Here is a 57,671-nt window from a genome sequence, read left to right as displayed (position 1 = left end):
GAAAGAGAGTTTTAAGTTTATCGAACGAGATGGAAATTTTTCTATTCTCGTTCGATCAGTATTTTCTTTTTTATCTTAATCACGAATATTATGTGTAAGTTTTTTTTCTCGTTTTTGTTTACTCTTTCTGTTTTTTTCACTGCGGAGGCACAAGGCTTTTCTGATTTTTCGTCTGTCACGATGGATGGACGTACCATTTCTTTTGCCGATTATCAAGGCAAAGTCATTTTAGTGGTTCAATCCTCTCCCATAAGCGTAAATGCATGGCAATGTGATGATTTCGAAGATATGCAAAGATGTTATGGTGATTTAGGTTTTCAAGTTTTGGAGTTTCTTTGCGACGACTTGAATGAAGAGATTCTTCCGGGGGGGGGCAAAAGCCACTTTTTGACCAAAGAACGTAAGGTCTCATACCCTCGTTTTGCTGTTCCCAACTCAAAGGATAATGCCATTTTAAGTTATTTGTATAATACGCAGACTCAAGTTGTAGTAGAAGATGCTGATCTTCATTCTACGGGAGGAATACAAGGTTTCAATAAAGTTCTTTTGGATCGTTCGGGAAAAATAGTACGTATCTATCCTCTTAATTACGAGCTTTACAAAATTCGAGAGGATATCAAGAAGTTTTTGCATCCATAGAAAGATGATTTATCAATTGAGAGATTTGTTCTGAAAATACTATTGATAGATAAGGCACTGAAAAACTTTGAGAAAGCTATTGTGATCAAGTTGTTGCTATTACTCTTTCGTTGGAATATCATCAAATAAATGAAAGGTTTTTCTTGGATAGTTTTTTGATGCATTCTCATAGCTGCTCCGTTGAACTGCATCAGAGATAAATTTTCTTCCTCTCAGATTGTCGTTCTACTATGGGAGGTAAAATAGAATTGTCCGAAAATTAAATTTTCGGACAATTTCCTTTCATGTTGATTGCTTTTGTCCTTCAAAATCAATAAGAACAACCACATTCAAAGAGCCGAATGCTCTTTGAATGTGGTTGTTCTTTAAGAATTATTGGTGTCCGGTAAAGTTTAGAGGAGGTTAGAGATTTTGAGTTGAAATCCTTCATTTTTTGTAAAAACAACGGTAATGTCCGACAGTGGCAGAAGAAAGAAGCGGTGTCCGTCCAAATTGTTTGGGCGGACACCGCTGTTGAAGGATGATGGAGAGAGGTTTTAAGGTTTCGCCCCCATGACGAAGAGGAGTTTTCCGCCGCGCAAGATATCGGTGTGTTCAATGTAGTTTTTCTTGTGGCGGCGTCCATTGAGGTAAACCTCCTTGACGTAGAGGTTTTCTTTCGAGAGGTTTTTGGCTTCGATTTCAAATCGTTTTCCTCCGCCCATGTTCAAGATGAAGCGAGACATTTGGGGCGCACCGAGGATGTAGCGCGCGCTGACGGGGTCTACGGGATAGAAGCCCATGGCGGAAAACATGTACCATGCAGACATCTGTCCGCAGTCGTCGTTGCCGCAAAGGCCGTCGGGGGCGGGACGATATTGTGTTTCGCAGATCTGACGCACCAGTTCGTGAGTGCGTTCGGGCCGGCCGGCCATGGCGTAGAGGTAGGCCACGTGGTGGGAAGGTTCGTTGCCGTGGGCATATTGTCCGATCAATCCAGTCACGTCGGGGAGGAAGGTTTTGGTGAGTTCGATGATGAAGAGGCTGTCGAGTTTTCTGAGAAATGGCGTTTTTCCTCCCATCAGTGCGATCAGTCCGGGAATGTCGTGTTGCACGTGCCACGTGTATTGCCACGCGTTGCCCTCGGTGTAGTCGCCCGCTCCGCTCTCGGCATGTCCGACTGCATCGGGGTGGAAGGGCGTGCGCCAGCGGCCTTTGGAGTCTTTGGGACGCATGAATCCCGTGGAGCGGTCGAAGAGGTTTTTGTAGTTGTCGGCGCGCCGTGCAAAGAAACGTGCGTCTTGCTGCTTGCCCAAACGGCGTGCGAAATCGGCGGCGGCATAGTCGTCGTAGGTCATTTCGAGGGTTTGCGAAACGCTCTCCAACTTGATCGAGTCATAGGGGTAGTAGCCGTAGCGATTGTAGATTTCCCAGTTTGTTTTCTCCGGATGGCTCTCGGTGAGTGTTTTTCGGACGATGGCGTAGGCTCTCTCCGCATCGAAACCTCTGAATCCTTTTCGGTAGGCCTCGGCAATGACGCTGACGGCGTGGTTGCCGATCATGGTGTGTGTTTCCTTGCCCCAAAGTGCCCAAATCGGCAGATAGCCTTGACTTTCGCCCTGTGCAATCATGGAGCGCACGAAGGGATCGACTTTTTCGGGCACGAAGAGAGTGTAGAAGGGGTGTGCGGCGCGATAGGTGTCCCAAATGGAGAGCGTGGAGAACATTTCGCCGTTGCCCTCGGCCTTGGCGATGTTGCCGCGTGTGTCGCGATAGGTGCCATCGACGTCGGCAATGTTGTTGGGCTGTATGAGGGCGTGATAGAAACCGGTGTAGAAGTTTTTGAGTTGTCGGGGCGTGCCGCTCACTTCAATGCGCGATAGCATGCGATCCCACTCGGAATCGGCAGCTTGGGCTGTGCTTTCGAAATTCCATTGCGGAAGTTCGGCGGCAAGATTGCGGCGTGCTCCCTCGACCGAAACGGACGACACGGACACCTTCATCTCCAAACGCCCGTCGGCGGGGAGGGAGAAGTGCAACACGGCGCGCTCGCCTCGGTGCCCTTTCTGCTTCTCGAAGCGGCGAATGGATTGGAGGGGTTGGGAGAATTTGATGACGAAATAAATGTCTTTTTCCACCCACATTTTGCGACGAATGTGTCCGCTGAGGGTGTGGGCGTCGTCTTGCTGCAAGGAGCTTTCGAGCACAAAGGAGTTGAACTGCTCCCAGTTCCACGCCGGCCCGTGTTGCAGGTCTATGTACAGCCCGGTGGTGTCGGCCGGCAGAAATGTGTGCCGGTAGTAGGCCACACGGGGCGTTGCGGTGATTTCGGTGCGCACGCCGTGGTCGGCAAGGGTGACGGCATAGTAGCCGGGGCGTGCCGTTTCATGGTTTTTGCGACTTCCATAGGGGTTGAGCTTCTCGTTGCTCCAACCCCATTGGGACATATCGACGCCCTGTCCCACGGATCCGGTGAAGGGCATGATGAGCACGTCGCCCAAATCGGTGCATCCCGTGCCGTTGAGGTGGGTTTGGGTGAAGCCCCAAATGGTGGTGTCGCTGTTGATGTATTCGGAGCAGTATTGCCAACCTACGACACCCGTTGCCGGGCCGGGTTGCACAAGTCCGAAAGGCGTGGTGGCACCGGGGAAAGTGTGTCCGGTGGCAGCCGTCCCGATGAAGGGATCGACAAAACGGGTGTAGTTGCCGGCAAGGGCGACGAGCGAAATCGCCCATGCCAAGAGGAGGGAAGATCGTTTCAGATTCATGGTTGAAAGGTATTGAAGGTGTTTTTCAAAAAATGAAATCGGTCGCAGGAGTACGGCAGACAGATGTTTGTCTGCGGCCGCACGGCGAAGCAATGGCGGGGTGGGGCATCAGTGGCAGATGAGCGTGCCGGACAGACACCAGTAGCTGATGCTGGCTCCTTCGCGTTGTCCTTGTGGAATTTTGATGACGATTTCGTGTTCTCCGGCTTCGAGTGCGCCGAGAGGGATATATTCGGGGTTGGTGACGCTGGCCGGGCACCAATTGGAACGACTGTAATCGCTGGAAGAAAGCCCGTTGTCGAAATTGCCGGTGCAGGGGTTCATGTTGCGATAGGTGCCGCAGTCGTCGCGCCAAGGCACAAATTCGATCACCTTTCGACCGTCGAGCATAATGGTGTTGGGTTTGGGGTTGAACTCATCACCGCCGCCCCAACCGCCATGGCCGGTGGTGAGATAGAACAAGGTGGCTCGTTCCACGCTTTGGTCAAGACGAAACTTCACTCGCAACGAGTCTTTGCCCAAAAACTCGGGGTAGGGCTGTCCGGCCTGTTCCAAATAGTTGACCGTGTTGAACAGCGGCAACACTCGCGGCTGTGCGTCTGAGCCTGAGGGGTGAAACTTTAAGGTAAGACTGACTTTATGGCCATTCTTGTCCCAGTTTCCGATATAGGCTCCCACCCAAACTTCGCCTTGCAGACGATCGGAGAGGGCGGTGACGTCGGTTTTGTAGACGACGGAGTCCACCCACGTTTGTCCCGGCACTTTAACGTGGTTGAATTTTCTCACGCCGAAACCGGTGATGAAACGCATCAGCTCCATTGGGGCGTCGTAGAGCGGAGTGGAAACAAGGCCGTGGTAGGCCTCTCCGTTGCTTTCAAAGGCCGGAACGTCTTGCAGGCGATGAATGGCATCGAGAAATGTTTTTTCTTTTCCGGTGGGAATGATGAATACCGATCCGGTGCGGTCGTAGGCATCGCCGTCGCTATATTGCGCCAACTCGACAAACACATGGCGTCCGGCGGAGGAGGCGGGGAGTTTCACTTTTTTGAGAATGATGCTGCCGCCGCCGCAACGATAGACCCGATCGGAGAGCAAGGAGTCGGGACGCGGCAACTTGCTGCCGTCGAAGCAAACGCGCTCCTCTTCAAACACGCGGACATTGATGACGCGGCTCTGACGGAGGGCATGCTGAAATTCGGCCGTGGGCATTTGACGACCGCGTTGGGAGGGCAGCAGGGGTGTATTCAAACTTTTTGGGGTGAGGCTCACGGCTTGTTGCACGCGGTCGCCGTTGCGCACGATTTTGAGCACCAAACCGCGCGGCACGCCGAGCATGTATTGCGGCGTTCCGCGGAAGGGCAAGCCCTCGGCCACCCAAAGGTCGTAGGTGTTGGAGTTGAGCACGGTGCGCACAACCCGACAGGAAATGCCCAATATTTTTTCGCGTCCGATCTCTTTGAAATCGGCTTCGTTTTGCGAGAATGCGGTCACGGCCGAAGCTGTTTTTCCGTCGGGCATGTCGGCCACGAGCGTGGCCTGCGAGGAGTTCAGGTCGAGATAGGTTTTGATTACGGCACGGTGTCTGGCTTCGGCCTCTGAGGTGGGAGAGGCGTTGTTGCCCGTTTCGGAAAACACGGCCACCTCATGGGCTTTTGACTGCAAAATGGTGCGTGGCGAGAGCGGCTTGCCTTTGTCTGAGGATTGGTAGACCACCTCAACGCCCTCGGCTTTGAGCAGTTTGGACATTTTCACTTGGGCTGCCGCCGACAAGGAAAAAAGTGCCGCCATGGGCAGCAGGAAGCGAATGATGTTGTGTTTCATAGTATAAGGATTTGGTGTTGTAAAAGATGCGTCAAATGTACGATATTCCTTTCACTTCGGCAAATCTTCCGGCAAATAATCTCTTCGGCAAGCATGCAGAGCGGATTTACAGATCGCGATAGTGCGGTATGTGTGGCAGAAACGTGGCGCAATGGCGCGAATAGTCCATGCGGCAACAAAAATGGCGCAGTCCGTTGCTCACGATCAAATAGTCGGCGCGCAGCACGCTGTTGTAGCTTTGGATTTGTGTGAAAACCTCTTGCGAAATGGCGATGTGCGGGGCTTTGTATTCGACGATGACGCGGGGTTCTCCCCCTTGTCGGGAAAACAAAACGCTGTCGCAACGGCGTGCAACACCGCCCACCGTCAAACCCACCTCGTTGCCCAAGAGAGCACTTGGATAACCACGATCGGTCATGAGAAAATGCACGAAATGCTGCCGCACCCACTCTTCGGCCGTGAGGGTGACAAAACGCCGGCGCAGCGGATCGAAAACCAGTGTGCGACCCGCGGAATTTTGTCGAAGCCGCAGTTCGACCGACGGAAGGTTGAGCTTGGGAAATGTCATGCCGCAAAAATACGAATAAAAGCCGAAATGACACAAAACCCTCACGATCAATGCCGGGCATGAGGCGGTGAAACTGTCGTAAAACCGCCATAAGCCCCTCATAAGTTCCCTTCTCTTCTTGAAGGCAAAGAGCAACCAAGCAGTAGAAGTGGAAAAAACTTTCCTGACAAAGGCCGAAGGGCTGCATCACCGGGAAGAACACCCGATAGGAAGTTGTGGAATTTAGGTCAGAGGTAGAAATTTCTACTCGTTACTCCGTTTTCACTACTCCTTGGCTAAAATTCGCTACAACCATTCAAAGCATATTCGGACAAACCGAAGAGGAGCTGCAACCTTTCTGCGTGAAAAAACGGCTTTCCCTCCCTTTACCAAGAGTTTTTCTTCTTTTTATCTACATTGTCTACACTTCCTTTGTTAAGTGTCAGATATATAGATTGTTGCGAATGTAGACAACACGAGGGAATAACTACATTCGCCTTTACAGCCTACACACTGCATCGGGAAGGCGTGCAGCTGTCCGAACTCCCAACCATGTAGGCTGTGTAGGTTTTCGATAAATCTGTCTACATTCCTTATCGCTTGTGTATTAGATGCTTAGTTTCTTGCCGTGTATGTTGGTATACCGCCTGTCTACATTCGCATTCCTCTGAAATTCAGCAATATGAAAGGCGCAGTGTATGTTTTTCGACATTTTTGCGAAAAACACATGGGAGAAGCCCGCATGATGCGCCATTACTCCTCCTAAAAAACTTTTGATGCCCCAAAGGTGCGTTCGGGCACGTCACGGAGAAAGTCGGCGCGGTTTTGCCGAGGTTTCGTTTTGGGGAAGGCGCGATTTTGCCGCGAACTCGTAAAATCGCGATGAAACCGCCTTTTCATTGTCGTGCGGAAAGGATTTTTGCAAAGTAGAAATGAAAAACAGTCCAAAAATTTGTTTGTTTCAAAACAATGTCGCAAATTTGGGGCGGACACACAAGTATGTGCTCTTTTTTGAAAAACACGACGACGCGGCCGCGCTCCCGATGATTTGCCGATCGTTTGGGGTGAGGCCGAACCGTTCAACGCTGTTGTTTGAGCGGTGCATTGTCTTTATTCCGACAGCATGATGTATTATATTTCCCTTCCTTTTATCGAAACACAGCGTCTTTCGTTTTATTTGGCGATGGAGGAATATCTCGCACGCCACACTCCTTTGGAGGAATGTTTTTTTCTCTGGCAGGTGAAGCCTACGGTGATTTTCGGCCGCAATCAGCTGATTGAGAATGAGGTGAACATGGCCTATTGCCGCGAACACGGCATCGAAACCTATCGCCGCAAGAGCGGAGGGGGATGTGTTTATGCCGATATGCACAACATCATGTTCAGCTATATCAATTCGGGCGAAAACGTGACGTGTACGTTCGACAAGTATATTTCGATGGTGGTCGGTGTGTTGCGACAGCTCGGCGTCGAAGCCTACACTTCGGGGCGCAATGATATTTTGGTAGACGGAAAGAAAGTGAGTGGCAACGCTTTCTATCATCTTCCGGGGCGCAACATCGTGCATGGCACAATGCTCTATGACACGCATTGGCAAAACATGGTGGGCAGCATCACACCGAGCGAGGAGAAACTCGTTTCAAAAGGTGTGGAGAGCGTTCGGCAGCATGTCACCGTCTTGAAAAACTATTTGTCGATAGACATCGAAGCTTTCAAAGACTTTGTGCGCACGCATCTCTGCGACCGACAGGTGACGCTTACGACGGAAGAGGTGCGGCAAATTAGAGAGATAGAACGGGAGTATCTCGATCCGGCGTTCATCTACGGAAACAACCCACGCTACACGTTGCGACGCAAACAACGCATCGAGGGTTGTGGAGAATTTGACGCCTGCCTCGAACTCAAAAACGGTATTATCAAAGATATTGAGCTGAAAGGCGATTTCTTTCTTGTGGGAGATCTGAACGCTTTGTTGGAACGCTTCAAAAACACGCCCCACAACAGAGAGGCCGTGGAGGCCAAACTCGAAAAGGTGGAGCTGGATCAATACATCATGAATCTCACGCCGAAAGCACTCACCGAGCTCATTGTCGGAGAAGAATAAAAAAAGAACAACAACCTCATCTCAATCTGAAATCATGGAAACCACACTTAAACGTACCTGCCTCTACGACAAACACGTGGAACTGGGGGCTTTGATCAGTCCGTTTGGCGGCTTTGAAATGCCGATTCAATACACCGATATTATCAGCGAACACAACGCGGTGCGAACGGCCTGCGGCCTGTTTGACGTTTCGCACATGGGAGAGGTGCAGATCACCGGTCGTGATGCCGAACGCTTCGTGCAACACGTGTTCACCAACGATGTGAGCGGTGCGCCCTACGGAAAAATCCTCTATGGCATGTTGCTCAATCCCAATGGCGGGGTGGTGGACGATTTGTTGGTTTACGTGAAGAGCAACACCGACTATTGGCTCATCGTCAATGCCTCCAACATCGACAAAGATCTGGATTGGCTCACAAAGCTGGCCGACGGTTTCGAGGTGGAGGTGAAGAACCGTTCGGAAGAAACGGCCGAATTGGCCGTTCAGGGAACGAAAGCGGAGAGCCTCATTGAGCGTTGTTTGGGAATTTCGTGTGCCGATTTGGCGTTTTACACCTTCAAGGAAACGGAGCATGAAGGACAGGCTTTGCTCATCAGCCGTACCGGATACACGGGCGAGGACGGATTTGAAATTTATGGTTCGCCCGCTTTCATTCGCAAGGCGTGGGACGCGTTGTTGGCCTCAAAAGAGGTGACGCCTTGCGGACTGGGCTGTCGCGACACGTTGCGCTTTGAGGTCGGACTGCCGCTTTACGGCAATGAGCTTTCGGAGGAAATCACTCCCTTGGAAGCCGGACTGGGAATGTTTGTCAAACTCGACAAAGGCGACTTCGTAGGACGTGATGCCATTGTGGCTCAAAAAACAGAAGGGCTCAAACGAAAAGTGGTGGGCATTGAGCTGAACGGCCGCGCCATTCCCCGACACGGATATGAGGTGGAGGCAGACGGCAAGGTCGTGGGGAGCGTCACAACGGGCTATCAATCCGTATCGACGGGAAAGAGCGTCTGCATGGCACTCATCGACAAGGCCTGTGCCGAAATCGGAACAAACGTGGGTGTGCGCATCCGCAAACGACTCCAAGAGGGAGTGGTGACCAAAAAGCGTTTTTACGACAAACACTATAAAAAATAAACTTACCTTTAACCTTTTAAGCAGGTGTTGAAGAGTAAACAATATTTCTGCGTTGTCAGTTGATTTTTTTCTTTGGCATCGTCTTTGCCTTTCTTTTCCGTCTGCTGTCGGTGATTGGTCGTGCAGCCCGTCATGCTCCTCCTGTCCGCCGACATACTGACGAAAAACAAAAGCAAATCTAATATCCGTTCATACTCAATACCTACTTATCAAAACAAGATGACCATGGCAAAAATTATCGAAGGATTGCTCTATTCCGAATCACACGAATATGTAAAAACAGAAGGCAATGTGGCCTATGTCGGTATCACGGACTTTGCACAAAGCCAGTTGGGCAACGTGGTCTATGTCGAACTCCCCGAAGAGGGAGATGAAATCACGGCAGAAGAAACCTTTGGTGCCGTCGAGAGCGTGAAGGCTGCAAGCGATCTTATTTCGCCCGTTTCGGGAAAGGTGGTGGAAATAAACGAAGCCCTCGGCGACGAACCCGAATTGCTCAATAAAGATGCCTTTGAACACTGGATCGTCAAGGTGGAACTCTCCAATCCGGAAGAGCTCAAAGGACTGATGAGTGCCGAAGCCTACGCACGCTTCATCGCTCAATAAGGCCTTTCCTCTTCTTCAAGTTGCAGCCTGCTCCCGCTTGCGCAATGAAGACGAGGCGCCCAACGTTCCTCCGATCGTTTAACCTTAAATCTTTCCCATCATGGCTTTCAAATATCTTCCTCACACCGAGGCGGAGATTTCGGACATGCTCCGCACCGTCGGAGTCGCAACGCTCGATGATCTCTATGCGGAGGTGCCCGATGAGCTGAAACTGAAAAGAGATTACGATATGCCCGAATCCAAATCGGAATTGGAGGTGCGTCGTGTCTTTCAACAACTCGGCGATAAAAACAAAAGTCTGATTTGTTTTGCCGGCAGCGGAGTCTACGACCACTATACGCCGAGCATCATTCCCACGCTCGTTTCCCGCAGTGAGTTTCTCACCTCTTACACCCCCTATCAAGCCGAAGTTTCGCAGGGCACGCTTCAATATATCTTCGAGTACCAGACAATGCTTGCGGATCTCACGGGGCTGGACTACTCCAACTCTTCGATGTACGACGGCACCACCGCCACCACCGAAGCGATGTTTATGGCTCTGGCGGTGGGGAAAAAGAAAAAACGGCTTCTTGTTGCTTCCACCCTGCATCCGCAAACGCTGCGTGTGCTTCAAACCTATGCCGGATTTCATGGGGTGAACATCGAGCTGATTGCCCACAAAAACGGACAAACCGATTTTGAAGATCTTCAATCTCGCATTTCCGAAGATGTGGCTGCCGTGTTTGTGCAGGCCGTGAATTACTATGGCGTTATCGAAGACTATGCCGGCTTTTCCGACCTTTGCCATGCCCACAAGGCTCTTTTCATCGTCAATTGCCGTCCTTCCACGTTGAGCGTCGTCAGGTCGCCGGGTGAGTGGGGGGCGGATATAGCCGTGGGCGATGCACAATCGCTCGGAATACCGCTCGGCTACGGCGGTCCCTACATCGGGTTCTTATGTGCAACAAAAGCTCTGGTGAGAAAGATGCCCGGGCGCATCGTCGGTGCCACCACCGACAGCGAAGGGAAAAGGGCTTTTGTCTTGACCATGCAGGCACGAGAGCAACACATACGCCGAGAAAAAGCCACTTCCAACATCTGTACCAATCAGGGAGTGATGTCGCTGTTTGTCACGATTTATATGTCGCTGATGGGCAAACAGGGGTTGAAGGAGGTGAATGAATTGTCCTATGCCGGAGCACACTATCTTTGCGACGCCCTCGTGAAGACGGGAAAATTTGAGAGGGTTTTCTCTTCACCCTTTCTCAACGAATTTTGTTTGCGTTCGACATCGGACGTAACCGCTTTGCAAAACCATTGCCTGCGAGAGGGCTTCCATTTCGGTGTACGACCGGAAACTCCCGGCATGGAAGATTGTGTCACGATAGCCGTGACCGAGAAGCGGACAAAAGAAGAAATCGACAAGCTCGTTGAACTCATCAAAAACTTTCAGCCATGAACAATACTTATTATGGAAAATTGATCTTTGAGATCTCCCAACCGGGACGCGTCGGTTGCTCTCTTCCACGAAATGTTTTTGGAAACTATTCGCTTGATGAGTTGCCCGCGGCATTGCGCCGCCGGTCGGACACGCTGTTGCCCGAAGTGGACGAACTCAGCGTCGTGCGCCACTATACCAATATGAGCAACAACAACTTCGGAGTAGACACGGGATTTTATCCTTTGGGCAGCTGCACCATGAAATACAATCCCAAAATCAACGACGAAATGGCGGCCGATCCGAAATTTACCGCTCTTCATCCTTCGCAACCTGTCGAAACGACACAAGGGGCACTCCAACTCTACGATGAGGTGCAACGGACACTTTCCGAAATATCCGGACTGCATCGTTTCACACTCAATCCTTATGCCGGCGCACATGGAGAAATGGTGGGGCTGATGATTATACGCACCTATCATCTTCGTCGAGGAGATGCGCATCGCACGAAGATCATCGTCCCCAATTCCTCTCATGGCACCAACCCGGCCTCGGCCGCTGTGTGCGGATTGCAAATCGTTGAGGTGAAGAGCACGGAGGACGGCACTGTCGATGTGCAAGATCTCATTCCTCTGCTCGACGAGAATTTGGCCGGAATGATGATGACCAACCCCAATACGCTGGGCATCTTTGAAACGCAAATCCCCGAAATAGCCCGCCTTATTCACGAGGCCGGCGGATTGATGTATTACGATGGGGCAAATCTCAACCCGATGCTGGGCGTGTGTCGTCCCGGAGATATGGGGTTCGACGTGATGCACATCAACATACACAAAACCTTTTCCACCCCACACGGAGGAGGAGGGCCCGGCGCGGGGCCGGTGGGCGTGCGCGAAGATTTGGCGGAATTGCTCCCCAATCCGCAGGTGTGTCGTCTTGACGATGGGACGTATTCGCTCTGTCATCATGAAAAATCGATCGGATACATCTCCCGTTTTCTCGGAAACTACGGTGTGTTGATGCGCGCTTATGCTTATTTGCTGACCATGGGACGGGAACAGATAAAACGCGTCGGAGCACTCTCTACGCTCAATGCCAACTACATCAAAGAAAGCCTGAAAGATTGCTACGAACTCCCCATAAAAGGATTGTGTAAACACGAATTTGTGTTCGACGGTCTGAAAGACAAAAGCACGGAGGTCACAACGCTGGATGTGGCCAAACGATTGCTCGATTATGGCTATCATGCGCCAACCATTTATTTCCCGTTGCTTTTTCATCAATCGCTCATGATCGAACCGACCGAAACCGAAAGTAAGTCTACGCTTGATGCGTTTATCGAAGTGATGAGGAAGATAGCAGAAGAAGCCAAGACTTCTCCCGAAATCGTGAAAAACGCGCCTCACCACACGCCGGTACGCCGACTTGACGATGTGAAAGCTGTTCGTGAACCGAAACTTACCTTCAAAGATCTCATAGAATCATGATTGTCAAAGATCTCATTATTATCGGAGCCGGCCCCGGAGGATACGAAACAGCCGTAAAAGCTGCCCGACGAGGATTGGACACACTCATCGTTGAGGCCGAAGAGTTGGGAGGAACTTGTTTGAACGTAGGATGTATCCCTACTAAATGTTTGTGCCGAAACGCAGAAATACTGATCGATCTGCGGGATTCGGAAAAATGGGGGTTGAACGACCTTTCCTATCGTTTTGACATTCGGCGCGCCATGGCGCGCAAAGATGAAGTGGTCGCAACGCTTCGGAGCGGTATCGAAACCTTGCTCTCCGCTCCCGGCATAACAAGGGTCAAAGGACGTGCGCGTTTCGTAGAAGCGCACACCGTTGAGGTGGATGACGCCCGCAATGCCGAGGGCATTCCTTTGACGGACAACCGTTTCTCGGCTTCGCGAATCATCATCGCCACCGGCTCGGAAACCAAAATCCCTTCCTTCCCCGGCGTGCGCCTACCCGGAGTGCTCACTTCTACCGAAATGCTCCGACTCTCATTCGTTCCCGAAAGGCTTTGTGTCATCGGCGGTGGCGTGATCGGAATGGAGTTTGCCTCCATATTCGGTGCATTCGGCAGTAAAGTAACTGTGCTTGAATATTGTAAGGAAATGTTGCCCAATTTCGATGTCGATTTGGTCAAGCGGATGAAGCCGTCTTTCAAACGAGCCGGCATCGAACTCGTCAATCAAGCCGCCGTAGAAAGCATCACACAAGAGGAAAACCTCATAGTGACCTATGAGTGTAAGGGCGAAAAGAAAAGACAGGAAGCCGATGTCGTACTCCTCGCCGTGGGAAGAAAAGCACGCGTTGAGGGGCTTGGCTTGGAGCACGCCGGCATCCGGTTCACTCCGTTGGGTATCGCCGTGAACGAACACATGATGACCAATGTGGAAGGAGTTTATGCGGTGGGTGACGTCAATGGACTTTGCCAGTTGGCGCATGCCGCAACTTTCCAGGGAGAAAAAGCTCTTTGCCACATGCTGAACGAACCTTCCGACATTCGTCTTGACATTATGCCGGCCGCCATTTTTACACATCCGGAGGCTGCCGGCGTAGGGATGACCGAAGCCGAATGCAAAACAAAAGGCATTGAAACAAAAAGTTATAAAGGTTTCTTCCGCACCAACGGAAAAGCATTGGCCATGGGAGAGCCGGAAGGGATGGTGAAAATCGTAACGGACGCCGAGGGGCATATCTTGGGCGGACACCTGTTTGGGGCACATGCTGCCGACATCATTCAGGAACTTGTGCCGATGATTGCCCGGAGAGCCACTATAAAGGAATTGTCTTCGACCATTCATGCGCATCCCACTTTGGGAGAGGTCTTGCTCGACGCAACATCTTGATTGAGCTCGAACATTTCCGAAAGGAATGCGTGTAAATTCCACTTCCCCTCCCTCGCTTTGGATTATGCTTTTGCTTTTGCAAATTATGACCGTTCGGTAAACTTTTTATCTCAATCCGGACCTGTGCAACATGAAAAAGGCCGTGTCAAAACTTACATTTCGACACGGCCTTCATTCAATGAAAACGAGATAAAAAAAGAGAGTTTGGAGGGCGTTGGAAAAAGATCCGTTGTAAGAATCAGAATTTGAGTTCGACACCGAGGCCAAAGACTTTGTTGCTACGCGTGAAAACGTCTGTTCCGGAGAGTTTGCCCGATTCGATCAACGTCTTGGCAGCCTCTTCGCCTTGTGCGAGTTTGACGATGTTGGCCGTATTGTTGTAGTTGTCGGTCGTTTTGGTGTAATCGTCGTAGAAGGTTTGGAAATAGGCAACGTTGAATTTTACGCGATCATTCAGACGATAGCCGATACCGAGGCCGACGCTGGTGGAGCTGACAGTGAACGAAAGGTCGTTCATATAAGCATCGGTGTTGGGATAGATCGTGCGCTGCATACCGGCACTGATTTCAAACTTCTCGTTTACGTCGTATTCGGCTCCGAAAAGCACTTCTTTTGTGCCACCGTCGAGAAGCTGATTTTTCCAACCATGGCTGCCAAGTCCGGTTTTCGCTTGTTTGTCGAAATAGTAGTGGTAGCCGGCATTAAGGCGAAGGCGTTCGATAGGGCGATATTGCACTCCGAGTGTGAGGAGTGCCGGAACATCTCCGCGCACTTTCACACCGTCCTTGTAGGGAGCAAGAGCTGCAAGGTTATCGGCACTTTCGCTGTTGGCGGCTTTGTTGGTAAACTCCATGCGCGTTCCGAACTCATATTTCACTGCGGCATCAAATTTCTTACCGTGATAGTGCACTCCTACGATGGGAGCCATGCCGAAAGCATCTTGGTCGGCATTGAGCGTAACGTCCTTGGTGGCGGCTGCAAGCACACCATACGTGCGTGCTCCTTTTGCTGCTTTTTGTGCTCCTTCGGCATATTGTTCGGCCGCTGCCGCTGCCTGCTGTGCCGCTGTGGTATTTCCTGCCGCAATATATTGCTCTGCGGCAGCTTTGTATTCTTGTGCTTTCTGCTTGGCGGCGGTAGCTTTTGCCGCATAGCCTGCACTTTGAACCGAGAAATGTTGTGGCGCATTCACCATGGCACCATTCTCCCCGGCATTGATGCGGATGTCTTTCAAGTAGCCGTAGTAGTTGGCCGAAGCATAAATGCCACGCAAACCGAGGTAGGCCGACCAGTTTTCGTTGAGTTTATAGCCCGATCCGAGTGTGAAACCATAGTAGTATTGCTTACCGCGCATGTAGGCTTTGACGTCGTAGCGGTCGAAGCCTAAGTTCTGATTTTTTCCGAGCATGCCGAGAAGAGCCACCTGACTCTCGAAAGACCCCATGCCTTGATCGAATTCGGCTTTTCCTCCACCACCGACGATGGCGAAGTTGAATTGAAGATTCCAACGATCCTTCACCCAAGCCATTTGCAGAGAAGGAATGACGGGAGCTTTGGCCGAGGCTTCAAAGAATTTGGTTTGACGACCGTCATTATACTGCCCGAAAGCAAAAGGGGCAAATGTCGAAGTCACTTCGCGAGTTTGAAAAGCGGCTTGCCAGTTGAAGCCCACATGGATTCCGTTTTCCAAAAAACTTACTCCTGCCGGATTGGAATAAACGCCGTTCAGATTGATGGCTGCACCCTGTGCCGGATTGCGCAAGAAGACTACGTTTTGATTGGTGTTGGTCAGATAACCGCCTGCCTGTGCCGTGAATACGGCGGTAGTGAATGCTACTGAAAGAGCTATCTTTTTCATATTTTTCTGATTAATTGGTGTTTTCAGCCACGAAAGTACGAAATGGCTGCACATCGTAGAAGGTTTTGTGCAGTATATTTCTCCAAAATGTATCCGTTTTGTTATTTTTGATGCCTCAAAGTGTCAAAACAACCTTCTTTCTTCTTTTTCTTTTCAACTTTCAGATACGGAAGACACCTGCCGATTTTTTGTTTGAAAGGAAGAACCGCAACATGGATTGGCAAGGATGGAACGGTTAAAAAAGCACGCGAATTAACAGATGAGGAATATAACCATTTTCAATAGAGAATGAAATTGCAAGTTTGAATTTACAGAGAATGTGGGCTTTCGTAAGTTAATTCTGCACTTTCTGCACGATTATTGAGCAGAATGTGCAGACTTCTTTTTAGAAAATAGGCGGTAAATCTCTGTAAAAAGGAGATTTACCGCCTAACTCGTAAGTTACGAGGGCTTTTTATTATTCCTCAATAGCAGCCTGTGCCGCGGCAAGGCGGGCGATGGGTACTCTGAAAGGAGAACAGCTGACGTAGTTGAGACCTACTTTGTGACAGAATTTTACGGATGAAGGTTCACCTCCGTGTTCACCGCAAATACCGCATTTCAGTTCGGGACGAACGGAACGACCCTTGTCAACAGCCATTTGCACAAGCTGTCCTACGCCGTTTTGGTCGAGTACTTGGAAAGGATCGACTTTGAGGATCTTCTTCTCCAAGTATATGGGCAGGAAGCTGGCAATGTCGTCGCGAGAGTAGCCGAAAGTCATTTGAGTGAGGTCGTTCGTACCGAAAGAAAAATATTCGGCGCGAGTGGCGATGCGATCGGCTGTGAGGGCAGCGCGAGGAATTTCGATCATCGTTCCGACTTTGAAGTCTACTTCAATGCCTTCTTCTTCAAAGAGTTTGGCGGCAGTGTTGCGAATGACTTTTTCTTGTGCTTCAAATTCGTGGAGGATACCGGTGAGGGGCACCATGATTTCGGGCATGGGGTTCAAACCTTCGCGTTTGAGTTCGACGGCCGCACCGAGAATGGCACGAGTCTGCATCGCGGTGATTTCGGGATAAGTGTTTCCGAGACGGCAACCGCGGTGACCGAGCATGGGATTGGCTTCAACAAGACTGTTTACGCGTTGGCGAATGTATTCCACCGTAACTCCCATAGCCTTGGCCATTTCTTCTTGTCCGGCATTGTCGTGGGGCACAAATTCATGGAGAGGGGGATCGAGCAAGCGAACGTTCACAGGGCAACCATCCATGGCGCGGAAGATGCCGAGGAAGTCCGATTTTTGGTAGGGAAGGATCTTTTCGAGAGCCTTTTCGCGGCCTTCGGCAGTTTCGCTGAGGATCATTTCGCGCATTGCGACAATTTTTTCCGCTTCAAAGAACATGTGTTCCGTGCGGCAAAGACCGATGCCGACAGCACCGAAGTCTTTGGCTACTTTTGCATCGTGCGGAGTGTCGGCGTTGGTGCGGACATTGAGTTTGGAATATTTCGAGCAAAGCTCCATGAGTTTGCTGAAATCTCCGCTGAGTTCTGCCGCTTCGGTGGGAATTTCTCCTGCGTAAACGCAACCGGTTGTACCATTGAGCGAGATGTAGTCGCCTTCTTTGAATTTGAGGCCATCTACTTCGATCGTGCGAGTTTTATAGTCGATTTGGATTGCTCCGGCTCCCGATACGCAGCATTTACCCATACCGCGTGCCACGACGGCAGCGTGAGAGGTCATACCTCCGCGTGCCGTGAGGATACCCTCTGCCGCTGCCATTCCCGCGAGGTCTTCGGGAGATGTCTCGATACGCACCATAATGACTTTTCTGCCTTCTTCCGCCCATTTTTCGGCATCGTCGGCGTGGAACACGATCTGTCCGCAAGCTGCACCGGGAGATGCCGGCAGGCCACGCGTGATTTCCTTGGCCGTTGTCAAAGCTTGTTTGTTGAAAACGGGGTGGAGAAGTTCGTCGAGCTTGTTGGGTTCGCAGCGTTTGATAGCCGTCTTTTCGTCGATCATGCCTTCTGCGAGCAGATCCATGGCGATTTTCACCATTGCCGTACCGGTTCTTTTACCATTACGAGTTTGGAGGAACCACAGTTTGCCCTCTTGCACGGTGAACTCCATGTCTTGCATGTCGCGGTAGTGCTGTTCGAGCTTGTTTTGCAGGGCGTTGAGCTCGGTGTAGATTTCGGGCATGGCTTCTTCCATTGAAGGATATTTTGCCACACGTTCTTCTTCGCTGATACCGGCGCGTTCTGCCCAACGTTGTGCGCCGAGTTTGGTGATTTGTTGAGGAGTGCGGATACCGGCCACAACGTCTTCGCCTTGGGCATTGACGAGGTATTCGCCATTGAATACGTTTTCACCATTTCCGGCGTCGCGGCTGAAGCATACGCCGGTGGCAGAAGTTTCTCCCATGTTTCCGAACACCATGGCTTGCACATTGACTGCCGTTCCCCATTCGGCAGGGATGCCTTCCATTTTACGGTAGAGAATGGCGCGCTCGTTCATCCAGCTGCGGAATACGGCGCAGACAGCACCCCAAAGTTGTTCTTTGGGATCTGTGGGGAAGTCTTTTCCGGTTTGATCCTTAATGGCTTTCTTGAAGCGTTCCACGAGATTTTGGAGATCTTCCACCGTGAGGTCTTTGTCCAAATGCACACCACGTGCGGTTTTCACCTCTTCGATGATGGCTTCGAACGGATCAATGTCTTCCTTGTTTTCGGGTTTCATGCCGAGCACCACGTCACCGTACATTTGCACGAAGCGACGATAAGAGTCGTACACGAAGTGGGGATTTCCGGTCTTGGCAACAAGGCCTGCTGCGACTTCGTCGTTCAAGCCGAGGTTGAGAATGGTGTCCATCATGCCCGGCATCGAAGCACGTGCTCCGGAGCGTACGGAAAGGAGCAAGGGGTTGGAGGCATCGCCGAATTTGCAATTCATGCTCTCTTCGGTTTGTGCGATGGCGGCATCCACTTCTTCGGTGAGTTGTGCTATGATTTCGTCTTGCCCAACGGTGTAGTAGTCGTTGCAGGTGTCGGTGGTGATGGTAAATCCCGGAGGCACGGGCACACCGATTTTGTTCATTTCGGCGAGGTTGGCTCCTTTTCCTCCGAGCAAGTCACGGAGTGTTGCATCACCTTCGGCGCGGCCGTTGCCGAAGGTGTAAACTCTTTTTACTTTTTTCATTGAATTATTATATGATTAATATTGTCTTCTGCAAATATAGATATAATACTTAAAAGAACCAAATTGTTTGTCCTTTTTGTAAAGTGAACTTGCTGAAAGGCGGTTTTTAGGCATTTCTGTTAGTTTCGAACGCGAATTTACGAAAAAACGCCGACATAACGTGTCGCGAGAGATATAAGAAAGAATAAAACAGACAAAACAAACAATATGGAACAAGGTGCTTTGCGCGAGTGGGGGATATGGCAAAGCATCTTGTTCCGAAAAGTTGTGGAGCGAACGTGTATTCTCGATCAACGTCCGACGGCTTTGACGCCTTTCACCGTACGCAGTTTTTTGATGAGGCGATTCAGTTGTGTGGTGTCGTCAATGAGCACGGTCAGTGTGCCATAGAACAAACCGTCATTGCTTTCGATGAGGATGTTTCGCAGGGTGATGTGCTCTTCTTTTGAAATGATGGACGTGATGTTGTTCACGATGCCGAGGTCATCTTGCCCGACAACGTGGAGCGTGATCGGATAATTTCCACCTCCTTTTCCTGCCCAGCGAGCACGGACGATTCGATAGGGAAACCGATCTCTCATTTGCTGTGCGTTCGGACAGCTTTGGCGGTGGATTTTGATCCCGCCCGACACGCTGACAAAGCCGAATACGTCGTCGCCGTACACCGGAGAGCAGCAGCGTGCCATGTGGAAGTCTACGCCTTTCAGATTGCTGTCAATGACCAACACGTCGTCTGTACCGCCGTCTGTGCGTTCGATGCTGTCTTTGAAGGTGTATTCTTCCGCACTTCTTGTTTCGGCTCTTTCGGCCGTTCCGGCTTCGCGTTTTTGCAGCTCGATGTAGAGTTCGAGCGTGGCGTTGAGGTCGTTGCGTTCTTCCACGATGTCGGAATAGAAGTCGGCCGCCTCTTTGTATCCCTGCTTTTTGATCAACTGATTGAGGGTGCTTTCATCCCATTCGAGCTTTCTGTTTTTGAGCTTTCGCTCCAAAATTTCCCGCCCCATTAAGCTGTCCCGGCTTTGTATCTCTCTCAGTGCCTGTCGGATTTTGGCTTTGGCGTGGTTTGACACCACGATGTTGAGCCATTCCAAGCGCGGTTGCTGATTGTTGGAAGTCAGCACCTCAACCTTCTGACCGCTTTGCAACTGTTGCCGTATGGGCACGTTTCTGCCGTCTGCAATTCCCCCCACGCATCGGTTTCCCACTTTTGAGTGAATGAGGTAGGCAAAGTCAAGCACCGTTGCTCCGAGCGGAAGTTTGAAGAGGTCGCCTTTGGGTGTAAACACATAGACAGAGTTGTCTTTTAAGCTTGTGGCGGCCTGCTCGTCCACTTGCGGATCACGTCCGGCTTCGAGTGCGGCGCGTATGCCGGCCAACCAGTTGTCTACGCCTCCTTCGCTCGACTTCACTCCTTTGTATCGCCAGTGGGCGGCAAGCCCGTGTTCAGCCACCTCGTCCATGCGCTCGGTGCGGATTTGTACTTCCACCCATTTGTTTTCGGGACCGAGCACCGTGACGTGCAGGCTCTCGTAGCCGTTCGACTTGGGCACAGTGACCCAGTCGCGCAGGCGTTTAAGGTTCGACTCATATCTGTCGGTGATGAGCGAAAATACCTTCCAACATTCGGCCACCTCTTTGGAAGGGGCGGAGTCGAGAATGATGCGAATGGCAAAAAGGTCGTACACGCCCTCGAAACCGCACCGTTGTTTCTTCATTTTTTGCCAAATGGAGTGAATGCTCTTGGTGCGTCCTTTCATGTGGTATTTCAGTCCGGCTTCGGTGAGCATTTTGCGGATCGGCGCGAGGAAGTTTTCGATATAGGCATCTCTGCTCTTTTTGGTGGCGTTGAGCGACTCTTTGATGTGATAGTAAGCCTCTCGTTCCAAGTATTTGAGCGACAGGTCTTCGAGTTCCGATTTCAGTTTGTAGAGTCCGAGTTTGTGTGCCAATGGGGCGTAGATATGTGCCGCTTCGAGCGAGAGTCGCCGTCGGGCTTTTTCGGCGAGGCTGTTTTTCACGCGTCGCATCAGCACCACGCATTCGGCAATGAGCATGAGCACGACGCGCATGTCGGCAGCCTGCGAAACGAGGAGGTTTCGGAAGTTGTCGGTTTTGAGCATCTCTTCGTTGAGAGCTTCGAGTTCGTGCACGCGCCGGAAGGCTTCGATGTCTTCTTCGGTGGGTGTCCAGTCTTTCAGTCCGATTTCTTCGGCTGCCAGTTCGAGAGCGGCCTGTGCCATTTCAGACGGATCGAAACCAAAGGCTTCTATTAAGGCAAGGTCGGTGATTTGTTGCAGGTCGGAGTGTGACATGGCCATTCGTGTTGTGAAGTGTCGTTGTTATGTCGAAAGGTGATTCCCGAAACCGGGAAATCACCTTTCGGAAACATGTGTCGTTATGGTTGCGGTTGCAAGAAGCGGTTGCCCGTTTCGCGAATGAGAATGTCGCGATATTGTTCAGGGTAGCCCGGACGTTCGGGGGGCACGCAAATGCCGTCGGGAGTGAGTTCAAACTTGCCGTCTTTCTCTTTTTTCACGGCCATGTCGTTGAACTTCATGATGAGGTGTTGTCCGAGTTGCTTCCACTTTGTCATCATTCTTTCCGCCACGCCGTTCGAGAAGCCGTCGAGCAGACCGAGTGCCAACTCTCTCTTTCCCTCTTGAAGGGCGAGTTGCGCCTGTGCTTCGATGTCTACCTGCTTCAAGAAAATTTCCATTTGCAAGCGGTCGCGTGTGGCTTTGAGTGTGGGATACATTTGCGTGTAGCGCGGATAGACCATGTTTGACACCCAGTTGCACACCCAAAAAGCCGATTTCCACGAGAAGGTGTGGTCGTTGGCCGTGGAGTCGGCGTAGCACGTCGGCACCATGGCCGACGAGCCGTAGACGGGGGTGAACGCCACCATGTTGGGATCGTCGTTGCCGAACCACAGCACACCGCCGATTTCACGGGGCAGCCACGAGCGCAACTGTGCCACCACCACGTAGCTTGCCTGCTGCGTCGAGATGGGGCGTTCGTTGAAATACTTCTTGCCTTTGTGTTCCCAAGTGAGCGGTGTGGGTTGATAGGGCATTTCGTAGATGCCCGATGCCGCGTTTTTGGTGAAATCGAAAGGCGTGTCTTCGTAGTGGTCGCGCATGCCTTCCATCATGTCTTCGAGCGATAGGAGGTGTTTGGGCTTGAAATAGAGCGGCATCACTTCACTCGTTTCCAAATGGTAGCCGTCCACAAAGGGCACGTAGCGTTCCATGCCCTCCACATGTTTGTTGAAGAAACTCCACGCCCGTGCATCGCAAAAACGCTGGCTGCCGAACGTGGCGGGAGAGTAGGCTGCCGAGAAAGAAAACTCTTCGTCTTTCCCCGTGAAGTAGCCCTTTTGGCGTGCAAATTTGATCACGTCTTTCGAATACATCACATTCTTCTTGTCTTTCAAGTCGAACTTGTGGATGCGGCTTTGGTTGGCATGTGCCGAGATGCAATCGTCGGGAATGCGCACGGCCACCCACACCGCGCCTTTTTTTGCGTCGCCTTTACCGATCATCTCCATGATCCACACCTCTTCGGGGTCGGCAATGGAAAACGATTCGCCCGACGACGAATAGCCGTGTTTGGCCACCAGGTCGGTCATGACGCGAATGGCCTCGCGCGCCGTTTTGGCACGCTGCAAGCCCAGTGCCATGAGCGAAACATAGTCTATGCCGCCCATCGGGTCTTTCGGTTCGAGTTCTTCGCGACCGCCAAAGGTGGTTTCCACAATGGCCAATCCGTGTTCGTTGAGATTGCCCATCACGTTGTAAGTTTCAGCCGCTTCGGGAATTTGTCCCAAATATTTATGGGTGTCGCCATCGAAAATTTGGCGCATCGTGCCGGAGGTGTGGCGTGCGGCCGGATAGTGCAACAAACGACCGTACATGCCATAGCAGTCGGCGCTGTATGTAACGAACGTTTCACCGTTTTTCGAGGCTTTCTTGCCTACCAGAAGATTGGTGCAGGCCGGAGCCGAAAGAGCCGCAAAGGCGGCCAAAAGCAGGAGTATCTTTTTCATATTCGCAAATGCAGAGTTGATAAATTCAGATTGAGGGACGTGCCCTTTTCATGGCGAAAACCTCTCTTGTTTGTTATTCCACGGCCTTGAAACTCATGTCGAGCCCTTTGATCGAGTGGGTCAGCGCGCCCACAGAGATGAAGTCCACGCCACATTCGGCATAGTCGCGGAGGGTGTCGAAGGTGATGCCGCCCGACGATTCCGTTTCGAAGCGGTTGCCGATCATTTCCACCGCCTTGCGTGTATCGGCCACCGAAAAGTTGTCGAGCATGATGCGGTCGGCTCCGCCGTGTGCCATCACTTGCCGGATGTCGTCAAACGTTCGGCATTCGATTTCCACTTTCAGATCGAGTCCTTTTTCTTTTTTGTAGACTGCGCAGCGATCGAGCGTTTTGGCGATGCCTCCGCAGAAGTCTATATGGTTGTCTTTGAGGAGAATCATGTCAAACAAGCCGATGCGGTGGTTGGTTCCGCCGCCGATTTTTACGGCTTCTTTTTCAAGCATGCGCATGCCGGGAGTGGTTTTTCGTGTGTCGAGCACCCGTGTTTTCGTCCCCTTCAAGCGTTCGGCATATCGTGCCGTCATGGTGGCAATGCCACTCATACGCTGCATGATGTTGAGCATCAGCCGCTCCGTTTGCAGCAGGCTTTGCGTACTTCCGCTCACCACAAAGGCCACATCGCCCGGCTTGACGTGCGCACCGTCTTCGAGGAACACCTCCATTTTGAGTTCCGGGTCAAACTTTCGAAACACTTCGCGCGCCATTCGCACGCCGGCCAAAATGCCTTCTTCCTTGATGAGTAGCCGACTGCTGCCTTGGGCTTCTGTCGGGATGCAGCAAAGGGTGGTGTGGTCGCCATCGCCGATGTCTTCGGAAAAGGCCAGTTCGATGAGTTGTTCGTTGAGTTCTTCTACGGAATACATGTTGGGGATACTATATATATTATTGATGTGAAAACGAGGTTTGAGCCACAAAGTTAATTTTTTTTTGTGAACCGAGAAAAACTATGTCTTCTTTTTTCCGAAAACCCATTTGTTTCTCTCTCGCGCAGGCTTTCGGTAAGGGGTGATGTTGGAAGGGCTGAACATCAAGATAAACAGCGGTTTCTAAGAGAGAACGACACTTCTTACGTTGCCGGTCTGTAATAAAAATAGAAATAAAGAGAAAGTGTAATCGCCTTGTCGGCAGTTCCGGTTGTGTGGTCGAATGCACCTTTGGCTACACTTCAAACGTATCTTTTCGGGGAAGCGTTATATGGGCTTCTCCAAGGGGTATTTCGTGAAATCGTCGAAAAACATACACTCAGTTTTGAAATCCCTTGAATTTCAGTGATGTATAAGTGTAGATGGATGGCGCGCTATCATACACTGAAAGGAGTCAAGTCGATGACAATCAGATAGAAACGAATGTAGACAGTTTTTCCCGAAACCTACATTTTATACATTGTTGTGATTTCAGACATCTGCACGCCTACCCGATGCTGGGTGTAGGTTGTAACGACAAATGTAGTTGTTTTTTCGTGTTGTCTACATTCGCAAAGGATTAAATATCTGCGATTTAATCAAGGGAATGTAGACAATGTAGACAAAAAAAAGAAAAAGTCCATGTAGGGACTGAAAGTTGCTTTTTGCGAAGAATAGCCACTTCTTCTTCGATTCGTCCCGATTTCCTTTGATTGGTTGTAGAGCATCTTACCTAAGGAGTAGTGCAAACGGAGTAACGAGTAGGAAAATCTATCACTGACCTAAATTTCGCAAGTTCTTAAATTCGTCTTTTGAAGGGAATGTATAGACCGGCGAAACTCTATTCTTGATGACAAAAGAGGCTTGCCCATCGAAATTATCCGCTGATCCCTCATATGGGATAGGCGACTAAAAAGAAAAAAGTCCGTGTCAAAATATAGCTTCTGACACGGCCTTGCCTCTTTGAGTGAAGAGCGGAAAACGAGACTCGAACTCGCGACCCCAACCTTGGCAAGGTTGTGCTCTACCAACTGAGCTATTTCCGCAGATAAAAGTGAAGAGGAGGAGACTCGAACTCCCACGTCGCAATTGACACTACCCCCTCAAAGTAGCGCGTCTACCAATTCCGCCACCTCTCCATTTTTTTCTCTTGGCAAGATTGAAAAACGTGGTTTGGAGGAAGAAGCCACATCTTGCTTTGAGGCTTCGGGTTGGCTGTTGCTTCCCGATTGCGAGTGCAAAAGTATGATATTTTTTCTATATGACCAAACTTCCGAATAAAAAATAATCCAAGACTGCTGCGAAACTCTCTAAAATAATCAGAATGACATATAGAGATGACTTTCTGAGTATGAAAACTGAAAGAACGTAAGGGGCTTTTGCAGAGGTCTTTCAAAGTATGCTCATTGTGAGGGTGTCGAATTATAAGAATCGGTTTCTTGTTTGTTTATTCGTCTTTATAATTATGAATGAGTACTTTTGCAGAGTAATAATTGATTTTTTATGAAACAGAAGGTTGTTTTTGTATTATTGAATGACTACACAGACTGGGAAGGAGCGTTTCTTTCCACAGCTCTTCATGTAGGCGTAGTGCCGGGAAGTGATGTCAAGTACGAAGTATATACTGCGGCTCCGACCTTGGACGCAGTCCGTTCCATCGGGGGGATAAGAACCTTGCCCGACTACTCTTTTGAGAATATGCCGAGAGATTATACTGCTTTGGTGCTCATTGGTGGAAACAGTTGGGATTCACCCGAGGCTGAACTTGTCTCCCCGTTGGTTCAGGAGGCACTGGGTAAGGGTAAAATCATTGGGGCAATATGCAACGGCTCTTCGTTTTTATGCTCACACGGCTTCCTAAACGATGTCAAGCATACGGGCAACGGTCTTGACCAGCTCAAGCAATGGGGTGGGGAAAGCTATACCAATGAGGCTGGATATATGAAAGAGCTAGCCGTCAGTGACAAGAATATAGTTACTGCAAATGGTCTAGGGTATTTGGAGTTTACTCGCGAGATGCTTCGCTTGCTGCAAGCGAATACCCCTGAGGTGATAGCCGGCTGGTATGATTTCTTCAAGAATGGATTTTTTAGGTAAATGCAATTCTTTTGGTCGCCCGCTCGCCTCAAAGACAAAGAAAAGAAGCCCCGAAGTGATTTTCTTAATTCACTTCGGGGCTTTTGTTTTTAGGTCTTAGGCTACACGGCTCTGTATCTGCTTGATGTTGCGGTGTACGAGGGCTATGATGCGTTCGTGGTATTCCGTGTTCCTGTTCTGCAAGTCACGACACTGAATGACCTTCATCGTTTCAAGCGATACCTCAAGAGACCTCTGCAAAAGTCTCATTTTAGTGATTGCGCAGTTTTGCCGGGGGCTTCGATGGTCAGACATTGATTGAGGCTCGAAACTTCTTATCACCAAACAAAACAAGCATTGCTCAAAGCAATGCTTGTTTTGTTTGGGTATGGTTTCTCGGAACAATGTGCGTAAATTCAGTGTTTTGAAATCGTGGAGCGATGGAATGGGGCGACAATGCGATATATGAATGTTGTATCGGTTTAGGTCTGCGCTCCGATATTATATCCTTTCATTATCCCGATATTCCATTACATTATTCCCAACCGAGGGCGGAAGCACCGAGCACGGCGGCCTCTGCGCCTTTAAGGGTCGATACGAGGAGTTTGGCTTTGCCCTTGAAGATGTTGAGGATATTTTCGTCGTAGGCTTTGCGGATGGGGGCCATGATGTATTCGCCCGCTTTGGCCAGGCCTCCGAAGAAGATGAAGGCTTCGGGCGTGTTGAACGTGGCGAAGTCGGCGCAGGAACGGCCGAGGAGTGTGCCGGTCACTTCAAAGATTTCGCGGGCGAGAGGATCGCCTTTTTCCGCAGCTTGAAACACATCAAACGAGGTGATTGTTTCGGGGTTCAGCTCTCGAAGGGGCGACGGGTCATTGCTCTTGGAGAGAATTTCGCGAGCGGTGCGTGCCACGCCCGTGGCCGAACAGTAGGTTTCGAGGCATCCCTTGCGACCGCAACCGCAGGCGCGGCCTTCCGAGGTGTGATCGACCACGAAGTGTCCCAGTTCGCCGGCAAATCCGTCGGAGTCATACACGATTTTTCCATCGACCACGATGCCCGAACCCACGCCCGTGCCGAGGGTGATCATGATGAAGTTTTTCATGCCGCGTGCCACGCCGTAGGTCATTTCGCCCATGGCGGCGGCGTTGGCGTCATTGGTGACGCGGCAGGGGATGCCGAGTGCTTTTTCGAAGAGTTCGCCGATCGGAACGATGCCTTTCCAAATGAGGTTGGCGGCGTATTCGATAGTGCCGTTGTAGAAATTGCCGTTGGGGGCACCGATGCCCATGCCGCGGATTTGATCGATGCCGCCCACTACGTCGAGTGCCGGTTGGAGGGCTTCGACTGCCGCGGCGACATAGTCGTTAACGTCGGGGTAGGCTTGCGTTTTGATTGCGGTTTGTGCGATGATGTTGCCGCGTTGATCCACGATGCCGAAAACGGAATTGGTGCCGCCCATGTCAAGACCGATCACATAGGGCTTTTCGTTAAATTCTTCCATAGTATGTGTTTGAGGGGTTGGTGAATGAATAGATTGCAAAAATAAACAGAAAATTCGATTTTTCCACCTTTCTTCTCTCCTTTTTGTAGGTGGAGTTTTCGTTTTTCGGTGCAAAAAGGAGAAGATTAGCCGTTTTTTTATATTTTTGCGCCGTCAAAAAAACGAATTCCTTTTTGCACGTTGATTTTATGAAGAAATTTTCCCTTTTGCTTTTGTGTGTGTCGTCGGGCATGTTGTCGGTGTCGGCCACCGGCGTTATTCCGGAAAACGATGTTTCCGAGGTCGTGTTGCCTGTTGTTGTGTCTTCCGATGTTTCGGTCGATGTTTCGACGGCCACGCCGGATGTGGCGGCCGTGCCCATGGAGGGTGAGGAGCGTCAAACGACTTTAATGAAAATGAAGGAAGAGTTTAAGACGACGTTCAAATTCGGAGGCTATTTGACCGGCCGCTACAATATTTCCGACCGTCGGGGCACAGCCTCCAACGGTGGTTTCGACATTCGGCGGTTTCGTCTTTATGGCAGCGGCCATGCGTGGCGCGATTTTTATTATCGCTTTCAGTTGGAAGTCAGCGATGCCCCCGGCACGGATCGCGGCCCTCGTGTGCTCGATGCTTTCGTCGAGTGGCAACGTCATGAGTTTTTTCGAGTGAAATTGGGACAGTTTAAGCGGTGTTTCGGTTTTGAAAATCCCATTTCGCCGCTCTCGATCGGTTTTGGCAGTTATTCGCAGGCCGCCAACCGTTTGCAAAGCGTGAGCGACCGTATCGGGGCACACCGTTCGTCGGGTCGCGACGGCGGAGTGCAGGTGCAAGGCGATTTTTGGAAAACGGAAGCGGGGCATCCGCTCTTTCACTATCAAGTGGGCTTGTATAACGGACAAGGCATTAACCACCGCGATTTGAATCACCACAAAGATCTCATCGCCGGCTTTTGGGTGAGTCCGTTGAAAGAATTGAAAATCGGTGCTTTCGGTTGGGAAGGACGACACACCAACGAAAACAATCGTTTGCAGACCATAGCCCGTCATCGCTATGGCCTGGGCGTGATGTATGAGTCGGATTGGACGGTGCGCAGCGAGTATGTACACAGTGTGGGCAGTACGCTGAAAGGCGGTGCCGACCGAAGCGATGCGTGGTATGCGGCGGTGGGTGTGCCCGTGCGCGGCGTGGAAGGTTTGAAGATTTACGGCCGTTGGGATTGCTATCGCGACAATGCCCGCACTTGGGGCGGCATGAAAACCGATTGGAACCTTTCGGCCAACTATTGGCTCGGCAAAAATCTGCTGCTCCAACTCAACTACACCCACACCTGCGACCGCTCGACACCCGTCGGGGCGGACAGACGATACAATGTGCTCGACGCACAAGTGACGGCACGATTTTGACATCGGCTTTACAAAGCATACATACCCCGAGAGGCAGACGGCGATGCGGCAGTCTGCCTCTCGGTTTTGAAAAAGGAGAGGCGAGAGCTATGGTATGTCGATTTCCAAGCCGTCGTAGGCAAATTCGATGCCGTCGGGGAGGGCGGCATTGCTTTTGGCGTGTGTGCCTGCTCCGTGGCTGAGGTGAATGAAATAGGTGTGGTCGGCATTGACGCTGCGGGCAAACTCCACGGCTTCGGAAATGGTCTGGTGGGTGGGGTGAGGCTCGTGGCGCAAAGCATTGACCACGAGGGTGGAAATGCCATCAAACTTTGAATGTTCCGCAGCGGGCAGGGTGCTCATATCGGTGATGTAGGCCAGATGGCCGATGCGGAAACCGACGATAGGCAGGCGGCCGTGCATCACGCGAATGGGGGTGACGACCGTTGTGCCGATGAGAAAGGGAGTGTCGGGCGAAATTTCGCGCATGAGTAAGTGAGGCGAACCGGGATAGCGTTTCTCGCCGAAGCTGTAACTCATGTTGCGGAGAATGGGAGCGGCCACATTCGGCTCGGCACAGATTTCGATGGGGCGAAACACGGAGAAAGGGCGGAGATCGTCGAGACCGCCGACATGGTCGAAGTGTTCGTGGGTGATGAGTGCCGCGTCGATCGTGGGGAGGGCATGGTCGAAGCGCGGAGCCTCGTGCAATCCGCGAGCGCGAGCCTCCTCGTCGGTCATTTCGGCGACGTGGCGGTGGTGATAAGGCAGGGTGGTGTCGGAGTGATAGGGGTGGGCTTCGAGAAAACGGAGCATCTGTTGGCGGAAATCGGGGCCGCAGTCGATGAGGATGAGGCGATGGTCGTCGGTTTCGATGAGTACCGAAGCACGTGTGCGTTTGTCGCGCGGATCTGTCGAGAGACATACTTTGCAACCGCATCCCATCTGTGGAACACCGGACGAGGTTCCCGTGCCGAGAAAGTGAAGTTTCATGCTGTCTGGGTTTGTTGCAAAGATACGTTTTTCGAGAGAAAATAGGTTGTAAGTCCGCCATTTTCTATTAAATCTTATTTTCTACGCTTGAAAAGTAGTAACTTTGCACGGACTTATGGAAACCATCGAACCTCATACCGCCGCTTCTCCTCCCGAATCGGTGGCCATTGAAAAAAACGCCTCGCGTCGCTACTCTTATCGGAGGATTTGGCTCATTGCTTATCCTATTTTGCTCAGTTCGCTCGTTGAGCAATTGGTCGGTATGACCGACACCGCTTTCTTGGGGCGTGTGGGCGAGATTGAACTCGGTGCGTCGGCACTGGGCGGCATCTTTTTTATAGCCGTGTTCATGCTCATATTGGGCTTTTGTGCAGGTGCGCAGATACTGATGGGGCGTAGAAACGGAGAGAAGAACTATGCCGACATCGGCACGGTGTTCTATCACAGTCTGGGATTTTTATTTCTGCTTTCCGTCGTGCTGTTGTTGCTGACGCGCTGGTTTGCTCCGCCGTTGTTGCGCGCAATCATCTCGTCCAATGAAGTCTGTGAGGCCGCTTGGAAATATCTCGATTGGCGCATGTGGGGTATTTTTTTCAGCATGGTGGCTTGTTTGTTTCGCTCTTTTTATGTAGCCACGACGCGCACGGGCGTTTTGAAATTCAACTCTTTGGTCATGGTTGGCAGTAATATCGTGCTCGACTACCTGCTGATTTTCGGCCACTTCGGATTTCCCGAAATGGGCATTGCCGGTGCGGCCGTGGCGTCGGCCATGGCGAGTTTTTTCTCGATGAGCTTTTTCATTGTCTATACTTGGTGGAAAGGCGACTATCGGAAGTATGCGCTCAATCGTCTTCCCAAATTCAAGCTGCGTTTGTTGGGCAAGATGCTCAATGTGAGCATGTGGATGATGGTGCAGCATTTCTTGTCGCTTTTCACGTGGTTTTTGTTTTTTATTGCCATAGAGCATCTCGGCACTCGCGAATTGGCCGTGACCAATGTGTTGCGCTCCATTTCGGGCTTTACCTATATGAGCTTGCACGCCTTTGCTTCGACGGCTTCCACGCTGACCTCCAACCTCATCGGCGCAGGTGAACGAAACCTTGTGTTGCCGATGCTCAAACGCGACATTCTGCTCGCTTCCATACTTCTTGTGCCGACGTGGCTGCTCATTTCTCTTTTTCCCGAAACGGTGTTGAGTATTTTTACCAACGATGCCGCGCTCATCGCGGCAGGTGTCGCTCCGCTTTGGATGCTCGGATTGAGCTATGTGTTCCAAATTCCCTCATTGGTACTCTTTTACAGCGTTTCGGGAACCGGCAATACGCGCACAGCTCTCGCCATCGAGGTTTTTGCCCTTGTGGTGTATAGTATTTATGTTTACTACGCCATCTTTCGTTTTCGATGCAGCTTGGCCGTGGCTTGGAGTTCCGAATTTTTGTATAGTTTTCCGATTTTGGTGCTGGCCTTTGTCTATATGCGGTGGGGCAAGTGGCATCGCAAAACCATTTGAACGAACGGTCAAAGGCAGGGCAAGGTTGTTCATTCCGCCGAAAAATCGTATTTTTGCACGTATAAAAACCAATTTTTATGGCCTCCAATAAAATCATTCTCACCGGCGACCGTCCCACCGGTCGTCTTCATATCGGTCACTTCGTAGGCTCGCTTCGCCGCCGTGTGGAGCTGCAAAACGAGGGCGACTACCAAAAGATGTTTGTCTTTATCGCCGATGCGCAAGCACTGACCGACAACACCGACAACCCCGAAAAGGTGCGTCAGAACGTGGTCGAAGTGGCACTCGATTACTTGGCCTGCGGTCTTGATCCCGACAAGGTGACGCTCTTCATTCAGAGCCAAATTCCCGAACTCTGCGAGTTGTCGTTCTACTTCCAAAATCTGGTCACCGTGAGCCGTTTGCAGCGCAACCCTACGGTGAAAACCGAGATCGGCATGCGTGGGTTTGAGGGCAGTATTCCCGTGGGATTTTTTACCTATCCCGTTTCGCAGGCGGCCGACATCACCGCTTTCCGCGCAACGACCGTTCCCGCCGGCGAAGACCAAAAACCGATGATCGAACAGGCCACGGAAATCGTGCGCCGCTTCAACCATATTTATGGCGACACGCTCGTCGAACCTCAAATCATGCTCCCCGACAACTCCGCCTGTCTGCGCCTGCCCGGCACCGACGGCAAGGCCAAAATGTCGAAGAGTTTGGGCAACTGCATCTATCTGAGCGAAACGGCCGACGAGATGGCCAAAAAGGTGAAAACGATGTACACCGACCCCACCCATCTCGCCGTCAGCGACCCCGGACACGTGGAGGGCAACACCGTCTTCACCTATCTCGACGCCTTTTGTCGCGACGAGCACTTCGAACGCTATTGGCCGGACTATGCCAATCTCGATGAGTGCAAGGCACACTACATGCGTGGTGGCTTGGGCGATGTGAAATGCAAGAAATTTCTCGAAAAAGTGCTCAACGAAACGCTCGAACCCATTCGTGCCCGTCGCCTTGAATGGCAAAAAGAAATTCCGGCCGTCTACGAGATTTTGCGCAAGGGGAGCGAGGAGGCTCGCGCCGTGGCGGCCGACACCTTGGCCGATGTGCGCCGCGCGATGAAAATCAACTACTTCGACGACCAAGCACTCATTGCAGAGCAAACGGCGCGTTTTGCGCAGTTGTAGCAACAAAATGTGGCTTTTCGGGCGGAAAGGGGGAGAAAATCCCGAAAAAGACTTGGTTAATCGAGAAAAGATTTCTAATTTCGCCGCTCGAATGACGAATGCGTGAGCATTGTACAGCATAAATAATTATATCGATATACAAAAATGAAAAGAACGTTCCAACCCCACAACCGCAAGCGAAACAACAAGCATGGTTTCCGTCAGCGCATGGCCACCGCCAACGGCCGTCGCGTTTTGGCTTCTCGTCGCGCCAAAGGCCGCAAGAAGCTCTCCGTATCCGACGAAGTACACGGCAAGAAATAAGCCTGCCGCTTTCGGATACGAAGCAACCGTTTAACGGGAGTGACTCACACGAGTCGCTCCCGTTTTTGTTGTGTCGGGAAAGTGAGGAACGGTATCTGCCGTTTCTCGGAAAGAAATATCTGTCAGAGCGAAAGAGGGCATCGGTCGTTGCTTGGGAAGTACAATTCGTTGCTTGGGAAAAACTACTCGTTACTTAGAATTTTCTACTCGTTATGTAGAAAATCCTACTCGTTATGTAGGAAATTCTGCAACCCACTCAGATTTTTCTATCGACCGATTGGCTGTTTTTATTTGTCCTTTTACGCATTGTTCCACGAAGGGCAATAAACCGAACTGTGCGACAGAGAGAGGAAGAGCGGACGGCGAGCCGTGCAGGTGTGGTCGGAGAGGGAAGTTTTTTCGGAGGTGTTTTGTTTTTGCCCGATGAATTGTGAACGATAAAACTTGGTGGTTTTGTCGCTTTATTGTATATTTGCAAATCGGTCGGCCGCCGTGTTTTGCGCGTTGCCGACAAATCGTCAAACGCTCTGTGCGAAAATCGAAAAACAATGAAATACTCCGTCATCGTTCCTGTGTATAATCGTCCCGACGAGTGCAACGAATTGCTGGAAAGCCTGCTCTCGCAGACGTTCAAGGATTTTGAAGTGCTGGTTGTCGAAGACGGCAGCGACATTCCCTGCAAGGACGTTGTGGAACAATATGCCGATCGGCTCAACGTGAGCTATTTTGCCAAACCCAACAGCGGCCCCGGCCAAACCCGCAACTACGGCGTGGAGCGAGCTGGGGGAGAATATGTGCTCATTCTCGACAGCGATGCCGTGTTGCCTTCCGGCTATATGGCCGCCATTGAGAGCGAACTTGCCGTCAATCCCTGCGATGCTTTCGGCGGCCCCGATCGGGCGCATCCGTCGTTTTCGCCCATGCAAAAGGCCATCAACTACGCCATGACCTCGTTTTTCACGACGGGCGGCATTCGCGGCGGAGCCAAAAAGCTCGACAAATTCTATCCGCGCTCGTTCAACATGGGCGTACGCAGGGAGGTCTACGCCGCTTTGGGCGGATTTTCGGAAATGCGTTTCGGCGAAGACATAGACTTTTCCACGCGCATCTTCAAAGGCGGCTATCGCTGCCGCCTCTTTCCCTCGGCGTGGGTGTATCACAAGCGGCGCACCGATTTGCGTAAGTTTTTCAAACAAGTACACAACAGCGGAATAGCCCGCATACACCTCACCAAACGCCACCCCGGTACGCTCAAGCCCGTCCACCTTCTGCCGTCGGTCTTCACGCTCGGCGTGTTGATGCTCGTGTTGTCGACCGTCGTCGGGCTTTCCGCCGGCTGCCCCCACTCGCTGTGGTGTCTGGCTCCGTTGGGGCTTTATGCCCTGTTGGTGGGCATCGATGCCGCGCTCTCGGAGCGGTCGGTCGGTGTGGGAGTTCGCGCCGTGGCCGCCTCTTTTGTGCAGCTCATCGGCTACGGCTCCGGCTTTCTGCGGGCTTGGTGGCACAGCGTGGTCAGAGGCAGAGGCGAATTTGAGGCTTTCAAAACCAACTTTTACCGATAGCCCCTCCTTCTCTCATGGTCAAGCCCTTGACAGAACCCTCAATGCCGGCACTCGATGCTCCCCGCAAGCGCGCCATTCACGAATGGAGCGCCGACGAGCGTCCGCGCGAAAAATTCATGACCGACGGCGGCGACTCTCTCCAAGCCGCCGAGTTGCTCGCCATTCTCGTGGGCAGCGGCAATGCCCGTGAGGACGCCGTGACGCTCATGCAGCGCATCTTGGCCGACTGCAAAGGCAGTTTGCGGCGATTGGGACGGATGTCCATTCCCGAACTGTGCGCCTACAACGGCATCGGGCCGGCCAAAGCCGTGACGATATTGGCCGCCTGCGAGCTGGGCGTGAGGCATGCCGCCGAGGAAGTGGACACCGAACGGCTCGACACGTCAGAAAAAATATACCGCTTCTTTTATCCCAAACTCCGACATCTGGCCGTCGAAGAAGCCCATGTGCTGTTGCTCAATCGAAATCTGAGATTTGTGCGCAGCGTGATGATCGGGCGTGGCGGTATCGACAGTGCTTCTGTCGATGTGCGCGTCGTATTGCGCGAGGCACTCGTGAGCAATGCCGTGCATGTGGCTTTTTGCCACAATCATCCCTCCGGCAGCTGTCGCCCCTCTCCGCAAGACGACCGGCTGACGGCCGATTTGAAACGGGCTTGCGAGGCCGTCCGGCTCATATTCATTGACCACATTGTCTTGGCCGACGGATGCTATTACAGTTACGCCGACGAAGGACGCTTGTGATTGCTCCGAAAGCCGCCCACTTCTTTTTCGCGGAAAGCGCATCGTGCACCGCTCCCCGAATTTCAACAACATCAATCAACGAAAACAATCCTTCATGACTCCCGAAGAAAAACTCCAAATAGAAGAACGCATCGTCGAGGTGCTGAAAACCGTTTACGACCCCGAAATCCCTGTCGACATCTACAATCTCGGCCTCATCTACAACATTGATTTGGGCGACGACGGTTTGCTCGACATCGAAATGACGCTCACCGCGCCCAACTGTCCCGCCGCCGATTTCATCATGGAAGACGTGCGCATCAAAACCTCCGGCGTGCCCGGCGTGGTCGATGTGCGCATCAATCTCGTTTTCGAGCCGGAGTGGCATCGCGACATGATGAGCGAAGAGGCCAAACTCGATTTGGGATTCCTCTAAATCGTTTGGCATGGCTGCCGACACTCTCCCGATGAAACACCGCCGTTCCTCGTTTTGGCGTGGATGTCGCTCCGCTTTTCGGGCGGCGTTGGCGGTGGTCATGGGCGAGGAGTGTGTCGTGTGCGGCCGTCCGCTGGTCGGTGCCGGAGTTTGTGGCGATTGTTGGTTGAGGCTGCCCTACACACGCCTGCAAGGAGCGGTCGGCAACGAAATCGAGCGACTGTTTTGGGCTGAGCCGCGTGTGGAGCGCGTCAGTGCTTTCTTGGTTTATAAACCCGAATACAAAATCGCCGCTTTGGTGCATGCCTTCAAATATCACGGTCGGCGCGACTTGGCCTGCCTCATGGGGCGCGCCATGACCCGCGATCTGAAAGCCACCGACTTCTTCGACGGCATAGACGCCATATTGCCCGTTCCGCTGTCTGATCGGCGACAACGCCGGAGAGGCTACAATCAGAGCGAGGCTTTGGCCGAAGGTGTGGCCGAAGTGCTTTCGCTGCCCGTCATTTCGACGGCGGTGAAGCGGGTGGTCGACAATCCGTCGCAAACGTCGCTCGACCCCACCGAACGCACCGAAAACGTGAAAAATATCTTTGCCCTTGCCGACGCTGCCGCTTTGGAAAACAAGCGTATCCTCATCGTCGATGATGTCATCACCGTCGGTGCCACGCTGTTGAGTCTTGTGCGAACGCTCGAAGGCATCCGAGGGCTTCGCATCCGCATACTTGCCCTTTGTGCGGCAGGAACTTATCGCCGCGGTCGTGTCAGTGAACACGACCTCGGATTGCCCGATCTGACGGCACACTACGATCCGTCGGCCGTGCGCCGTTATCCCGCCGAAGAGAGAAAAACAACTCCGCTCCTCTAAAACCGCAACACATGAAACCCATCTATTTCCTTTCCGACGCCCACCTCGGAAGTCTGGCCATTGTCAGCCGTCGAATGCAAGAGCGGCGATTGGTCAATTTCTTGGACAGCATCAAACACAAAGCCGGCGCGATCTACATGCTCGGCGACATGTTCGACTTTTGGCACGAGTACAAAACCGTGGTGCCGAAGGGCTTCACCCGCTTTTTGGGGAAAATATCGGAACTCACCGACCTCGGCGTAGAGGTACACTACTTCACGGGCAACCACGACTTGTGGATGCACGGATATTTGGAAGAAGAATGTGGGGTGGTGTTGCACAAAGAAACGTCATGTACGGTCGAGCTTTACGGCAAGATCTTCTATCTCGCACACGGCGACGGCCTCGGCATTGACGACAGGGGCTTCAAACTGCTGCGCGCCCTGTTTCACAACAAATGGGCGCAGCGACTCTTTGCCGCGCTTCACCCGCGTTGGGGAGTGGATTTCGGGCTGCAATGGGCAAAGCGGAGCCGCCTCAAACGCGAGGACGGAAAAGAACCTCCCTTCCAAGGCGAAGACAAAGAGCCGCTGATCCTTTTTGCCAAACGCTATTTGAAAGATCATCCCGACATCAACTTCTTCCTCTTCGGACATCGCCACATCGACTACGACCTGATGCTCTCCCGCACATCGCGCGTTGTGCTCTTGGGCGATTGGATTTCGCTCTTCACCTATGCCGTGTTCGACGGCGAACATCTCTTTCTCGAAGAATTTGTGGAAGGAGAAACCGAACCTTGATAAATTTCCCCTATGAACGATATTATGCTCAGTGCGGAGCACGTTTCCAAACGCTTCGCCCGACACACCGCTCTCGACGACGTCAGCATTCGCGTGCGTCGGGGCTGCGTTTTCGGTTTGCTCGGCCCCAACGGTGCCGGAAAAACCACCCTCATCCGCATCATCAATCGCATCACCGCTCCCGACTCGGGCAACGTCACTTTCTGCGGACATCCGCTCGCCCCCGACGATGTGTTCAACATCGGCTACCTGCCCGAAGAGCGCGGCCTCTATAAGAAAATGAAAGTGGGCGAACAGGCCATTTATCTGGCACAGCTCAAAGGGCTCGACCGTCGAGAGGCCAAACGCCGATTGGTGGAGTGGTTTGAAAAGTTCGGCATCATGCCGTGGTGGGACAAGAAGCTCGAAGAACTCTCCAAGGGCATGCAGCAAAAAGTGCAGTTTGTCATCACCGTGCTCCACGAACCGGAATTGCTCATCTTCGACGAACCTTTTTCCGGCTTCGATCCCGTCAATGCCGAACTGCTCAAACGTGAAATTTTGGAACTGCGCGACAAAGGCCATACCATCATCTTTTCGACCCACAACATGGGCAGCGTCGAAGAAATCTGCGACGACATCGCCTTGATCAACCGCTCGAAAGTGGTGCTCGAAGGAGCGGTTGCCGAGGTGCGCGACAGCCACCGCACCGGAACGTTTGAAATCGTTGCCTCCGCCGGTCGCTTGCAAGAGCGTCCGGAGCTGTATCAAATTCTCGACCAAAGCCGACAGCGCGATCTGATCACCTACCACATTCGCAAGGAACAGACCGTCACCGTGGCACAACTCGCGACTTGTGTGGCCGACGACGTGGAGTTGAGAAGTTTTGCCGAGAAAATGCCCGGTATGAACGAAATTTTCATCCAAACCGTAAGTCGCTCCAACCATGAATAAAACACTCATCATCATACTTCGAGAATATACCACTCGCGTGAGCAAAAAATCTTTCATTCTCCTCACGCTCCTCATGCCCGTGTTGTTTGCGGCTTTGATTGTGGTGCCGATCTTTTTGGGAAAGATAGAAGACGACGAACAAAAGAAAGTGGTTGTTGTCGATCGAACGGGAAAATATCTCCCTCTGTTCAAAACGAATGAGAAGTATCTCTACGTGCCCGACAGCGAGGTGCGTGCCGACTACAAAAGCGATGATACCGACGTGGAGGCCGTGGTGCTCATCACCGGCAATCTCGCAAACAATCCCAATGCCGCCACCATTTACGGACGCAAGGAAATCCAAACCGATCTCAGAAGCAGCGTGGAAGAAGTGCTTGCATCGCAAATTCGGAAAGAAAAGCTCTCTGCCTACGATGTGCCCGGACTCGATGATATTATCGCCGACGTCGAAAAAGACTTTTCTGTCACCACGGTCAAGTGGAGCAAAGACGGCGGAGAGAACTTCTCCTCGTCCGACATCGCCGTTGCCGCCGGTTTCCTCTTCACGTTTCTGATCTACATGTTTGTCATGGCCTACGGCGGCATGGTCATGCAGAGCGTTATGGAAGAGAAAACCAACCGCATCATGGAGATCATGGTGTCGAGCGTCAAGCCCTTTCAGCTCATGATGGGCAAAATCGTCGGCGTGGCACTCGTGGGCTTCACGCAAATTGCCATTTGGGGCGTTTTGCTTTTGGGCATTTTCACCATCGTCGGACAAGTTTTGATGCCCGAACTCGGAGCCGAGGCCGTTTCGTCGGGTGCCATCGCGCCTATGGGTGTGGATTCCGCCGCCATTGCCCAAGCCTCCGAAGGCAGCCAAAACGAAATGTGGGTGGCACTGATGAATCTTCCTTTCTTGGAAATGGGCATCATGTTTTTGCTCTATTTCATCGGCGGCTATTTGTTGTTTGCCTCTTTCTTTGCCGCTGTCGGGGCTTCGGTCAATAGTCAGGAAGACTCGTCGCAGTTCACGATGCCCGTCATCATCTTCCTCATTTTCGGCATGTATGCCGCCATGGGCAGTGCTCAAAACACCGACGGCCCTCTCGCTTTTTGGGCGTCGATGATCCCCTTCACTTCTCCCATCGTCATGATGGTGCGCATCCCCTTCACCGTTCCGTTGTGGCAGGAGTTGCTCAGTCTTGCCATTCTCTACGGAACAGCCCTCTCCATGGTTTGGGTGGCGGCCAAAATCTATCGCGTCGGCATCCTCATGTATGGCAAAAAGCCTACCGTCAGGGAAATGATGAAATGGATCAGATATAAATAATAGGAAAAGTTCGCTCGTGTGGATTTCGAGTCTTTCCTTTTCCGTTTTTGCCGTCGGAAGAAAGACCCCCTCACCTCGAACGTCACTCTCGGAGAAGTCTGCCGGCAAGGGCAACTTCTCCACTTTCATTTTCAACATCATGAAAAGAATTTCTGTCGTTTTCTGCTTTTTTCTCCTCTTGCTCCCGGCATTCTCGGTTTTGAAGGAGCGCGATTTGGCACGCACGCTTGGTGTGCTTCGTGCCGAGTTGGAACAAAACCATGCGGAGAAGAAAGCTTACATCAAACGCCTCGAAGACGAGAGCCGAAACCAGCACGCGCAACTCGTGGACTATATGCAACGCTCCGAGCAGATCGCGCTGATGCTCTATTCCCAAAAGGAAGACTACACTTTCGACATTTCTTACGCCTGCGGACAGGCCACCGAACTCTATCGGCTCCTCACCGACGAACTCCTGCCTTTTTCGACGACGCAAAAGCAGTTGCGCACAGAGATTGACCGCTATGCGCGTCTGGTGCGTTCGCTCGAAGAGCTGCCGCCCTCAGTGACGAGAGGGGAGGGTGTTTCGCTCAACACGCAAGTCGTCAGTGCCGCCCTCGACACTTTGACAATTAACGCCGAGCAGGCCAAACTCGTGGCCGACAGTATCAACCTCCTTTCGGAAGCCTACACCCTCACCCCCAAACAACGCGAAGACAGAGCCGTCGCCTTGAAAATTCTCAAAGAACTGCAACGGCGTTTGCAGACACTTGACGAGCAGCTCAATCGCGACAAAGCCTATTACATCGCCGTCAAAGAAAAGGTGGAGCGATTGAATTCCTATGCCATGGCGCGCTATAAGCAGATGCAGCAGAGCATATTTCTCACCGGCGGGCAGAACTATTTCGGCATCTTGCGTAACTTTTCCGACGCCTATACCATTGCCAAAAGCGATTTGGTGCAGAAATATTCTTCGCTCGACGGACTTCCTTCGACTTACAGCGAATGGCGCGGCCCCGTGGTCACATTCATGCTGCTCTTCATCTTGGGCTATGTGGCCGTGGCCATTGCGCTGAGCAACGCCATTTTGCGACTGATGCCGCGCCGCTGGTTGCCTGCCGATTTCAGGCGAAAGCGTCCCATCTACTTCACCGCTTTGGGACTTTTCTTCTTTGCCGCCTCCATTATGTTGGTACGTTTGTTTGTCGATAGAAGTTTCATTCTCATGGCACTCGGACTGATGACCAATATCGCTTGGTTGGCACTGGCCGTGGTGGTGTCGCTGCTGGTGCGCCTCAATGTGCGCCAAGTCGGCCTCGGTCTTCGGCTTTATCTGCCTTTTATCATCATGGCTTTCATCGTGGTGTCGTTTCGCGTGCTTTTCGTTCCCAACACGGTGGTGGCACTTCTCTTTCCGCCGTTGTTGCTGATCTTCTCGGTGTGGCAGGTGCGCACGCTTCGCGTTCCCAAAGGCAGTATGCCCACGAGCGACATTCTCTATTCGGCCGTGGCGATGCTGGCCATGTGTGTGGCCACGGTGATGGCTTGGACGGGCTTCGTGCTGATGGCGGTGCAGGTGATGGTGTGGTGGATGTTTCAACTGGCCGCCACGCAAACGATCATGGGAGGATATTACCTCATGGAACGCTACGAACGCATCTTTGTGTTGCGTAAGATTAAGGCGCATCTGTCGGATACCGGTGGCGACATCGTCGGAGATGAAGTGCTGCTCTTGCGCATCCGAACGGGAGCATACATTCCGCGCACATGGAGTTTCGATTTTGTCAAACGCGCCCTTTTGCCCACTTTGGGAGTTCTTTCCGTGCCGCTGAGTGTGTGGTATGCCGCCGGCGTGTTTGAAATGACCGATGTCGTTCGAGAGTTTTTTGACTACAATTTCATCGACCGCAAAGGTGTCATTCAGCTTTCCCTCTTGAAACTCACCCTCGTCGGATCGTTGTGGTTTGTGTTTCGCTATCTCAACTACGCGGCGCGCTCTTTCTATCAGCACATCACCAAAATGCGCAACCGCCTGCCCGACTATCAATACAACTTCACCCTTGCCAACAACGTCATCGCCATTCTCGTGTGGGGTGCCTACGTGCTGTATGCGTTGATCTTGCTGCAAGTACCCAAGAGCGGCATATCGATCGTCACGGCCGGTTTGGCCACGGGTATGGGGTTTGCCATGAAAGACCTGCTCGAAAACTTCTTCTACGGCATCTCTCTCATGACGGGACGCATCCGCGTGGGCGATTTCATCGAATGCGACGGCGTGACGGGACGCGTGGAGAGCATCTCTTATCAGAGCACGCAGGTCACCACGCTCGACGGGTCGGTCATCGCTTTTCTCAACACGCAGCTTTTCAATAAAAACTTCAAAAACCTCACGCGCAACAACGCCTACGAAATGGTCAAGATACCGGTCGGCGTGGCCTATGGCTCCGATGTGGAACAGGTGCGCCGCCTGATCATCGCCAGTCTTGAACCGCTCAACGAACCCTTGCCCGACGGCCGTTCGTTGTTCAAGCCCGATACGGACATCGGCGTTTCGTTTGCCGAGTTTGGCGAAAGCAGCGTCAATCTCACCGTTTGGTTCTGGGTGCTGGTCGAGGTGCGCGCCGGAACACTTTCGCGAGCTCGCGAGGCCATCTACAACACACTCAACCGCAACAACATCGAAATTCCTTTCCCCCAACTCGATGTACACACGCGATAGCCATGGCGAAAATATGAACCCAACGTCTTGTCTGTCAAAAAAAATCGCTAAATTTGCAGCTGCAAAAGCAACTCAAAACTCTATTTTAAGATAAACTCATGATTAAATCTCAGGACATCAAGAAGGGCGTTTGCATCCGCATGGACGGCAAACTCTACTTCTGTATCGACTTCCTCCACGTTAAGCCCGGTAAGGGTAACACCATCATGCGCACCACCCTCAAAGACGTGGTGAGCGGTCGCGTGCTCGAAAAGCGTTTCAACATCGGCGAGTCGCTTGAAGACGTGCGCGTGGAGCGTCGTCCCTATCAATATCTCTATCAAGAGGGCGACGACTTCCTCTTCATGAACCAAGAAACTTTTGACCAAGTGCCCATCGCCCGCGATTTGATCACCGGTGTGGAATACATGAAAGAAGGCGACATCGTGACCGTTGTGAGCGATGCTTCGACCGAAACCATTCTCTACGCCGAAATGCCTATCAAGGTGGTACTCCGCATCGACTACACCGAGCCCGGCCTGCGTGGCGACACCGCCACCAACACCCTCAAAGACGCCACGCTCGAAACGGGGGCCAAAATCCGTGTTCCCCTCTTCATCGAAACAGGCGAACTCGTCGAAGTGGATACTCGCGACGGTTCTTACCAAAACCGTGTGAAAGGATAATGCTTTTGCGATAAGCAGAACAACCAAGCAAAGTCGTGTCAAACCATGAGTTGGGCACGACTTCTTTTTTTAATCTGCACACCAATCGACTTAAACGGAATATCGCCTACCAATGCTTAAACGCTATTCTCGATAGTGGAAAAGGAACCCATACGTGAGAAAAGATTTTTTTAAGTCATACCGAAACTCCGAATTGCCGAAAAGGGAAGCAAGCAGGAACCTGCGGAATTTAGGTCTGTGACAGATTTTTCTACTCGTTACTCCGTTTGCACTACTCCTTGGGTAAGATGCGCTTCGACGCTCCAAAGTATATCCGACCAATCCGAAGAGAAATCGGGATAATACTTCGAGAAAAAAAACAACTTTCACTCCTTACAGGGAGTTTATCTTCTTTTTGTCTACATTATCTACACTGTTGATGTTAAGGGGCAGATATTTAGGCTGTTGCGAATGTAGACAACGTGGGGAATTACCTACATTCGTTGTTACATTCTACACAAGGCATCGGGAAGGCGTGCAAAGGCTCGAAATCGTTCGTGTAGGCAGTGTAGGTTTTGGGAAAATCTGTCTACATTCGTTTTTGTTTGTGTATCACGTACTTAGCTTCTTTCAATGTATATCGAAAAACGCCCGTATACACTCGCATGTTGTTGAAATGCAGAGAGATGCAAGGCATAGTGTAGGTTTTTTGGTAATTTCATGAGATGATCATAGAGAGAGCCATATCGTGAGCTATCCTCGATTTGAAAAGGGCGGTTTCATCGGCGGAGGAAGCCGGGGAAGCGAAGGAAGGGCGGCGGAGCGTTCGACGAGAAATGACGGCATGGGAGAGCGTTCGCTTTTGAGGGTGTTTCGCGATTTGTTGAGGCAGATATGCCGCGAACGATGAGTGTCCGATAAAAAAGTAGCCTGTTTTTTTTGTAATCATGAAATAATGGTTTATCTTTGCTCTCACAATCAAGAGAGATTGATCATGGTGCTCGCACCATTTTGATAAAATCAAGCCTTAGGCTGTGCTGGTTAGATTGGGATACTCATCAATTTTTTCAGAATCACCGAGAAGGCTCTTCATCCAATGGCGTGCCGATACTGCATTTTATCGTGTGGAAGTCGGATTACAGAGGGTGTGTGGGCGCTCAAATCCTTACTACTCGGAGTTTCATCATCGTCACCGGCACAGCCCTTTTTCTATCTTATCGCCATGACGCTTACCCCCATGCAGGAAACGGCCGTTGCTGCCGTCGAAAAAAAGAAAAACATTTTGTTGCTCTCTCCCACCGGGAGTGGAAAGACGTTGGCCTACTTATTGCCCGTGATCAAAGGCCTCGACCCTGTTGCCGATCGTTTGCAGGCCGTGGTAGTGTTGCCGAGCCGAGAATTGGCATTGCAGGTGGAAGCCGTTTTTAAGGAAAATGCGCCGCAATTTCGCGGCATGAGCCTTTATGGAGGACGTCCGGCGATGGAAGAACATCGGCGTTTGCGCGAAATAAAGCCCCACATTGTTTTTGCCACGCCCGGTCGCTTGCTGGACCATATCGGCAAGGGAAATCTTCGACACTTGTCCACTCATACGATCGTAGTCGATGAATACGACAAATGTTTGGAATTGGGATTTCGTGACGAAATGGATCGTATCGGTCTGGAATTTGCCAACACGCCGCAAGTGATACTGACCTCGGCCACACGCTTTGAGGCAGAGAAACAAACCGATCAAACGTCGGCGGAGCTTTCAACCCCACCGACGTTGTTGAAAGGACGCAAGTTTCAAACCATCGACTATCTCGACGACAACACTTCTCTCCAAGAGCGTTTGAGCATTTGCACCGTTCGCTCTCCGGAAAAAGACAAACTCGACACGCTTGCCCGATTGCTGACGCATATAAGGCAGGAAAGTGTCATCGTTTTTGTCAGTCATCGTGAAAGTGCCGAGAGAATAGGACGTTTTCTGTCTGAGGCTTCATTCTCCGCTGTGGTCTATCACGGAGGCATGCCGCAGGACATGCGTGAGCGTGCTTTGTATCGTTTCAGGGCGGGAGCGGCCACGATTTTGGTAAGCACCGATTTGGCCGCAAGAGGTTTGGACATCCCCATGGTGCGGGCGATCGTACACTATCATCTTCCTCTTGACGAAGCCTCATTCACTCATCGTTCCGGACGCACAGCGCGTTGGGAAGACACGGGGACGGCCTATTTGCTGATTTCTCCGGATGAGGTTGTTCCCGATTTTGTCAAGGAACACAGTGTGCTTTCCGTCGATGAAATCACCCCTCGCCCTTGCCGGCCGGAATGGACGGTGCTCTACATCGGTCGCGGGAAGAAAGACAAACTTTCGAAAGCCGATGTGTTGGGATTTCTATGTAAAAAGGGAGGGCTCAATGCCGAGCGCATCGGGCGCATAGACTTGGCGGATCATGCCGCTTATGCCGCCGTGAAACGGAGTGCCCTCAATGCTTTGTTGAAGCAGATCGGAGGAGAGAAAATCAAAGGAATGAAAACGATTATCGAAGAAATGAAACGATGAAGATAAAAATAGACAACACCTCGTTGCAACAGGCCGCCGGCGAAGGAATGGATGCTTTCATTCGTTTGGTGACGGACGGTATTGCGGCATCCGTCGGCGGTGAAATGACGGTTGAAGCTTTCTCAAAACTCGAACCCGATCAGATTACCCTGTGGGGGTATGTGATTTTGCGCGACGAACTTTGCGACGGCGGTTTCATTCAGTTGATCCACAACGGTTATGGCCCTTTCTTCTTTCTCAATCCCTTTGCCAAGGCCATGCGTCTTTGGGGACTGAAAGATTTCTCCAAATTTCTCTATAAAGCCCGTGAACTCTATGAATTGTATGCCGAAGTCCTCACAAAACCGTGCAGTGATGAGGAGTTTATGGCACTCTATGAGCAATATCCCGCTTTTGAAGATCTCGACGATGAATTTATGGAGAAAGAAGAGGAATATACCACTCGCATCGCTTATTATTTGGACGAACACATTCACGACTTCATCGAAATAACGAATGGCTAAACAAAGCAACGGAAAAAAAATACCCGCAATCCGTATCAAAAACAAACGGGCAACATTTGACTATGAAATCATCGACAAGTATATGGCCGGTATTGTCTTGACGGGCACGGAGATCAAAAGTATACGTGCCGGAAAGGCATCGCTGGTCGATACGTTCTGCTTCATTCACAATGGAGAGATGTGGGTGAAAAACATGTATATCGCCGAGTATGCCGACGGTACTTACAACAATCACGCCACGCGGCGAGATCGAAAGTTATTGCTCAACAAAAAAGAAATTCAGTCCTTGCGTAACGATACGCTTTCGCCGGGCTACACCATCGTTCCGCTTCAATTGTTTATTGACAATAAGGGACGTGCAAAGCTCGATATTGCACTTTGTCGAGGAAAAAAAGAATTTGACAAACGAGCCTCCATTCGCGAGAGAGAAGACAAACGCGAACTCGATCGCTTTGTCAAACGGTTTTGAAAATGCTCTTTGACAAGAGCAACAACCGTTTTTTGCAGTCACTGACACGAAGTGGTGGAAAAGTAAAAAGAGAAAGAGCAGAATGTATGAAAACACATTCTGCTCTTTTCTCTCTGTATTGAGGAAAGTGTTAATGAAGTTCCTCTTGCGCATAGGCGACACTCATCCGGAGAAGAAATAGAAGGAAGAATAGGGGGCGTCTGCGTATCATAACTCCGATGAATGTTGATGTGCTGCAATGAAATGAACAAGCAGCCACATCGCTCGCGGCTTTAAGAAAGAACGTAAAGCAAGCTCTTTTCTCAAACGCCGAATGAGAAGGTATCAATGTAGGTGTAGAGGCTTCCGACGAGTCCGAGCAAGATGACTCCCGCCAAGCAGATGAAGAGGGCTGCACGAGTGTAGCGATCGCTGCGGAAAGGAGAAATCGGAGTTTCGGAGGGAAGAATGTACATGGCTTTAACGATGAGGAGGTAGTAGTAAAGGGAGATGACCGTGTTGATCAATGCCACCAAAACCACCCAATGCCAACCTGCACTGAATGCGGCCATGAATACAAAGAACTTCGAGAAGAAACCTGCGAAAGGCGGAATGCCGGCCAAGGAAAAAAGGCAGAGCGTCAGCAGAAAAGAAAGTTTCGGATTGGTGCGATACAGTCCGTTGTAGTCGTCAATGAGGAGTTTGCCACTATGCTGTTCGATAGTGTTGATGACGGCAAATGCTCCCAAATTGGCTACGGTGTAGACAATGAGGTAATAGACCATGGACGACATACCTTGTGCCGTTCCGCCGAGAATGGGAAGTATCAGATAGCCTGCTTGGGAAATGGCGGAAAAAGCCATGAAGCGTTTGAGATTGCGCTGACGAATGGCAAAAAGGTTGCCCACGGTAATGGAGGCGATGATGAGCCAAACGAAGACCTCGTTCCACGCTTGAAAGATGATCTCATTGAAAGAGAAGTGTATCAAGATAGAAAGCAGGGTGAAAGCCGCCGCTCCTTTGGAAAGGACGCTGAGATGAGCCGTGACAACCGTGGGAGCACCTTGATAGGTGTCGGCCGTCCAGAGGTGGAACGGAACAAGAGAGAGCTTGAAACCCATGCCGGCCACGAAAAAGGCTACACCGAGTAGAAAAAGCGCATCGACGGAGGGGAAGAAACGAGAGATGTCGGCAAAATACAGACTGCCCGAACAACCGTAAATGAGGGAAACGCCGTAAAGCAAAAGCGATGCCGAGAAAAGAGCGAGCAGAATGAATTTTGCCGCAGCCTCCGCACTTTCGTAACGGTACTTGTCGAAAGCTACCAAGGCGGAAATAGGTACGGAAGCAAGTTCCAAACCGATGAAAAACATGAGGAAGTGACCGCTCGACATCATGAAATACATGCCGAGGAGCGTGAAGAGCGTGATGATGTAGAACTCACCCTGCTTGACGAGGTTTTCCTCGCGAGAAAGCCAGCGGTGTGCCATGAGAAACACGATGAGCGTGCCGAGGTTGAGGGTGAGTTTGACGATCGTTGTCATCGGGGTGGAGAGAAACATGCCTCCGAAAGCCGAGCCTGCACTCAGCGCGTGATGACATGAACCGGACTGAGGGCATAGAGAGTAGAGCAGAAAGAGCGTGTGCAGTGCCAACAAGGCTACGGGCAGCGGGGTGTTGTACACTCCCTTACCGCCTTTGTTGTCGGCACTCATAAAGAGATCGGCCACAAAGAGAACGATGATCACCGCCAACAAAGAGAGTTCGGCCTGCATGGAGAGAAACTGGGAGTAATCCATGGGTATAATGAATTTCTAAGAATTGTGGGAGTTTACAAAAAAGGATTGGAATGACTGTCAAACAGACTGCCTGCGGCTTGAAGCTGTTCGATGACGGGGTGAACACCGGTTTGTATCATGTCGCTCACCCAAAACGGTGCAAGACCGAGTCCGGCAACGGCAAGGATAAGACAGATGACGGAGAAACGTTCGTCCCAAGTCGCATCGGTGAGTTGAAGGTGATGAGGGTTGGTGGGAGTGCCGTAAAGGATCTTTCCGACAAGACGGAGGATGTAGACCGCCGTGATGACGATAGATGTGCAGGCAATGACGGTCATTGCCGTGTAGAACGTGCCGGGATTTTCAAAAGAGCCGACAAAGATCGTCATCTCGGCCACAAAGCCCGACAAACCGGGGAGTCCCAAATTGGCCAAACCGGCGATGACATAGCACACGGCAAGGAAAGGCATGATTTTCATCAAACCGGCCAGCTCACGAATGTCACGGGTGTGTGTTCTGCCATAAATAAAGCCGATGAGGGCAAAAAACAATGCTGTCATCAGACCATGAGAAAGCATTTGGAGAATGGCACCGACACTTGCTGTCTCGGTGGCCATACAGATGGCAAACAGTACAAGACCGCAGTGAGATACGGAAGAATAAGCATTGATATATTTGAGGTCGGTTTGCACACAAGCCGAAAATGCGCCATACACGACGGAGATACCTGTCAGAATGAGGAAAATCCAGCTTAATTCGTTGGCGGCTTCGGGAAGCAGATACATCGCGATGCGGAAACAGCCGTATCCGCCGAGCTTCATGAGAACGCCGGCGTGGAGCATCGAAACGGCCGTCGGGGCGGAGGCGTGACCGTCGGGCGACCAAGTGTGGAAAGGAAAGAGTGCGCCGAGGATTCCGAAGCCTACAAATGTCATCGGAAACCAAAGCATTTGCCAGTTGCCGTCAATGGCATGAGCTCCGCCGGTTTGGTTGGCAATGTCGATGATGTTCATGGTTTGTCCGCCGGCACCGTAGAAAATGCCGAATATGCCGCACATCAGGAAGGCAGAACCTCCCATGAGCATGAGGGTGAGTTTCATGGCGGAATATTCTTTACGTCCCGATCCCCAAACGCCGATGAGCAGATACATCGGGATGAGGGCGATCTCGTAGAACATGAACATGGCGAACATGTCGATCGTGATAAAGAAACCGAACACGCCCATGGAGAGCAGTGTGAACCAAAGGAAGTACTCTTTGGTGAGAGGGCGAAGTTGCCAAGAGGCGAATGTGCCGGTGAAGACGATGACGGCCGAAAGGAGCAGCATGGCCACACTGATGCCGTCTACCCCCACGGTGTAGGTGATGTGGAGCGGAGGAAACCACTCGATACTCTTCACGAAGAGCATCTCGCTTTGAGGGTCGAGGGAACGTGCATCCAAAAAGGCGAATACAAGATAAACGGAGAGTGCCAAAAGTGCAGTGCTTCCCGTCACCATCACTCCTCGAACTTGATTGAGGTTGCGAGCTGCCCAAAGACCGAGCAACATCAACAAAGGAATGAGTACGAATATCGAAAGAAAATTCATAGGGTTGGATTTAGAAGATCATGAGGAGTAAGAGAAGAAGCGCACCCAGCAAGAACGCGAAAGCGTAATGCTGAACGTTGCCGCTTTGGAAATTCCGGATGAGAGCTGCCGTGCGGTGCGTGCCCCATGCCAAGAAGTCGAAGAAACCGTCGATGACGCGGCGGTCGAACCGGGCAATGGGAGAGGAGATGCGTCGGAAAATGATGCGGTGCGTGACGAATTGATAGACTTCATCCAAATAGAAGCGTTTGTATGCCCAACGATGAAGACGCGGCGCAGCGGCATACATCTTTTGAGCGATGGGTTGCTGCTTTCCGGCAAAGATCCAAGTGGCAAGGCCGATGGCGACAATGGCAATGACGCTGCTGGTGACGGCCACTTGCGTGTTGAGGTGAATGTCGTAGGCTTGGCCGGTTGCGCTGACAAGATGACCGAAAGGTATCCAACCTCCAACGATCGTGATGAGGCTCAAAACGATCAAGGGTACGGTCATTGTCCACGAAGCCTCGTGGGGGGTATGGTGTGCATAGGCTTCACTGTTGTCCTTACCCCAGAAAATGCCGTAGTAGAGACGGAACATGTAGAAAGCCGTCATAGCCGCCACGACCGTCATCCACCAACCGAGCAAAGGACTGTATGCAAAGCAGGCTGTGATGATTTCGTCTTTTGAAAAGAAACCGCTCAATCCCGGAATGCCGGCTATGGCCAAGCAACTGATGAGGAAGGTGGCGTGGGTTATGGGCATGTATTTGCGCAAACCGCCCATGTCGCTCATCTCGTTGCTGTGGACGGCATGAATGATGCAACCCGCTCCGAGGAAAAGGCAGGCTTTGAACATGGCGTGGGTGAAGAGGTGGAACATCGAGGCCATATAGCCGAGGCTCGAATGGTTGTCGATGAGATGATCGCCGTGACCGGGCAGGCAGGCACCGAGTGCCACCATCATAAAGGCAATTTGCGAAATGGTGGAGAAGGCCAACACTCGCTTGATGTCGGTTTGTACGCAGGCCACCGCCGCGGCATAGAAAGCGGTGAGTGCACCGACCCACACAACGATCGAAAGACTGTCGGGAGCATATTCCATCCACATGGGAAACATGCGGGCGATTTGAAAAACACCGGCCACAACCATTGTTGCGGCGTGGATGAGGGCTGAAACAGGAGTCGGGCCTTCCATTGCGTCGGGCAACCAAATGTGCAGAGGGAACATGGCGCTCTTTCCGGCTCCTCCGATAAACATCAGTACGAGAGCGGTGGGAATAAGGAAACCTGCGGCTGCCACCTCTTTCGATATATTGACTGTTTGGAATGCGGCAGCCCCTTCGGCCAACTGAATCGTGCCGGAGAAAGAGAAGCTGAACGATTCGGCGAAATAGCCGAAGATGAGAATTCCCACCAAGAAAAACATGTCGGCAAATCGTGTGACGATAAATGCTTTCTTGGAAGCTGCGATAGCGGCCGGAGAGGTGTAGTAAAAGCCGATGAGCAAATAGGAAGACACACCGACCAACTCCCAAAACAGATACATTTGGAAGATGTTGGTGGCCAACACAAGCCCCAACATCGACATGGTGAACAGACTCAAAAAAGCGTAGTAGCGTTGAAAACCTTTTTCGCCGTTCATGTAGCCGAACGAATAGAGGTGAACCATGAGCGAAACGGTGGAGATCACCACAAGCATCATCACGGATATGGGATCGAGCAGGATACCCAAATCAAAATGAAGTGTGCCGAGCGGAAGCCACGTGAAGTTGTAGGGCACGATTGTAGCGAAAGTGCCATCGGTCAGACGTTCGGCGGTGAAGTATTCGTAGGCTGTCAGGTAGGACAAGAGCGTGACAACGGCCAAGGAGCTTGTCCCGATCAAGCCTGCCGCTTTGTGACTCCACACTTTGCCCGTCTTGGTGATGTCCATGTCGATCACGCCGATGAGCAAAAAAGAGAATAGCGGCAGTAAAAGGATGAAAATTGTATGTTCCATTGTGCTAAATTACTTTGAAAGTTACCATTTCATCTTGGTGAGTTGGTCTACGGAGATGTTTTGCAACTGACGATAAATGTTGATCATAATGGCGATGGCCACGGCGCTCTCAGCGGCGGCAATGGCTATGCCGAAAATGGCAAAAAACAAGCCTTCGTGTCCGTTCGGATAGAGCAGGCGGTTGAATACGGCAAAATTGATGTCGGCGGCATTGAGCATGAGTTCGATGCTCAGCAGAATGGCCAGTGTGCTTTTGCGAGTGATAAAGCCATAGATCCCGGCAAACATCATAATGGCCGAAACGAAGAGGAAATATTCGATTTGAATCATAGCAAAAATGAGTTTGAAGGGACGGATTAACGTTTTCGTGCAATGAGCAAACCGCCCACGATGCAGGCGAGCAGCAAAACGGAAACGGCTTCAAAAGGAAGCAGATAGCCTTTTCGATCGGTCGAAAGCATGTGCTCTCCGATTTGGTGCATCGAAGGAGTTGCCGCTTCCGAGGGAGCTGTGAGCGTTTCCGCACCGATAAATCCGTGTGCCCAAAATATACCGACCACCACGGCCAGCCCAACGAGGCTCAGCAGTAGTGCCGAAAGAGATTTCAAACGTGAATTTTCGGTGAGTCGCTCCTGTTTCCCGCTGGTGAGCAAGATCGAGAAGACGTAGAGCACGATGATGCCTCCGGCGTAGACCATGATTTGCACACTTCCCAGAAAAGTATATCCCAGCAAGAAATACAAACCGGCCGTGCCGAGAAGAACGAAAAGTAAGTAGGTGGCGGCACGAACGATGCTTTTGGTCACCACTGTGGCGATGGACGAGCAAACGATGAGCACAGCCAATATCACGAACATGATGTCTTGTGCGTTCATTCTTATTGTTGATTTTAGCGTTACTTCTTGGGTTGAACCTTCGAACCGGGATGATTCAGTTGTTTCACGAGTTTTGTGCGATCAAACACGGCGTATTCAAATTCGTTGTCGAAAGCGAGTGCGCCATGAGGGCAGCTCGTCACGCAGAGCATGCAATACATGCAACGGCCGTGGTCGTAGACATGTTCGACGAGCACCTTGCGCTTTTTGCCGTCTTCTCCCTCCCGCATTTCCGACTTGATGACAATCGTGTCATTGGGGCAGACCATTTGACAGATGCCACACCCTACGCATTTGTGTTCATTGAGTTCGTTGTGAGGGAGAATGAGTTGTCCGCGGAAGCGTTCGAACATTTTGTTCGTTTTCCGATTTTCGGGGTAACGCTCGGTGATTTTCGGAGTCCAAAATTCGCGCATCGTCACTTTCAGACCGGTGCACAAACTCTTTATACCTCCCATAAGACCGGCGAAGTAGCCTTGTTGTTCCATAATCGTAATAGTTTGTTGAGAGGTGAATTAAAAGGTGAGGCCGAAGCTCACGAGGAGCGCCATGCCGATGAGTAAGGTCATAGAAATGGGAATCAGATATTTCCATTCGAGAGTCAGGATTTGGTCGATGCGCAGACGTGGGAATGTCCAACGTTGCCACAGCAGCAAACCGATGACAAAGAAGGTCTTGCCCACAAACCACACAAAGCCGGGGATCATCGACATCACCTCGTTGAAGCCGTCAAGACCGGGAACGACGAAAGGTGCCCAACCGCCGAGGAATATGGTGGCGGCAATGCCGGCACACACCACGATGTTGAGGTATTCTGCCAGATAATAGTAGCCGAAGTCCATGCCCGAATATTCCGTGTGATAACCTGCCGTGAGTTCGCTTTCGCTCTCCGGAAGGTCGAAAGGACCGCGATTACACTCGGCATTTCCGGCAATCAGATAGATGATGAAAGCAGGCAGTGCTATGATATGTCCGCGGAAGATGTTCCACCCCAAGTCGGCTTGTTGCTGACAGATTTCGGAAAAGCTCATCGTTCCCGTGAGGCAGATCATGGTCAGCATCACCATGCCGATAGACAATTCGTAGGAGATGATCTGCGCTCCCGAACGCATTGCGCCGATGAGGGAGTATTTGTTGTTGGACGACCAACCGGCCAGCAATATGCCGACCACGCCCACACTGCCCACGGCCAAAAAGAAAAACACGCCGACGTTGAAGTCGATGATTTGTGCGCCCTTGTTCCAAGGCAGGCAGGCAAAAGTCGTCATCGAGGCCGTCACCACCAGAAAAGGGGCGATGCGATGAAGGAAACGGTCGGTTTGTCGGAGGTTGATCACCTCTTTGGTCATCATCTTCAACACGTCGCTGATGACTTGCAACCAACCCCATTTTCCGACGCGATCGGGGCCGATGCGGCATTGAAAGGCGGCGCAAACTTTGCGCTCGGCGTAAATCATGATCATGGCAAAAACAGCATAAATACTGATGAGTGCCACGGCCACGAGCACGCATTCCGTCACTACGGCAAGGCTCTCGCCGAGCAATCTGCTAAGAAATGCGTGTAGCGGTGTCGTTACGTCTGAAAAGTCAAACATATTCGTATTTGAATTTTAGGTGTGATTTGTAGCGTTGGGTTCAAGGCGGCTTTTCTCATCGGTCGATGTCGGGCACGACGTAGTCGATTGTTCCGCCGATGGCGATGAGGTCGGCAATCATATATCCGGTGCAGGCCGTGTCCATTACGGCCACAAGAGGCAGTCCGGTGGCGCGATAGTGCAAACGATAGGGCATTTTGTCTCCCTTGCTTTCGATGTGTACGCCCAAAATGCCGCGGCTGCCTTCGACGGCGGAATAGTAGCTGCCGACGGGCAATTTAAGCACAGGCTTCATCTTTTCGGCAATTTTGCCTTCGGGAATGTTGTCGATGAGCTGTTCGATGATGTGTAGCGACTCGCGGATTTCGTCAAGACGAATCATATATCGGGCAAAGCTGTCGCCTTCCGTGCGCACCACTTCTTTGAATTCCACCCGGTCGTAGGCCGCATAGGGGCGATGTTTGCGCAGGTCGTTGTGCCAACCCGAGGCGCGTCCCGTGCCGCCGGTGCAGCCGAAAGAGATCACTTGCTCTTTGCTGAGTATGCCCACTCCTTTCGAGCGATTTTGGAAAATGACGTTTCCTGTGAAAATATCGTCGTATTCTTTCAAGTTCTTGCGCATCATGGGAATGAATTCCTTGACACGTCGTTGAAAGTTGGGATGGATGTCATAGGCCAGTCCTCCGATCATGTTGTAGTTGAGAATCAGACGACCGCCGCAGGTTTCTTCAAAAATGTCGAGCACTTTTTCACGATCGCGGAAACCGTAGAGGAATGAGGTCGTCGCACCGAGATCCTGACACAGGCACGAGAAGAAAAGCAGGTGTGAATCAATGCGTTGCAACTCGTCCATGATCGTGCGGATCACTTGCACCCGGTCGCTTACCTCTACGCCCAAGGCCTGCTCGATACACATGCAAAGCGCATGGCGGTTTTGCATCGCGCCGAGATAGTCCATGCGGTCGGTCAGGGCGAGCGTTTGCGGATAGGTCAGTTCTTCGCTGATCTTCTCGATACCGCGATGAATGTAGCCGAGGTGCGGATCGATCTTGGTGATGATTTCGCCTTCGAGACGTGTGCGAAAGTGCAACACGCCGTGTGTGGAGGGGTGCTGAGGGCCGAGATTGATCACATAGTCTTCTTCGGCAAACAGCGGTGTTTCCTCTTTATGAAGTTTTCCGTCGGGCGTCAGCGTGTATTTCACGGCCAAATCCGATATTGGCTCGTCGGTTTCTGCTATTTCGGGATTATTGCTTTCCTCATATCCGTTTTTGCGGAAAGGGTGTCCCACCCAATCTTCGCGCAGGAAGAGGCGTCGCAAGTCGGGGTGATTGAGGAAGATGATGCCGTAAAAGTCATAAACTTCCCGTTCGTAGAAGTTGGCAATGTCCCAAAGGTCGGTCACGCTGTCGAGGTATGGCGTTTCTTTGTCGGCGGCAATGACCTTGACATGGGTCATGTCGAACGTTTCGGGATTGGTGAGCGAATAGACCACTCCCATTCCCTCTTCTCCCCAGTCTGTTCCGGTGAGATTTTCGAGCAGCGAGTAGCCTTCGGCTTTGAGATGTGCCAGACGTTCGTGCAGCTCTTCGGGTGTCACGACCTCGGGCTTTATTTCGTTCTTCGCCGGTGAAGCCGGTGGAGGTGTCGGTCTCGGAGCGGCAGGTTTCGGAGTGGGTGCCGCTGTCGGTTGCGATGTCGATTTGTCGGTGGGAGCCGTTTCCTTTTTCTCCTCTTGCACCGGTTGGGGTTGAGGGGTTTCGGGACAGATGCTTTTTTCGTTCTCTTCCATTTACGCTTCCTCCTGTTGTTTTAGCAGTTCGACATATTGTTCGTCCATTTTCTCCTTGTAGGGGTCTTGTTCTTTGCGATTGACCGTTCCGAAGAAGTTTTCCACTCTCACTTTGCGTTGCAGTTGCATCATGCCGTAAAGAAAGGCTTCGGGACGAGGCGGACAGCCGGGCACATACACATCCACGGGGATGATTTTGTCCACACCTTTCACCACGTGGTAGCTTTTGGTAAAAGGCCCTCCCGATATGGCACAACCGCCGATGGCCACCACATACTTGGGGTCGGCCATTTGGTTGTATAGACGTTTCAACACGGGAGCCATCTTCGTGGTGATGGTGCCGTTCACCAAGATCACGTCGGCCTGCCGAGGGCTGTTGCGAGTGATTTCAAAACCAAAGCGTGCCATGTCGTAGCGAGCTGCCGCCACGGCCATGAACTCGATTCCGCAACAGCTTGTGGCAAAAGTCAGTGGCCAAAGCGAGTTGCTGCGCCCCCAGTCGATGAGCTTGTCGAGCGCACCGACCACTACGCCGACGCCGTTTTGGTTAAGTTCTTCGACAAGTTTTTCGAGAGTTTCGTTGTCTTGAAACTCTTCATGAGGGATATTGTCGATAATGGGATTTTTCTTTATTGCCATTCCAAAGCTCCTTTCTTCCAAGCGTAAGCCAAGCCCAGAACTAATATAAATAAAAAGAACACCACGCTCAACAAGGCCGCTGTTCCCATGGAGTTCATCACAACTGCCCATGGAAAAAGAAACATCGTTTCCACGTCAAACATCAAGAAGAGAATGGCAAAGAGGTAGTAGCCCACACGAAACTGCATCCACGAGCGACCGCGCGTGGGAATGCCGCATTCAAACGGATCCTCCTTTTGTGCATTGAAGCTACGCGGTGCAAGCAGCTTGGCCAATACCGTCACCAAACCGACAAAACCGAGGCCGGTCAGTAATGCGGTGACAAATAGGGTAAAGTTCATAGCTCAAAAAAAGTGTGTTTATGGTTGAATTTAAGTTGTTTTATTCTACGGTTGAAATCTTTCCGTTCCCTTTCGGAAATCCGAATGTCAAAACGATGTGCCGCCGTTTCCGAAAAGAAAACTTATGCACGGTCGAATGCCTTTCGTCCGGTAGGAAGAAAAAGACAAATGTCCGCAACTCGGCGAAAGTCATATTGCCGATATGCGGACACAATGCACGTTGAGATGGGCACAATGGCTCATCTTCAAGGTCTTATTGTCAAAGGCAAAAGAGCTGATTCTGTTGCCTCTTATGCTGTCTTTGTTCACTTTGTCGGGGTTTTGATATACAAGGCCTCTCCTCCTGTTATTGTGTTCCATGTCGTGCTGTGTGGGCACACCGTGAAGGTGAGGTGATTTGTATTTGAGCGCAAAGATACGACTTTTCAATAATTGCACAAATGAATTGATAAGTTTAATTTGCAAAAAGAAGAATTTATCGGCGTTCGGCGGCTGGAAAGACGCGTGAGGGCTACCTCTCTCTCTTCGATGACTTTTGTTTCTTGCAAAAAGACCGTGATTTTCCGCGCTTTTTCTTTTTCCGTTATTCTCATTTCTATTTTTGCGAATGGTCGCTTTTCGTTTTCTCGTCTTTTGGAGGTGATGTCATCTCCCCGGGAGGTGGGATTTTCTACATGAGAGATAGAATATTCTACTCGTTAGGTAGAAAATCCTTCCTCCCATTCCGTTTCGTTTTTTTGCTGTCTGATTTTTCGTTCGTGCAATAGGGTGGTGCGCCCATTGTTCTCTTCGAT

At 51.4% G+C, this 57,671-nt stretch carries 45 protein-coding genes and 2 tRNA genes; 25 read left to right on the top strand and 22 right to left on the bottom strand.

Annotated features, from left to right (window positions below; translation table 11 throughout):
- Positions 1–90 precede the first annotated feature (90 nt).
- Entirely contained in the window at positions 91–639 is a 549-nt protein-coding gene (locus EII14_RS02605; protein ID WP_124931014.1) for a hypothetical protein, read from the top strand.
- Positions 640–1,175: 536 nt separating this feature from the next.
- Here EII14_RS02605 and EII14_RS02600 read toward each other — a convergent pair.
- The 3 genes from EII14_RS02600 to EII14_RS02590 form a co-directional block, all read right to left on the bottom strand.
- Positions 1,176–3,386: a GH92 family glycosyl hydrolase gene (locus tag EII14_RS02600; RefSeq protein WP_124931013.1), complete on the bottom strand. Its 2,211-nt coding sequence runs from the start codon at positions 3,384–3,386 to the stop codon at positions 1,176–1,178.
- 108 nt (positions 3,387–3,494) lie between these two features.
- Positions 3,495–5,207 carry a PNGase F N-terminal domain-containing protein gene (locus EII14_RS02595; protein ID WP_124931012.1) on the bottom strand — a complete coding sequence of 571 codons (1,713 nt, stop codon included), beginning with the start codon at positions 5,205–5,207 and terminating at the stop codon, positions 3,495–3,497.
- 106 nt (positions 5,208–5,313) lie between these two features.
- A complete protein-coding gene (locus EII14_RS02590) occupies positions 5,314–5,775 on the bottom strand; it encodes a type I restriction enzyme HsdR N-terminal domain-containing protein (protein WP_124931011.1) in 462 nt (153 codons plus the stop codon).
- Positions 5,776–6,880: 1,105 nt separating this feature from the next.
- Between EII14_RS02590 and EII14_RS02585 the strand changes: the two genes are divergently transcribed.
- From EII14_RS02585 to lpdA, 6 genes are all read left to right on the top strand, one after another.
- Positions 6,881–7,858 (top strand): lipoate--protein ligase, encoded by a 978-nt coding sequence (locus EII14_RS02585; protein WP_124931035.1) that lies wholly within the window; start codon positions 6,881–6,883, stop codon positions 7,856–7,858.
- A 34-nt stretch (positions 7,859–7,892) separates the two neighbouring features.
- A complete protein-coding gene (gene gcvT, locus EII14_RS02580; RefSeq protein WP_124931010.1) occupies positions 7,893–8,990 on the top strand; it encodes a glycine cleavage system aminomethyltransferase GcvT in 1,098 nt (365 codons plus the stop codon).
- Positions 8,991–9,215: 225 nt separating this feature from the next.
- Positions 9,216–9,596, top strand: coding sequence for a glycine cleavage system protein GcvH (gene gcvH / locus EII14_RS02575; protein WP_124931009.1), 381 nt, complete (start codon positions 9,216–9,218; stop codon positions 9,594–9,596).
- A 100-nt stretch (positions 9,597–9,696) separates the two neighbouring features.
- Positions 9,697–11,034, top strand: coding sequence for an aminomethyl-transferring glycine dehydrogenase subunit GcvPA (gene gcvPA / locus EII14_RS02570; RefSeq protein ID WP_124931008.1), 1,338 nt, complete (start codon positions 9,697–9,699; stop codon positions 11,032–11,034).
- Positions 11,031–12,500, top strand: a complete 1,470-nt coding sequence (gene gcvPB, locus EII14_RS02565; protein WP_124931007.1) for an aminomethyl-transferring glycine dehydrogenase subunit GcvPB — start codon at positions 11,031–11,033, stop codon at positions 12,498–12,500. Before gcvPA ends, gcvPB begins: the two co-directional genes overlap by 4 nt.
- Positions 12,497–13,870, top strand: coding sequence for a dihydrolipoyl dehydrogenase (lpdA, locus tag EII14_RS02560; RefSeq protein ID WP_124931006.1), 1,374 nt, complete (start codon positions 12,497–12,499; stop codon positions 13,868–13,870). The genes gcvPB and lpdA overlap by 4 nt, the downstream gene beginning before the upstream one ends.
- A 238-nt stretch (positions 13,871–14,108) precedes the next feature.
- Here the strand turns inward: lpdA and EII14_RS02555 are convergent, their stop codons facing one another.
- The 7 genes from EII14_RS02555 to EII14_RS02525 all read right to left on the bottom strand — a co-directional run bounded on the left by EII14_RS02555 (position 14,109) and on the right by EII14_RS02525 (position 25,057).
- Positions 14,109–15,728, bottom strand: a complete 1,620-nt coding sequence (locus EII14_RS02555) for an OmpP1/FadL family transporter (RefSeq protein ID WP_124931005.1) — start codon at positions 15,726–15,728, stop codon at positions 14,109–14,111.
- Between the two features lie 457 nt (positions 15,729–16,185).
- Positions 16,186–18,909 carry a pyruvate, phosphate dikinase gene (gene ppdK / locus EII14_RS02550; RefSeq protein WP_124931004.1) on the bottom strand — a complete coding sequence of 908 codons (2,724 nt, stop codon included), beginning with the start codon at positions 18,907–18,909 and terminating at the stop codon, positions 16,186–16,188.
- A 290-nt stretch (positions 18,910–19,199) separates the two neighbouring features.
- Positions 19,200–21,221 (bottom strand): bifunctional (p)ppGpp synthetase/guanosine-3',5'-bis(diphosphate) 3'-pyrophosphohydrolase, encoded by a 2,022-nt coding sequence (locus EII14_RS02545; protein WP_124931003.1) that lies wholly within the window; start codon positions 21,219–21,221, stop codon positions 19,200–19,202.
- Positions 21,222–21,304: 83 nt separating this feature from the next.
- A complete protein-coding gene (locus EII14_RS02540; protein WP_124931002.1) occupies positions 21,305–22,954 on the bottom strand; it encodes a dipeptidase in 1,650 nt (549 codons plus the stop codon).
- A gap of 73 nt (positions 22,955–23,027) precedes the next feature.
- Complete coding sequence (gene nadC, locus EII14_RS02535) at positions 23,028–23,879, bottom strand: carboxylating nicotinate-nucleotide diphosphorylase (protein WP_124931001.1); 852 nt, start codon at positions 23,877–23,879, stop codon at positions 23,028–23,030.
- A gap of 1,012 nt (positions 23,880–24,891) precedes the next feature.
- Positions 24,892–24,964 (bottom strand) — tRNA-Gly (locus EII14_RS02530).
- A 9-nt stretch (positions 24,965–24,973) separates the two neighbouring features.
- Positions 24,974–25,057 (bottom strand) — tRNA-Leu (locus EII14_RS02525).
- 364 nt (positions 25,058–25,421) lie between these two features.
- Here EII14_RS02525 and EII14_RS02520 point away from each other — a divergent pair.
- Positions 25,422–26,015, top strand: coding sequence for a type 1 glutamine amidotransferase family protein (locus EII14_RS02520; protein WP_124931000.1), 594 nt, complete (start codon positions 25,422–25,424; stop codon positions 26,013–26,015).
- A 514-nt stretch (positions 26,016–26,529) separates the two neighbouring features.
- Here the strand turns inward: EII14_RS02520 and EII14_RS02510 are convergent.
- Positions 26,530–27,498 carry an ROK family protein gene (locus EII14_RS02510; protein WP_124930999.1) on the bottom strand — a complete coding sequence of 323 codons (969 nt, stop codon included), beginning with the start codon at positions 27,496–27,498 and terminating at the stop codon, positions 26,530–26,532.
- 188 nt (positions 27,499–27,686) lie between these two features.
- Between EII14_RS02510 and EII14_RS02505 the strand changes: the two genes are divergently transcribed.
- Positions 27,687–28,883: a porin gene (locus tag EII14_RS02505; protein WP_124930998.1), complete on the top strand. Its 1,197-nt coding sequence runs from the start codon at positions 27,687–27,689 to the stop codon at positions 28,881–28,883.
- A gap of 87 nt (positions 28,884–28,970) precedes the next feature.
- Here the strand turns inward: EII14_RS02505 and EII14_RS02500 are convergent, their stop codons facing one another.
- The gene (locus EII14_RS02500) at positions 28,971–29,855 is read right to left on the bottom strand and encodes an MBL fold metallo-hydrolase (RefSeq protein ID WP_124930997.1); all 885 of its coding nucleotides are present in this window, start codon (positions 29,853–29,855) and stop codon (positions 28,971–28,973) included.
- Positions 29,856–29,970: 115 nt separating this feature from the next.
- Here EII14_RS02500 and EII14_RS02495 point away from each other — a divergent pair, with 115 nt between their 5' ends.
- The 16 genes from EII14_RS02495 to smpB all read left to right on the top strand — a co-directional run bounded on the left by EII14_RS02495 (position 29,971) and on the right by smpB (position 46,308).
- Positions 29,971–31,365 carry an MATE family efflux transporter gene (locus EII14_RS02495; protein WP_124930996.1) on the top strand — a complete coding sequence of 465 codons (1,395 nt, stop codon included), beginning with the start codon at positions 29,971–29,973 and terminating at the stop codon, positions 31,363–31,365.
- Between the two features lie 77 nt (positions 31,366–31,442).
- Positions 31,443–32,537: a tryptophan--tRNA ligase gene (gene trpS, locus EII14_RS02490; RefSeq protein WP_124930995.1), complete on the top strand. Its 1,095-nt coding sequence runs from the start codon at positions 31,443–31,445 to the stop codon at positions 32,535–32,537.
- 144 nt (positions 32,538–32,681) lie between these two features.
- Complete coding sequence (gene rpmH / locus EII14_RS02485) at positions 32,682–32,840, top strand: 50S ribosomal protein L34 (RefSeq protein ID WP_124930994.1); 159 nt, start codon at positions 32,682–32,684, stop codon at positions 32,838–32,840.
- A 548-nt stretch (positions 32,841–33,388) separates the two neighbouring features.
- Positions 33,389–34,402 carry a glycosyltransferase family 2 protein gene (locus EII14_RS02480; RefSeq protein ID WP_124930993.1) on the top strand — a complete coding sequence of 338 codons (1,014 nt, stop codon included), beginning with the start codon at positions 33,389–33,391 and terminating at the stop codon, positions 34,400–34,402.
- A gap of 26 nt (positions 34,403–34,428) precedes the next feature.
- On the top strand, positions 34,429–35,145 hold the full coding sequence (radC, locus tag EII14_RS02475; protein WP_233569351.1) for a DNA repair protein RadC: 717 nt from the start codon (positions 34,429–34,431) through the stop codon (positions 35,143–35,145).
- A gap of 94 nt (positions 35,146–35,239) precedes the next feature.
- Positions 35,240–35,560 carry a metal-sulfur cluster assembly factor gene (locus tag EII14_RS02470; RefSeq protein WP_124931033.1) on the top strand — a complete coding sequence of 107 codons (321 nt, stop codon included), beginning with the start codon at positions 35,240–35,242 and terminating at the stop codon, positions 35,558–35,560.
- A 10-nt stretch (positions 35,561–35,570) separates the two neighbouring features.
- On the top strand, positions 35,571–36,428 hold the full coding sequence (locus tag EII14_RS02465; RefSeq protein WP_124930992.1) for a ComF family protein: 858 nt from the start codon (positions 35,571–35,573) through the stop codon (positions 36,426–36,428).
- Between the two features lie 11 nt (positions 36,429–36,439).
- Positions 36,440–37,207 carry a UDP-2,3-diacylglucosamine diphosphatase gene (locus EII14_RS02460; protein WP_124930991.1) on the top strand — a complete coding sequence of 256 codons (768 nt, stop codon included), beginning with the start codon at positions 36,440–36,442 and terminating at the stop codon, positions 37,205–37,207.
- 12 nt (positions 37,208–37,219) lie between these two features.
- Positions 37,220–38,140, top strand: a complete 921-nt coding sequence (locus EII14_RS02455; RefSeq protein WP_233569350.1) for an ABC transporter ATP-binding protein — start codon at positions 37,220–37,222, stop codon at positions 38,138–38,140.
- A complete protein-coding gene (locus EII14_RS02450; protein ID WP_124930990.1) occupies positions 38,133–39,452 on the top strand; it encodes an ABC transporter permease in 1,320 nt (439 codons plus the stop codon). Before EII14_RS02455 ends, EII14_RS02450 begins: the two co-directional genes overlap by 8 nt.
- Before the next feature lie 139 nt (positions 39,453–39,591).
- The gene (locus EII14_RS02445; RefSeq protein ID WP_124930989.1) at positions 39,592–42,150 is read left to right on the top strand and encodes a mechanosensitive ion channel family protein; all 2,559 of its coding nucleotides are present in this window, start codon (positions 39,592–39,594) and stop codon (positions 42,148–42,150) included.
- A 98-nt stretch (positions 42,151–42,248) separates the two neighbouring features.
- A complete protein-coding gene (efp, locus tag EII14_RS02440; RefSeq protein ID WP_124930988.1) occupies positions 42,249–42,815 on the top strand; it encodes an elongation factor P in 567 nt (188 codons plus the stop codon).
- Positions 42,816–43,542: 727 nt separating this feature from the next.
- The gene (locus EII14_RS09265) at positions 43,543–43,704 is read left to right on the top strand and encodes a hypothetical protein (RefSeq protein ID WP_158608295.1); all 162 of its coding nucleotides are present in this window, start codon (positions 43,543–43,545) and stop codon (positions 43,702–43,704) included.
- A 312-nt stretch (positions 43,705–44,016) separates the two neighbouring features.
- On the top strand, positions 44,017–45,336 hold the full coding sequence (locus EII14_RS02435) for a DEAD/DEAH box helicase (RefSeq protein WP_124930987.1): 1,320 nt from the start codon (positions 44,017–44,019) through the stop codon (positions 45,334–45,336).
- Positions 45,333–45,839 carry a DMP19 family protein gene (locus EII14_RS02430; RefSeq protein ID WP_124930986.1) on the top strand — a complete coding sequence of 169 codons (507 nt, stop codon included), beginning with the start codon at positions 45,333–45,335 and terminating at the stop codon, positions 45,837–45,839. Before EII14_RS02435 ends, EII14_RS02430 begins: the two co-directional genes overlap by 4 nt.
- Positions 45,832–46,308 (top strand): SsrA-binding protein SmpB, encoded by a 477-nt coding sequence (gene smpB, locus EII14_RS02425; protein ID WP_124930985.1) that lies wholly within the window; start codon positions 45,832–45,834, stop codon positions 46,306–46,308. Before EII14_RS02430 ends, smpB begins: the two co-directional genes overlap by 8 nt.
- A gap of 302 nt (positions 46,309–46,610) precedes the next feature.
- On the opposite strand, the gene EII14_RS02420 is transcribed toward smpB, so the two are convergent.
- The 10 genes from EII14_RS02420 to EII14_RS02375 are packed head-to-tail and all read right to left on the bottom strand — an operon-like array spanning position 46,611 to position 56,877.
- Positions 46,611–48,086, bottom strand: a complete 1,476-nt coding sequence (locus EII14_RS02420; RefSeq protein ID WP_124930984.1) for an NADH-quinone oxidoreductase subunit N — start codon at positions 48,084–48,086, stop codon at positions 46,611–46,613.
- Between the two features lie 32 nt (positions 48,087–48,118).
- Positions 48,119–49,654, bottom strand: coding sequence for a NuoM family protein (locus EII14_RS02415; RefSeq protein WP_124930983.1), 1,536 nt, complete (start codon positions 49,652–49,654; stop codon positions 48,119–48,121).
- A gap of 10 nt (positions 49,655–49,664) precedes the next feature.
- Positions 49,665–51,635: an NADH-quinone oxidoreductase subunit L gene (gene nuoL / locus EII14_RS02410; RefSeq protein WP_124930982.1), complete on the bottom strand. Its 1,971-nt coding sequence runs from the start codon at positions 51,633–51,635 to the stop codon at positions 49,665–49,667.
- Between the two features lie 21 nt (positions 51,636–51,656).
- Entirely contained in the window at positions 51,657–51,965 is a 309-nt protein-coding gene (gene nuoK / locus EII14_RS02405) for an NADH-quinone oxidoreductase subunit NuoK (RefSeq protein ID WP_124930981.1), read from the bottom strand.
- 26 nt (positions 51,966–51,991) lie between these two features.
- The gene (locus tag EII14_RS02400; protein WP_124930980.1) at positions 51,992–52,510 is read right to left on the bottom strand and encodes an NADH-quinone oxidoreductase subunit J; all 519 of its coding nucleotides are present in this window, start codon (positions 52,508–52,510) and stop codon (positions 51,992–51,994) included.
- A gap of 20 nt (positions 52,511–52,530) precedes the next feature.
- Positions 52,531–52,998 carry a 4Fe-4S binding protein gene (locus EII14_RS02395; RefSeq protein ID WP_124930979.1) on the bottom strand — a complete coding sequence of 156 codons (468 nt, stop codon included), beginning with the start codon at positions 52,996–52,998 and terminating at the stop codon, positions 52,531–52,533.
- 27 nt (positions 52,999–53,025) lie between these two features.
- A complete protein-coding gene (locus EII14_RS02390; RefSeq protein WP_124930978.1) occupies positions 53,026–54,105 on the bottom strand; it encodes a complex I subunit 1 family protein in 1,080 nt (359 codons plus the stop codon).
- Positions 54,106–54,160: 55 nt separating this feature from the next.
- The gene (locus EII14_RS02385; RefSeq protein WP_124930977.1) at positions 54,161–55,897 is read right to left on the bottom strand and encodes an NADH-quinone oxidoreductase subunit C; all 1,737 of its coding nucleotides are present in this window, start codon (positions 55,895–55,897) and stop codon (positions 54,161–54,163) included.
- A complete protein-coding gene (locus tag EII14_RS02380; protein WP_124930976.1) occupies positions 55,898–56,536 on the bottom strand; it encodes an NADH-quinone oxidoreductase subunit B in 639 nt (212 codons plus the stop codon).
- Positions 56,527–56,877 carry an NADH-quinone oxidoreductase subunit A gene (locus EII14_RS02375; protein ID WP_124930975.1) on the bottom strand — a complete coding sequence of 117 codons (351 nt, stop codon included), beginning with the start codon at positions 56,875–56,877 and terminating at the stop codon, positions 56,527–56,529. The genes EII14_RS02380 and EII14_RS02375 overlap by 10 nt, the downstream gene beginning before the upstream one ends.
- Between the last annotated feature and the right edge of the window lie 794 nt (positions 56,878–57,671).

It is taken from the genome of Alloprevotella sp. OH1205_COT-284 (assembly GCF_003859795.1).
Classification (GTDB): domain Bacteria; phylum Bacteroidota; class Bacteroidia; order Bacteroidales; family Bacteroidaceae; genus Alloprevotella.
The sequence above is the reverse complement of the archived record's forward strand: the minus strand, read 5'-3'. Positions and strand labels throughout refer to the sequence as shown.

Excerpts from the sequence above, each read along its gene's own strand:
- gcvPA (WP_124931008.1), top strand. The coding sequence starts at position 9,697 with ATGGCTTTCAAATATCTTCCTCACACCGAGGCGGAGATTTCGGACATG.
- EII14_RS02555 (WP_124931005.1), bottom strand. The coding sequence starts at position 15,728 with ATGAAAAAGATAGCTCTTTCAGTAGCATTCACTACCGCCGTATTCACG.
- trpS (WP_124930995.1), top strand. The coding sequence starts at position 31,443 with ATGGCCTCCAATAAAATCATTCTCACCGGCGACCGTCCCACCGGTCGT.
- EII14_RS02585 (WP_124931035.1), top strand. The coding sequence starts at position 6,881 with ATGTATTATATTTCCCTTCCTTTTATCGAAACACAGCGTCTTTCGTTT.
- EII14_RS02400 (WP_124930980.1), bottom strand. The coding sequence starts at position 52,510 with ATGAACGCACAAGACATCATGTTCGTGATATTGGCTGTGCTCATCGTT.
- nadC (WP_124931001.1), bottom strand. The coding sequence starts at position 23,879 with ATGTATTCCGTAGAAGAACTCAACGAACAACTCATCGAACTGGCCTTT.
- EII14_RS02390 (WP_124930978.1), bottom strand. The coding sequence starts at position 54,105 with ATGTTTGACTTTTCAGACGTAACGACACCGCTACACGCATTTCTTAGC.
- EII14_RS02450 (WP_124930990.1), top strand. The coding sequence starts at position 38,133 with ATGAATAAAACACTCATCATCATACTTCGAGAATATACCACTCGCGTG.
- EII14_RS02385 (WP_124930977.1), bottom strand. The coding sequence starts at position 55,897 with ATGGAAGAGAACGAAAAAAGCATCTGTCCCGAAACCCCTCAACCCCAA.
- EII14_RS02600 (WP_124931013.1), bottom strand. The coding sequence starts at position 3,386 with ATGAATCTGAAACGATCTTCCCTCCTCTTGGCATGGGCGATTTCGCTC.
- EII14_RS02435 (WP_124930987.1), top strand. The coding sequence starts at position 44,017 with ATGACGCTTACCCCCATGCAGGAAACGGCCGTTGCTGCCGTCGAAAAA.
- nuoL (WP_124930982.1), bottom strand. The coding sequence starts at position 51,635 with ATGGAACATACAATTTTCATCCTTTTACTGCCGCTATTCTCTTTTTTG.
- EII14_RS02415 (WP_124930983.1), bottom strand. The coding sequence starts at position 49,654 with ATGAATTTTCTTTCGATATTCGTACTCATTCCTTTGTTGATGTTGCTC.
- EII14_RS02470 (WP_124931033.1), top strand. The coding sequence starts at position 35,240 with ATGACTCCCGAAGAAAAACTCCAAATAGAAGAACGCATCGTCGAGGTG.
- gcvH (WP_124931009.1), top strand. The coding sequence starts at position 9,216 with ATGGCAAAAATTATCGAAGGATTGCTCTATTCCGAATCACACGAATAT.
- EII14_RS02420 (WP_124930984.1), bottom strand. The coding sequence starts at position 48,086 with ATGGATTACTCCCAGTTTCTCTCCATGCAGGCCGAACTCTCTTTGTTG.
- EII14_RS02605 (WP_124931014.1), top strand. The coding sequence starts at position 91 with ATGTGTAAGTTTTTTTTCTCGTTTTTGTTTACTCTTTCTGTTTTTTTC.
- efp (WP_124930988.1), top strand. The coding sequence starts at position 42,249 with ATGATTAAATCTCAGGACATCAAGAAGGGCGTTTGCATCCGCATGGAC.
- EII14_RS02540 (WP_124931002.1), bottom strand. The coding sequence starts at position 22,954 with ATGAAAAAGATACTCCTGCTTTTGGCCGCCTTTGCGGCTCTTTCGGCT.
- EII14_RS02520 (WP_124931000.1), top strand. The coding sequence starts at position 25,422 with ATGAAACAGAAGGTTGTTTTTGTATTATTGAATGACTACACAGACTGG.
- EII14_RS02430 (WP_124930986.1), top strand. The coding sequence starts at position 45,333 with ATGAAGATAAAAATAGACAACACCTCGTTGCAACAGGCCGCCGGCGAA.
- EII14_RS02595 (WP_124931012.1), bottom strand. The coding sequence starts at position 5,207 with ATGAAACACAACATCATTCGCTTCCTGCTGCCCATGGCGGCACTTTTT.
- EII14_RS02510 (WP_124930999.1), bottom strand. The coding sequence starts at position 27,498 with ATGGAAGAATTTAACGAAAAGCCCTATGTGATCGGTCTTGACATGGGC.
- smpB (WP_124930985.1), top strand. The coding sequence starts at position 45,832 with ATGGCTAAACAAAGCAACGGAAAAAAAATACCCGCAATCCGTATCAAA.
- EII14_RS02380 (WP_124930976.1), bottom strand. The coding sequence starts at position 56,536 with ATGGCAATAAAGAAAAATCCCATTATCGACAATATCCCTCATGAAGAG.
- EII14_RS02465 (WP_124930992.1), top strand. The coding sequence starts at position 35,571 with ATGGCTGCCGACACTCTCCCGATGAAACACCGCCGTTCCTCGTTTTGG.
- EII14_RS02590 (WP_124931011.1), bottom strand. The coding sequence starts at position 5,775 with ATGACATTTCCCAAGCTCAACCTTCCGTCGGTCGAACTGCGGCTTCGA.
- lpdA (WP_124931006.1), top strand. The coding sequence starts at position 12,497 with ATGATTGTCAAAGATCTCATTATTATCGGAGCCGGCCCCGGAGGATAC.
- EII14_RS02460 (WP_124930991.1), top strand. The coding sequence starts at position 36,440 with ATGAAACCCATCTATTTCCTTTCCGACGCCCACCTCGGAAGTCTGGCC.
- ppdK (WP_124931004.1), bottom strand. The coding sequence starts at position 18,909 with ATGAAAAAAGTAAAAAGAGTTTACACCTTCGGCAACGGCCGCGCCGAA.
- EII14_RS02445 (WP_124930989.1), top strand. The coding sequence starts at position 39,592 with ATGAAAAGAATTTCTGTCGTTTTCTGCTTTTTTCTCCTCTTGCTCCCG.
- EII14_RS02495 (WP_124930996.1), top strand. The coding sequence starts at position 29,971 with ATGGAAACCATCGAACCTCATACCGCCGCTTCTCCTCCCGAATCGGTG.
- EII14_RS02500 (WP_124930997.1), bottom strand. The coding sequence starts at position 29,855 with ATGAAACTTCACTTTCTCGGCACGGGAACCTCGTCCGGTGTTCCACAG.
- EII14_RS02545 (WP_124931003.1), bottom strand. The coding sequence starts at position 21,221 with ATGTCACACTCCGACCTGCAACAAATCACCGACCTTGCCTTAATAGAA.
- nuoK (WP_124930981.1), bottom strand. The coding sequence starts at position 51,965 with ATGATTCAAATCGAATATTTCCTCTTCGTTTCGGCCATTATGATGTTT.
- EII14_RS02505 (WP_124930998.1), top strand. The coding sequence starts at position 27,687 with ATGAAGAAATTTTCCCTTTTGCTTTTGTGTGTGTCGTCGGGCATGTTG.
- rpmH (WP_124930994.1), top strand. The coding sequence starts at position 32,682 with ATGAAAAGAACGTTCCAACCCCACAACCGCAAGCGAAACAACAAGCAT.
- EII14_RS02455 (WP_233569350.1), top strand. The coding sequence starts at position 37,220 with ATGAACGATATTATGCTCAGTGCGGAGCACGTTTCCAAACGCTTCGCC.
- EII14_RS02375 (WP_124930975.1), bottom strand. The coding sequence starts at position 56,877 with ATGAACTTTACCCTATTTGTCACCGCATTACTGACCGGCCTCGGTTTT.
- EII14_RS02395 (WP_124930979.1), bottom strand. The coding sequence starts at position 52,998 with ATGGAACAACAAGGCTACTTCGCCGGTCTTATGGGAGGTATAAAGAGT.
- EII14_RS02480 (WP_124930993.1), top strand. The coding sequence starts at position 33,389 with ATGAAATACTCCGTCATCGTTCCTGTGTATAATCGTCCCGACGAGTGC.
- gcvPB (WP_124931007.1), top strand. The coding sequence starts at position 11,031 with ATGAACAATACTTATTATGGAAAATTGATCTTTGAGATCTCCCAACCG.
- gcvT (WP_124931010.1), top strand. The coding sequence starts at position 7,893 with ATGGAAACCACACTTAAACGTACCTGCCTCTACGACAAACACGTGGAA.